The organism is Planktothrix serta PCC 8927, assembly GCF_900010725.2.
In the GTDB taxonomy this organism is placed as follows: domain Bacteria; phylum Cyanobacteriota; class Cyanobacteriia; order Cyanobacteriales; family Microcoleaceae; genus Planktothrix; species Planktothrix serta.
The window spans coordinates 1-57671 of sequence record NZ_LR734874.1; the positions used below are offsets into that span (position 1 = coordinate 1).

The 57671-nt window shown below is 40.3% G+C and carries 57 protein-coding genes, 1 tRNA gene and 1 pseudogene (1 of these 59 running past the window's edge); 26 read left to right on the forward strand and 33 right to left on the reverse strand.

Annotation, left to right across the window (positions count from 1 at the left end; genetic code table 11):
• The first annotated feature begins 160 nt into the window (after positions 1-160).
• The 3 genes from PL8927_RS14545 (at position 161) to PL8927_RS14555 (ending at position 4652) form a co-directional block, all read left to right on the forward strand.
• On the forward strand, positions 161-2293 hold the full coding sequence (locus PL8927_RS14545) for a molybdopterin oxidoreductase family protein (RefSeq protein ID WP_083622810.1): 2133 nt from the start codon (positions 161-163) through the stop codon (positions 2291-2293).
• Positions 2294-2442: 149 nt separating this feature from the next.
• A complete protein-coding gene (locus PL8927_RS14550; RefSeq protein WP_083622928.1) occupies positions 2443-4095 on the forward strand; it encodes a SulP family inorganic anion transporter in 1653 nt (550 codons plus the stop codon).
• Positions 4092-4652: a carbonic anhydrase gene (locus PL8927_RS14555; protein WP_197047423.1), complete on the forward strand. Its 561-nt coding sequence runs from the start codon at positions 4092-4094 to the stop codon at positions 4650-4652. Before PL8927_RS14550 ends, PL8927_RS14555 begins: the two co-directional genes overlap by 4 nt.
• A 173-nt stretch (positions 4653-4825) precedes the next feature.
• Here the strand turns inward: PL8927_RS14555 and PL8927_RS14560 are convergent, their stop codons facing one another.
• The 7 genes from PL8927_RS14560 to PL8927_RS14590 all read right to left on the reverse strand — a co-directional run bounded on the left by PL8927_RS14560 (position 4826) and on the right by PL8927_RS14590 (position 9911).
• Entirely contained in the window at positions 4826-5050 is a 225-nt protein-coding gene (locus PL8927_RS14560; protein WP_083622812.1) for a hypothetical protein, read from the reverse strand.
• A gap of 172 nt (positions 5051-5222) precedes the next feature.
• On the reverse strand, positions 5223-5567 hold the full coding sequence (locus PL8927_RS14565) for a carbon dioxide-concentrating mechanism protein CcmK (RefSeq protein WP_083622813.1): 345 nt from the start codon (positions 5565-5567) through the stop codon (positions 5223-5225).
• Between the two features lie 72 nt (positions 5568-5639).
• Positions 5640-5948, reverse strand: a complete 309-nt coding sequence (locus PL8927_RS14570) for a BMC domain-containing protein (RefSeq protein ID WP_072720429.1) — start codon at positions 5946-5948, stop codon at positions 5640-5642.
• Positions 5949-6187: 239 nt separating this feature from the next.
• Positions 6188-7240, reverse strand: coding sequence for an S-methyl-5-thioribose-1-phosphate isomerase (gene mtnA, locus PL8927_RS14575; RefSeq protein WP_083622815.1), 1053 nt, complete (start codon positions 7238-7240; stop codon positions 6188-6190).
• Between the two features lie 88 nt (positions 7241-7328).
• Positions 7329-7943 carry a Uma2 family endonuclease gene (locus PL8927_RS14580; protein ID WP_231506020.1) on the reverse strand — a complete coding sequence of 205 codons (615 nt, stop codon included), beginning with the start codon at positions 7941-7943 and terminating at the stop codon, positions 7329-7331.
• Between the two features lie 99 nt (positions 7944-8042).
• On the reverse strand, positions 8043-9269 hold the full coding sequence (locus tag PL8927_RS14585) for an NAD(P)/FAD-dependent oxidoreductase (RefSeq protein ID WP_083622817.1): 1227 nt from the start codon (positions 9267-9269) through the stop codon (positions 8043-8045).
• A 105-nt stretch (positions 9270-9374) separates the two neighbouring features.
• Positions 9375-9911, reverse strand: a complete 537-nt coding sequence (locus PL8927_RS14590) for a hypothetical protein (RefSeq protein WP_083622819.1) — start codon at positions 9909-9911, stop codon at positions 9375-9377.
• Between the two features lie 530 nt (positions 9912-10441).
• Here PL8927_RS14590 and PL8927_RS14595 point away from each other — a divergent pair.
• The 6 genes from PL8927_RS14595 to PL8927_RS14620 all read left to right on the forward strand — a co-directional run bounded on the left by PL8927_RS14595 (position 10442) and on the right by PL8927_RS14620 (position 13023).
• Positions 10442-11200: a type I restriction enzyme HsdR N-terminal domain-containing protein gene (locus tag PL8927_RS14595; RefSeq protein WP_083622820.1), complete on the forward strand. Its 759-nt coding sequence runs from the start codon at positions 10442-10444 to the stop codon at positions 11198-11200.
• Complete coding sequence (locus PL8927_RS14600) at positions 11148-11465, forward strand: hypothetical protein (RefSeq protein ID WP_156093200.1); 318 nt, start codon at positions 11148-11150, stop codon at positions 11463-11465. The genes PL8927_RS14595 and PL8927_RS14600 overlap by 53 nt, the downstream gene beginning before the upstream one ends.
• 17 nt (positions 11466-11482) lie before the next feature.
• Positions 11483-11722, forward strand: coding sequence for a type II toxin-antitoxin system RelN family antitoxin (locus tag PL8927_RS14605; RefSeq protein ID WP_083622822.1), 240 nt, complete (start codon positions 11483-11485; stop codon positions 11720-11722).
• Positions 11715-12089 (forward strand): type II toxin-antitoxin system RelE family toxin, encoded by a 375-nt coding sequence (locus tag PL8927_RS14610; protein WP_083622824.1) that lies wholly within the window; start codon positions 11715-11717, stop codon positions 12087-12089. The genes PL8927_RS14605 and PL8927_RS14610 overlap by 8 nt, the downstream gene beginning before the upstream one ends.
• Positions 12090-12192: 103 nt before the next feature.
• Positions 12193-12774 (forward strand): Uma2 family endonuclease, encoded by a 582-nt coding sequence (locus PL8927_RS14615; protein WP_083622827.1) that lies wholly within the window; start codon positions 12193-12195, stop codon positions 12772-12774.
• A 48-nt stretch (positions 12775-12822) separates the two neighbouring features.
• Complete coding sequence (locus tag PL8927_RS14620; protein ID WP_083622829.1) at positions 12823-13023, forward strand: type II toxin-antitoxin system HicB family antitoxin; 201 nt, start codon at positions 12823-12825, stop codon at positions 13021-13023.
• Positions 13024-13114: 91 nt separating this feature from the next.
• Here PL8927_RS14620 and dxr read toward each other — a convergent pair whose 3' ends face one another.
• Complete coding sequence (dxr, locus tag PL8927_RS14625; protein ID WP_083622831.1) at positions 13115-14299, reverse strand: 1-deoxy-D-xylulose-5-phosphate reductoisomerase; 1185 nt, start codon at positions 14297-14299, stop codon at positions 13115-13117.
• Positions 14300-14465: 166 nt separating this feature from the next.
• Here dxr and PL8927_RS14630 point away from each other — a divergent pair, with 166 nt between their 5' ends.
• Positions 14466-15980 (forward strand): DUF2079 domain-containing protein, encoded by a 1515-nt coding sequence (locus PL8927_RS14630; protein WP_231506021.1) that lies wholly within the window; start codon positions 14466-14468, stop codon positions 15978-15980.
• Between the two features lie 7 nt (positions 15981-15987).
• Here the strand turns inward: PL8927_RS14630 and PL8927_RS14635 are convergent, their stop codons facing one another.
• Positions 15988-18711 carry a hybrid sensor histidine kinase/response regulator gene (locus PL8927_RS14635; RefSeq protein ID WP_231506022.1) on the reverse strand — a complete coding sequence of 908 codons (2724 nt, stop codon included), beginning with the start codon at positions 18709-18711 and terminating at the stop codon, positions 15988-15990.
• Positions 18712-18797: 86 nt separating this feature from the next.
• Positions 18798-20828 (reverse strand): GAF domain-containing sensor histidine kinase, encoded by a 2031-nt coding sequence (locus PL8927_RS14640; protein ID WP_083622837.1) that lies wholly within the window; start codon positions 20826-20828, stop codon positions 18798-18800.
• A gap of 279 nt (positions 20829-21107) precedes the next feature.
• Between PL8927_RS14640 and PL8927_RS14645 the strand changes: the two genes are divergently transcribed.
• The 3 genes from PL8927_RS14645 (at position 21108) to PL8927_RS14660 (ending at position 23970) form a co-directional block, all read left to right on the forward strand.
• Positions 21108-21902 carry a pantothenate kinase gene (locus tag PL8927_RS14645; protein ID WP_083622839.1) on the forward strand — a complete coding sequence of 265 codons (795 nt, stop codon included), beginning with the start codon at positions 21108-21110 and terminating at the stop codon, positions 21900-21902.
• 380 nt (positions 21903-22282) lie between these two features.
• Positions 22283-22744, forward strand: a complete 462-nt coding sequence (locus PL8927_RS14655; RefSeq protein WP_083622841.1) for a Uma2 family endonuclease — start codon at positions 22283-22285, stop codon at positions 22742-22744.
• Positions 22720-23970, forward strand: a complete 1251-nt coding sequence (locus PL8927_RS14660) for an RNA-guided endonuclease InsQ/TnpB family protein (RefSeq protein WP_083622843.1) — start codon at positions 22720-22722, stop codon at positions 23968-23970. The genes PL8927_RS14655 and PL8927_RS14660 overlap by 25 nt, the downstream gene beginning before the upstream one ends.
• Here PL8927_RS14660 and PL8927_RS14665 read toward each other — a convergent pair.
• From PL8927_RS14665 to murA, 8 genes and pseudogenes are all read right to left on the reverse strand, one after another.
• Complete coding sequence (locus tag PL8927_RS14665; protein WP_083622845.1) at positions 23963-24814, reverse strand: alpha/beta fold hydrolase; 852 nt, start codon at positions 24812-24814, stop codon at positions 23963-23965. The genes PL8927_RS14660 and PL8927_RS14665 overlap by 8 nt on opposite strands.
• Positions 24815-24866: 52 nt before the next feature.
• Positions 24867-25334, reverse strand: a complete 468-nt coding sequence (locus PL8927_RS14670) for an NUDIX hydrolase (RefSeq protein WP_083622847.1) — start codon at positions 25332-25334, stop codon at positions 24867-24869.
• 118 nt (positions 25335-25452) lie between these two features.
• Positions 25453-25800, reverse strand: a pseudogene (locus PL8927_RS14675) (peroxiredoxin); the annotation flags it as partial.
• Positions 25801-25836: 36 nt separating this feature from the next.
• On the reverse strand, positions 25837-26049 hold the full coding sequence (locus PL8927_RS28515) for a zinc ribbon domain-containing protein (protein ID WP_331281827.1): 213 nt from the start codon (positions 26047-26049) through the stop codon (positions 25837-25839).
• Entirely contained in the window at positions 26046-27017 is a 972-nt protein-coding gene (locus tag PL8927_RS14680; protein ID WP_231506023.1) for an RNA-guided endonuclease InsQ/TnpB family protein, read from the reverse strand. Before PL8927_RS14680 ends, PL8927_RS28515 begins: the two co-directional genes overlap by 4 nt.
• Positions 27018-27139: 122 nt before the next feature.
• A tRNA-Leu gene (locus PL8927_RS14685) sits at positions 27140-27221 on the reverse strand.
• Complete coding sequence (locus PL8927_RS14690) at positions 27200-28075, reverse strand: M48 family metallopeptidase (RefSeq protein ID WP_083622849.1); 876 nt, start codon at positions 28073-28075, stop codon at positions 27200-27202. The genes PL8927_RS14685 and PL8927_RS14690 overlap by 22 nt, the downstream gene beginning before the upstream one ends.
• Positions 28076-28382: 307 nt before the next feature.
• The gene (gene murA / locus PL8927_RS14695; RefSeq protein WP_083622851.1) at positions 28383-29735 is read right to left on the reverse strand and encodes a UDP-N-acetylglucosamine 1-carboxyvinyltransferase; all 1353 of its coding nucleotides are present in this window, start codon (positions 29733-29735) and stop codon (positions 28383-28385) included.
• A 457-nt stretch (positions 29736-30192) separates the two neighbouring features.
• Here murA and ald point away from each other — a divergent pair, with 457 nt between their 5' ends.
• Positions 30193-31278, forward strand: coding sequence for an alanine dehydrogenase (gene ald, locus PL8927_RS14700; protein ID WP_083622853.1), 1086 nt, complete (start codon positions 30193-30195; stop codon positions 31276-31278).
• Between the two features lie 53 nt (positions 31279-31331).
• On the opposite strand, the gene PL8927_RS14705 is transcribed toward ald, so the two are convergent.
• A complete protein-coding gene (locus PL8927_RS14705; protein ID WP_083622855.1) occupies positions 31332-32249 on the reverse strand; it encodes an ATP adenylyltransferase family protein in 918 nt (305 codons plus the stop codon).
• A gap of 24 nt (positions 32250-32273) precedes the next feature.
• Between PL8927_RS14705 and PL8927_RS14710 the strand changes: the two genes are divergently transcribed.
• Complete coding sequence (locus PL8927_RS14710; RefSeq protein WP_083622858.1) at positions 32274-32474, forward strand: hypothetical protein; 201 nt, start codon at positions 32274-32276, stop codon at positions 32472-32474.
• Here PL8927_RS14710 and PL8927_RS14715 read toward each other — a convergent pair.
• Positions 32471-33094: a DJ-1/PfpI family protein gene (locus tag PL8927_RS14715; protein ID WP_083622860.1), complete on the reverse strand. Its 624-nt coding sequence runs from the start codon at positions 33092-33094 to the stop codon at positions 32471-32473. The genes PL8927_RS14710 and PL8927_RS14715 overlap by 4 nt on opposite strands.
• Before the next feature lie 41 nt (positions 33095-33135).
• Between PL8927_RS14715 and PL8927_RS14720 the strand changes: the two genes are divergently transcribed.
• Complete coding sequence (locus PL8927_RS14720) at positions 33136-33510, forward strand: hypothetical protein (RefSeq protein ID WP_083622862.1); 375 nt, start codon at positions 33136-33138, stop codon at positions 33508-33510.
• A gap of 136 nt (positions 33511-33646) precedes the next feature.
• On the opposite strand, the gene psaX is transcribed toward PL8927_RS14720, so the two are convergent.
• Positions 33647-33745, reverse strand: a complete 99-nt coding sequence (psaX, locus tag PL8927_RS14725) for a photosystem I protein PsaX (protein WP_083622864.1) — start codon at positions 33743-33745, stop codon at positions 33647-33649.
• Positions 33746-33888: 143 nt separating this feature from the next.
• On the reverse strand, positions 33889-34821 hold the full coding sequence (lipA, locus tag PL8927_RS14730) for a lipoyl synthase (protein ID WP_083622866.1): 933 nt from the start codon (positions 34819-34821) through the stop codon (positions 33889-33891).
• A gap of 137 nt (positions 34822-34958) precedes the next feature.
• Here lipA and PL8927_RS14735 point away from each other — a divergent pair, with 137 nt between their 5' ends.
• The 3 genes from PL8927_RS14735 to PL8927_RS14745 all read left to right on the forward strand — a co-directional run bounded on the left by PL8927_RS14735 (position 34959) and on the right by PL8927_RS14745 (position 37639).
• Positions 34959-35540, forward strand: coding sequence for a response regulator (locus PL8927_RS14735; protein WP_083622868.1), 582 nt, complete (start codon positions 34959-34961; stop codon positions 35538-35540).
• A 91-nt stretch (positions 35541-35631) separates the two neighbouring features.
• Positions 35632-36657 (forward strand): bifunctional heptose 7-phosphate kinase/heptose 1-phosphate adenyltransferase, encoded by a 1026-nt coding sequence (locus PL8927_RS14740; RefSeq protein WP_083622870.1) that lies wholly within the window; start codon positions 35632-35634, stop codon positions 36655-36657.
• Between the two features lie 283 nt (positions 36658-36940).
• Entirely contained in the window at positions 36941-37639 is a 699-nt protein-coding gene (locus PL8927_RS14745) for a CADD family putative folate metabolism protein (protein ID WP_083622872.1), read from the forward strand.
• Positions 37640-37728: 89 nt separating this feature from the next.
• On the opposite strand, the gene PL8927_RS14750 is transcribed toward PL8927_RS14745, so the two are convergent.
• The 3 genes from PL8927_RS14750 to PL8927_RS14760 all read right to left on the reverse strand — a co-directional run bounded on the left by PL8927_RS14750 (position 37729) and on the right by PL8927_RS14760 (position 40206).
• On the reverse strand, positions 37729-38139 hold the full coding sequence (locus PL8927_RS14750) for a hypothetical protein (protein WP_083622874.1): 411 nt from the start codon (positions 38137-38139) through the stop codon (positions 37729-37731).
• Positions 38140-38326: 187 nt separating this feature from the next.
• Positions 38327-39292 (reverse strand): hypothetical protein, encoded by a 966-nt coding sequence (locus PL8927_RS14755; protein WP_083622876.1) that lies wholly within the window; start codon positions 39290-39292, stop codon positions 38327-38329.
• An 83-nt stretch (positions 39293-39375) separates the two neighbouring features.
• Positions 39376-40206 (reverse strand): metal ABC transporter permease, encoded by an 831-nt coding sequence (locus tag PL8927_RS14760; protein ID WP_083622878.1) that lies wholly within the window; start codon positions 40204-40206, stop codon positions 39376-39378.
• A gap of 297 nt (positions 40207-40503) precedes the next feature.
• On the opposite strand from PL8927_RS14760, the gene PL8927_RS28045 reads away from it, so the two are divergent.
• From PL8927_RS28045 to PL8927_RS14785, 5 genes are all read left to right on the forward strand, one after another.
• Positions 40504-40866: a hypothetical protein gene (locus PL8927_RS28045; protein ID WP_156093201.1), complete on the forward strand. Its 363-nt coding sequence runs from the start codon at positions 40504-40506 to the stop codon at positions 40864-40866.
• Positions 40867-41108: 242 nt separating this feature from the next.
• Positions 41109-42290 (forward strand): DUF58 domain-containing protein, encoded by a 1182-nt coding sequence (locus tag PL8927_RS14770; RefSeq protein WP_083622880.1) that lies wholly within the window; start codon positions 41109-41111, stop codon positions 42288-42290.
• Between the two features lie 72 nt (positions 42291-42362).
• Positions 42363-42725: a ferredoxin-thioredoxin reductase catalytic domain-containing protein gene (locus PL8927_RS14775; protein WP_083622882.1), complete on the forward strand. Its 363-nt coding sequence runs from the start codon at positions 42363-42365 to the stop codon at positions 42723-42725.
• Between the two features lie 114 nt (positions 42726-42839).
• Positions 42840-43244 (forward strand): DUF309 domain-containing protein, encoded by a 405-nt coding sequence (locus PL8927_RS14780; protein WP_083622884.1) that lies wholly within the window; start codon positions 42840-42842, stop codon positions 43242-43244.
• 460 nt (positions 43245-43704) lie between these two features.
• The gene (locus PL8927_RS14785; RefSeq protein WP_083622887.1) at positions 43705-44778 is read left to right on the forward strand and encodes a D-alanine--D-alanine ligase family protein; all 1074 of its coding nucleotides are present in this window, start codon (positions 43705-43707) and stop codon (positions 44776-44778) included.
• 222 nt (positions 44779-45000) lie between these two features.
• Here PL8927_RS14785 and hpsU read toward each other — a convergent pair whose 3' ends face one another.
• The 4 genes from hpsU to PL8927_RS14805 form a co-directional block, all read right to left on the reverse strand.
• Positions 45001-45567, reverse strand: a complete 567-nt coding sequence (hpsU, locus tag PL8927_RS14790) for a hormogonium polysaccharide biosynthesis acetyltransferase HpsU (protein WP_083622889.1) — start codon at positions 45565-45567, stop codon at positions 45001-45003.
• A 294-nt stretch (positions 45568-45861) separates the two neighbouring features.
• Positions 45862-46806 carry a glycosyltransferase family 2 protein gene (locus PL8927_RS14795; RefSeq protein WP_083622891.1) on the reverse strand — a complete coding sequence of 315 codons (945 nt, stop codon included), beginning with the start codon at positions 46804-46806 and terminating at the stop codon, positions 45862-45864.
• A 69-nt stretch (positions 46807-46875) separates the two neighbouring features.
• Positions 46876-47820, reverse strand: a complete 945-nt coding sequence (locus PL8927_RS14800) for a glycosyltransferase (RefSeq protein WP_083622893.1) — start codon at positions 47818-47820, stop codon at positions 46876-46878.
• A 92-nt stretch (positions 47821-47912) separates the two neighbouring features.
• A complete protein-coding gene (locus PL8927_RS14805) occupies positions 47913-51641 on the reverse strand; it encodes a PAS domain-containing protein (protein ID WP_083622895.1) in 3729 nt (1242 codons plus the stop codon).
• A gap of 395 nt (positions 51642-52036) precedes the next feature.
• On the opposite strand from PL8927_RS14805, the gene PL8927_RS14810 reads away from it, so the two are divergent.
• Positions 52037-52924 (forward strand): YihY/virulence factor BrkB family protein, encoded by an 888-nt coding sequence (locus PL8927_RS14810; RefSeq protein ID WP_083622897.1) that lies wholly within the window; start codon positions 52037-52039, stop codon positions 52922-52924.
• 54 nt (positions 52925-52978) lie between these two features.
• On the opposite strand, the gene PL8927_RS14815 is transcribed toward PL8927_RS14810, so the two are convergent.
• Together PL8927_RS14815 and PL8927_RS14820 are read right to left on the reverse strand one after the other, a co-directional pair.
• Positions 52979-53587 carry a DUF3611 family protein gene (locus tag PL8927_RS14815; protein ID WP_231506024.1) on the reverse strand — a complete coding sequence of 203 codons (609 nt, stop codon included), beginning with the start codon at positions 53585-53587 and terminating at the stop codon, positions 52979-52981.
• 63 nt (positions 53588-53650) lie between these two features.
• Positions 53651-54751, reverse strand: coding sequence for an AI-2E family transporter (locus PL8927_RS14820; RefSeq protein WP_083622901.1), 1101 nt, complete (start codon positions 54749-54751; stop codon positions 53651-53653).
• A gap of 133 nt (positions 54752-54884) precedes the next feature.
• On the opposite strand from PL8927_RS14820, the gene PL8927_RS14825 reads away from it, so the two are divergent.
• On the forward strand, positions 54885-55817 hold the full coding sequence (locus PL8927_RS14825) for a WD40 repeat domain-containing protein (RefSeq protein ID WP_083622903.1): 933 nt from the start codon (positions 54885-54887) through the stop codon (positions 55815-55817).
• A 137-nt stretch (positions 55818-55954) separates the two neighbouring features.
• Here the strand turns inward: PL8927_RS14825 and PL8927_RS14830 are convergent, their stop codons facing one another.
• Together PL8927_RS14830 and PL8927_RS14835 are read right to left on the reverse strand one after the other, a co-directional pair.
• Complete coding sequence (locus tag PL8927_RS14830; RefSeq protein ID WP_083622905.1) at positions 55955-56374, reverse strand: hypothetical protein; 420 nt, start codon at positions 56372-56374, stop codon at positions 55955-55957.
• 219 nt (positions 56375-56593) lie between these two features.
• Positions 56594-57671, reverse strand: partial view of a CTP synthase gene (locus PL8927_RS14835; RefSeq protein ID WP_083622906.1) — the 3' portion only. It continues 626 nt past the right edge of the window; 1078 of the gene's 1704 nt are visible here — the last part of the coding sequence; its start codon lies off the right edge, out of view; its stop codon occupies positions 56594-56596.

A 57671-nucleotide genomic window follows, 5' to 3' on the forward strand; every position in this document is an offset into this window, starting at 1 on the left:
GGAACAGGGAACAGTAAGAAGTGAAAGGGTTTCAGGATTTAAAAATGTCCTAACCGTAATGCGTAGCGCTATATATAAAAAATCCTTTCGTTATTGGGTTTTATCCCAAGGATTTAGGGGCGGTCGCCCAACAAATATTTCTTGAAAATTTTATAAAACAATGAAATCAATTAAAACACTTTGTCCCTTTTGTGGTGTGGGTTGTGGTTTAGAAATTATTTCTACAGCAACGGCCGATCAAGAGATTAAACGGGATGCACAGGGAAACCCGATCTGGAAAGTTAGAGGCGATCGCCAACATCCTTCAAGTCAAGGCATGGTCTGTGTTAAAGGAGCTACTGTCACAGAATCCATTCGCCGGGATCGGCTTTTATATCCGATGATCCGAGAAAGTTTAGATCAACCTTTCCGAAAAGTGAGTTGGGATCAAGCCTTAAATTTGATAGTAGATCGGATCAATACGGTTCGCAGTGAATATGGTTCTGATGCTTTGTGTATGTACGGTTCCGGTCAGTTTGTTACCGAAGATTATTATGTGGCTCAAAAACTGATCAAAGGGTGTTTAGGAACTAATAATTTTGATGCTAATTCTCGTTTATGTATGTCCTCGGCCGTGTCGGGTTATGTTCAAAGTTTGGGTGCTGATGGCCCCCCCTGTTGTTATGAAGATTTAGAATTAACTGATTGTGCTTTTATTGTAGGCAGTAATACCGCCGAATGTCATCCGATTATATTTAATCGTTTAGCCAAATATCATAAAAAAAATCCCGACGTTAAATTAATTGTTGCTGATCCTCGATATACTCAAACTGCCCAAGTCGCCGACCTGCATTTACCCATTCGCCCCGGCACTGATATTGATTTATTTAATGGTATTGGTTATTTATTATTAAGATGGGGAGATATTGATGCGGTTTTTATTGATGAATGTACGCGCAATTTTCAACAATATGCTCAACTTTTACAATCCTATACTCCAGAAATTGTAGCCGAACGGTGTGGAATTACCCTCGAAGATTTAGAAACGGCGGCCCGCTATTGGCAACAATCTAAACGCATTTTATCCCTATGGTCAATGGGATTAAATCAGTCTTCGGAAGGGACTGCAAAAGTGCGATCGCTGATTAATCTACATTTAATGACAGGTCAAATTGGTAAACCCGGTTGTGGCCCCTTTTCCCTGACCGGACAACCGAACGCCATGGGAGGACGGGAAGCCGGAGGACTCGCCCATCTTTTACCGGGTTATCGCTCGGTGACTAACCCCCAACATCGGGCCGAAGTTGAACAGTTTTGGGGTATTCCCGAAGGTCGAATTTCTCCCCACATCGGACGCACCGTTTGGGATATGATTATCGGTTTAGAACAAGATCAAGTGCAGTTTCTCTGGATCGCCGCTACAAACCCTGCTGTGAGTATGCCAGATTTGGAACGCACCAAAGCCGCCCTGTTGAAATCTCCCTTTACCGTTTATCAAGAAGCCTACTATCCTACAGAAACCTCGGCTTACGCCCATGTCCTCCTCCCCGCTACTCAATGGAGTGAAAAAACCGGGGTGATGACCAACTCAGAACGCCGTGTTACCTATTGTCCAGGGTTTGATCAACCTTTGGGAGAAGCTCGACATGACTGGGAGATTTTTGCCGAAGTCGGGCGAAGGTTAGGGTTTAAGGAACAATTTGCTTTCCAAACCTCGGCGGATGTCTATGCTGAATTTGTCCAACTTACCCAAGGTCGTCCCTGTGATCTGTCCGGGTTAAGCCATGAGCGTTTGCAACACCAGGGGCCAACACAATGGCCCTGTCCCGCAGGAAGTACCGAGCCAGGTCGCCAACGCTTATATACTGATAATCATTTTGCTACCCCCGACGGTCGGGCGATTTTTTGCGGATATCATTCTCAAGGGTTAGCCGAACCCTGTGATCCTGATTATCCCTATGTGCTAACAACGGGTCGCCTATATGGTCACTGGCACACCCTTACCCGCACCGGGAGAACCGATAAAATTCAACAAATGCACCCCGACCCGTTTATTGAAATTCATCCCAAGGATGCAGCGAATTTGGGGGTTGAAAATGGCGATCAAGTTGAAGTGCGTTCTCGGCGGGGAAGTTGTCTATTTCCGGCTAAAGTAACCACCTTTATCGCCCCTGGAACCGTATTTGTACCGATGCACTGGGGGGCATTATGGGCTGAGGATGCAGAAGCGAATAATTTAACCCATCCCCACGCCTGTCCTGACTCCCGCCAACCGGAATTAAAAGCTTGTGCTGTTCAACTTATCAGAAAATAGGGTTTAAAGACTTAATATTATCCCTCCAGACTTCAGCCCTTGAAAGATTAAGATATTCGGCATATTCTTTAAGTTGTTGGTATTTTAGTTTATTGGTTGGCTGTATTTTAAAACTAGATCACAACATTAATTTAGATCCAATCACAGCCATGACAGAAACAGTGATTAAACAAGAACAACAACCCGTTGGGTTAGGTAGGATTTTCACCCATTGGCGAGGTGATTTAACCGGGGGAATTACCGCCGCAATTGTAGCTTTACCCTTGGCTTTAGCCTTTGCGGTCGCCAGTGGAGTTGAACCGAAAGCAGGGCTTTATACCGCCATTATCGCCGGAATTGTAGCAGCCGTGTGTGGGGGGTCACAGGTGCAAATTACAGGGCCTACAGGGGCAATGGCGGTGATTCTGATTGGAATTGTCAGTAAATATGGGATTGAGAAAGTTTGGATTGCCGGAGTAATGGCCGGAGTCATTCAAATCGCTTTGGGAGTGACTAAATTAGGTCAAGTCGTTAAATTTATTCCCCATCCAGTCACCACTGGCTTTACGAATGGGATTGCGGTGATTATTTTTTGTAGCCAACTGAATAATTTTTTCGGCTTAGATTTACCTCGAAGTGAACACTTCCTACCCGGACTATTGGATACTTTCAGCCATTTAGAAAATATTAATTGGGAAACGGTCGCCATCGCCAGTGTTGTGATTGTCACCAAACTATTTTGGGCAAAAATCACCCGTCTGATTCCAGGTTCTTTGGTGGGATTAGTCTTAGCAACCGGATTAACGGCCTATTTTCACCTGAATATTCACACAATTGGCGAAATTCCCCAATCTCTCCCCCTTCCTCATGGTATTCCCCATTGGCAAGATTGGGGCTTACTCAGAGAATTGATTAATCCCGCCTTAGCATTAGCAGCGTTAGGGAGTATTGAATCGTTACTGTCGGCGGTCGTCGCTGATGGTATGACCGTTAGCGATAAACACAATAGCAACCGAGAACTGATTGGTCAAGGATTGGCTAATATTGTTGTTCCCTTCTTTGGGGGAATTCCAGCGACTGGAGCCATCGCCCGCACTGCGGTTAACGTGCGCTCTGGGGGTAAGACCCGGCTTTCGGGTGTAATTCATGGTGTTGCTCTGGCTCTGATTGTGGTGGTATTCGCGCCTCTAGCGGCTCAAATTCCCCTAGCCGCCTTAGCTGGAATTTTGATGGTGACGAGTATTAGGATGATTGAGTGGGAAACCATTGGCTTACTGTTGAGATCAGATTACGCTGATTTTGGGGTGATGCTCCTGACTTTGTTAATCACGATTGTCTTTGATTTAATTCTGGCTGTGGAAGTGGGTTTGATTGCTGCGAGTATTTTATTTATTAAGCGGATGAGCGAGCTTGAAATGGCTAAAGTTCCTGAAGCAGAAGCTTTTCCTCCGGGAATTCCACTAGAATTAACTCAAGAAATTGCGGTTTATCGAGTTGATGGCCCTCTATTTTTTGGGGCTGCGGAACGATTTGCGACGTTCTTACGAGAAGAACCTCAAGTCAAGTATTTAATTTTACGATTGCGGTTTGTTCCTAATATTGATACAACCGCATTAGTGGCTCTCGAAGACATCTATCAAGACTTAAAACGTCGAGGTTGTCGTTTGATTTTAAGTGGTCTACAACCTCAAGTTCAGCAGCGTTTAGAACGGAGTGGTCTTTTGGATAAAATTGGTCAAAATAATTGTTTTGAAACGACTGATGCAGCCATTCGCTCTTTACAAGAACCTGTTCAAGAAAAAGTGTTGGAATTTCAAACATGAAAAATGATTTTAAGGGGATTCAAAAATGTTCCTGTCAGGGGAATTGCTCTCATCTGTTGAGTCGTCGTGGGTTTATGCGATCGCTCTTAACAACTGTTGTTTCTATTCCTCTGTTGGAATTTGCTCAACCTGCTTTATCTGCAAATCATCACGCCAAAGCTTTAGTTTTAAGTTGTATTGATTTTCGGTTTATGACCGCAGAACAGCAATTTTTGGCTAATATTTTGCCCCAACAATATGATTGGACGGCTCTGGCGGGTGCTTCCTTAGCCCTGTCTGGCTTTCCCCATGAAGCCGAATCAACGGCTTTTTTAGATCAATTAGATTTATCCTATAAACTCCATTCTATTGAAAAAGTGATCATTTTAGATCATGAAGATTGTGGAGCTTATGCGAGTTTAATTGACCCTAACCTCCATCAAAATCCAGAACGGGAATATCAAGTGCATAGCGATTATTTAAACCAAGCTTATAGAATGATTGATCATCGTTATCCTAATCTGGATGTAGAGCTTTATTTTGTTACCCTAGAGTCGGAATTTCAACTCGTGACTTAGAGATTAGGGAGTTGCGATCACCGTATCTGTACTGCGATTATATTGATGATCATCCCACTCCGTTAACGCACCCTACAAGATCGGCGATCGCACTAATAAACTTCATCATGAGTACCGAGATCAAGTAAAATAATTACTTCTTCTGTGTTATTTTGGCGTTAAAACTAATTCTCTCATTCATTTTCTGTTAAAGTTGCTTGTAATTCTGAAATGATATTTTCTACAGATTGAGGTTTTAATTCTCCACGATGAAAAGAGGTGATCGCTTCTTTTGCATCTTGAGCAATTTCTTCTCTGCGAGTTTCGATCATTTGATTTTTAATGATTTCTAATAACATTTCTCTTTGTTCAAGGGGAAGTTGATTAACTGTTAAAATTGCTTCTTCTAATGTGATCATGATCTTAATAGGATTATGTTCAATATAATTATATCGCCAAACGAGAGCGATCGCACTAGAGTCGGAATTTCAACTCGTGACTCCGAAAACTGTTTTGCCAACATTGAGTTAAATTAATTTAAGTTAGGGGATAGGAGCAAGACTAATATTGCTCCTATTATTAATCACTAAATTAACGACCTCTCGGTAACGTTAACCCTTCCGCAGCCGCCCGATATTCTTCAACACCCTCATTAAAATCAATCGGTAAAACAGCTACCACATTTTCATGGGGACGGGGAATAATCACCCAAGTTTCTAACGCCGCACCATAAGCTTTTTCGACTGCGGCAATTCCGGCATCCATCGCAGTTTTAACTTCGGAAACATCTCCCCGAATCATAATGGTAAATCGGGCACTTCCCGCCCGAATATAGCCCACCAAAGTTACCCGACCCGCTTTAACCATCGCATCTGCTGCGGCTAAAACACCTGGAAATCCTTTCGTTTCTAAAGCTCCAACGGCTTGCTGTGACATTTAATTTCTCCTGAATTAATTAGACTCTAAAGGTGTTGCGATTGAATAGTTTTCGCCAAATTAGAAATTATCTTAAGTGCGGAAACGTTCACTCAGTTCTGTGTAGCCAATTGACATAACATCTACAATGTTCTCAGGGGGGTTAGGAACGACGTAGTAAGTAATTAGTGAACAGCCAAACGTCTTTTCTGCCGCTTCAACACCAGCTTGGACAGCAGGAACCACCTCCGATGTTGGGCCACGAACTGCGACGATAAACTCCCCCCGTTCTGCTAAATCATAGTAAACAAGGGTAACTCGCGCAGCTTTGACCATCGCATCTGCTGCGGCTAAAACCCCTGGAAAACCCAGGGTTTGTATGACACCAACTGCCTCTGGCATTGAAGTCTCCTAGTAAGAACGGAACGCATCAAAACCATTGTACGACCGAATGGTACTGTTACTGTCAAGATAGGTTTGCTGTTATTAGCTATCCGGGGCTTTTGAGCGTAAAATGGACATTATGGAGTAATGATCAATTGAATATGACTCAAGCTCAAGATAGACGGCAATATTAAAAACCATTCATAACTCTTTAATACCCCCTTTATTCCTTAGTGTCTTCGTGTCTTTGTGGTTCCTTAACTAATAGAAAACTGTCTTAATTCCCCAGGAATAACCGCCCCTTTTTCGGTAATAATAGCGGTAATTAATTCGGCGGGAGTGACATCAAAAGCGGGGTTAAAAAAATCTACGCCTTCGGGACAAATTCGCGTTGAACCCACTTGATAAACTTCCCTTGCATCTCGTTCTTCAATGGGAATTTCATCTCCGGTTGCTAATTTAAAATCAACCGTTGATAGGGGTGCAGCCACAAAGAAAGGAACGTTATGGAATTTGGCAACAATTGCTAAACTATAGGTTCCAATTTTATTCGCAGCATCTCCATTCGCAGTAATTCGATCTGCTCCCACAACTACCGCATGAATTAACCCTTGTTTCATACAATAGGCAGCCATATTATCGGAAATTAATGTCACCGGAATATGATCTTGTACACATTCCCAAGTTGTTAATTTTGCCCCTTGTAAACGGGGGCGGGTTTCATCCGCATACACTCGATTTAAGCGTCCAGAATTCCAAGCCGAACGAATCACTCCTAAAGCGGTTCCATAGCCTCCTGTTGCTAAAGCACCTGCATTACAATGGGTGAGAATTGTTAGTTTTTCGGGTGTTTTCGGTAATACCGTTAACCCAGCTTCTCCAATAGCAAAACAGGTTTGAATATCCTCTTCTTTAATCGCATTTGCTTTTTGCAATAAAGCGGTTTTAATCTCGTCAATTGTGCCGGGGGTTTCTGTTGCAGTTTTTAACATTTGATCAATTGCCCAAAATAAATTAACCGCCGTTGGACGAGTGGCTCTTAATACTTGGGCAATTTCTTCTAATTGATTAAAAAATACTTGACGGTCTGAAGTTTTAATCTCCTTTGCGCCTAAACATAACCCATAAGCAGCCGCAATGCCAATGGCAGGGGCACCCCGAACAATCATCGTTTTAATGGCTGTTGCCATTTGTTGATAGGTTGTAACTTCTATTCGGGTATATTCATCGGGAAGACGGGTTTGGTCGATGAGGGAAGCGCGATCGCTTTCCCAAATAATCGGATAAACTTGAGTTAGATTTGAGGTCATTTTGACAGTTAAAGTTAAACGTAGAATATTGTTAGCAGTTATTTAATTATAAACCTAGATTGAACTTTAAGCACTAAAGAATTAAAAGCTAATTTGTTGTTTGCAATAGCTGTGATGCGGTCAAAGGTGACTGTTGGTTATATTCTGATAATAAAGTAGAACCTATTACCTCATCCCCTGTAAATAGAGCTTGTTCATAAAGTCCTGTCACCAGATTAAACACGGTAATTTGTTGTTGTATTGGGTCAATAATCCAATATTCAGGAATACCTCGTGCTTGATATTGCGATCGCTTATAACGATAATCTCGCTGTTCATTTTCCTCGCCTGGACTCACCACTTCCACCACCATCTGAGGCGGTGACATATCTATTGTAATCAAAGAACGACTAGCTCCCTCCATTTCCTGTGCTAAGACTTCTGTTAATATTATTAAATCAGGAACACGCACAGTCGTTCGACTTCCCATAACCGCAAGTTCTGTCTTCATTGTTAATCGAGAAAATGGGATGCCTAATTGGATAAAATAGGCAAACAAAAAACAAGCAATACGTCGATTAATTTCGCTTTCAGTAGGCATTAATAGCAGTCTCCCATCCTCTAGCTCATAACAAGCATCGGTATTATCATCATAACTGAGAAACTCCTCCAAGGACATGATTTTATCAGAAGTTTCGATGCCTATATTTAGTGCATGGGTCATAGTTGCTTGTCCTCCAATCAATCTATATGATGATACTGATAAATTATAGTTAAAATCAAGAAAGTGCTTAGACCTAAATACTGACATTATAACATTTAACTAGGTTAAATTAAGTTTAAGTTTTAATCTCGTCCAAATCGCTGCAATTTTATAACGCAAATATTTAAACGCGGCTTTATATAATCGTTTAAAATCATAATCAAATAAAATCGCCATCATATCTTCTAAAGATAAATCTTTGAGATAGGATACCCCCTTATCAATAGACTGATCACTATATTTTAAATATTTACTTAATCCCATTTGTTCCGACCAATTCCAAGTTCGGGTATATGTTTGTCGAATTTCCTGACGATATCCGGCAAAATCTGTTATTTTTCCCGTAAGATAATCTTGAATATATTGACAAGCAATATTAGCATTTTGCATTCCATGACGAATACCCTCTCCTCCTAACATATTCACCATTGAAACTGCATCTCCAATAGCAATAATATTATCCTGATAATAAAGATCTTCTAACCCACTACAATATTTTAACATTCCCCCATGATGGTTAATCATTTTATAGGAAATTCCCCCTAAATAATCTGTTAACAATAACTCCACATAGAAACGTAAAGTTTGAGTTTTATCAACCCATTCATGGGAACAATTTAATTGAGCAGAGCCCACTTTTAAGCGATTATTTCCCATCGGAAAAATCCAAGAATAACCCCTCGGCATCCAGCGATGACCTAAAAAGAAAATTAAATCCTGAGAATACTGTTGATAATCAGTTTCTGAAAGTTCAATTAAATATTCTATTCCCGTCCCGGTTAAATAATTCGGTTGCAGTTGTTTTTTATTATACATAACTGCCCTAGCTGGGCCTGTCGCATCCACTAATATTTGCGTTTCAACTTGAATGATTTCTCCCGTAGACCGTTGCTTTAATTCAACAATCGTATTTTGATGATTTTTAACATACTGAAGATAACGATATCCCATCCAAACTTCGCCCCCCTGATTTTTAACTTCTGTGGCTAAAAATTCGCGTAATTTAGCAAAATCAAAAACAGCCCCCAAAGGAGTTGGAGACTGCCATTTTTGCTGAACATTCGTAGTAACAATGACTAAATTTTGCCAATAACTGCCGATCACGGTTTCTGGTAAATCGAATTTTTCCAAGGTTTCTAAAGGCGTAGCGGCACTGGAAAAATCATTTTTATAAAAAGTTTCATGTTGTTCAACTAATAACACCTGCTGACCCGCTTGGGTGAGTTTTCTTGCACATTGACCTCCGGCTGGCCCCGCACCAATAACCACAACATCGAAACGTTTCATCGGAATAAAATCTCAATTTTAAACAGCTATTCTAGTTTAACAAATTAGTGTTAATTTTAACCGAGGGTTTGGGGTAGATGCACAGAGGTTGATGTGCTGTGAGCTTCAATTTTTGGGACTGACTTGCGCTTTCTTTTGAGGGGTTTCTAATAGATTTACACCGGATGAAGATGGCAAGATCATAGCATTGAAAGCCGGAACTTGACAGGTGGTAATATTAGCTTTGGGTAAGCAAGCAATAGGTTGAGTCGCCAGGGAAGAAATGACAACAAATTCGCCCTCTAAAACAAAATCATCGGCATTTAAAACGACCCCTAAAATTTCCTGAGTAGATTTGATTTTAATCACGGCATCATCCGACCGTCCATCCTGATCAAAATCCATCAATTCTGTATAGTCTAAATCATCTTCACTGATACCATCTGTTAAGCCAATTTTATCTCCATCATTAAACCAATCAAAATGAGAAATCACGGAAACATCAGATATATTATGGGTTGCATCTTGAGTTTTTAGAATAAATATATCGGTATTACCGTTACTACTCGGTGTTTGTGCGTTTCCCGTCATTGGCATAAATAAACTAATCACAATGGGAAAAATTGTGGCAATTAAAAAGGTGCGAACTCGGTTGGAAATCATACATTTTCCTAATGCTTTGATTTCACTCTACGCAAGGGTTTAATTGATTTCTGGCGGGTGAGTGCTACTATTCAAAGTTCTACAGGGTTGATGAGGTTTTCTGAGGGTCTAGGAAAAGAGATAACCCTGATTTTGCTTGAGTTTATTCGGGTTTCAGGTGCGTTATCTGTTTATAGCGGAGTAGACAGTTGGGAAATTGGAAAGTTTGGCTTTACATTTCTATAGGTTTGTCAACAAACTATTTAAGAATAGTATAGTAGGATGGGCTACGCCCATCAATCCACTATCTACAAGGTTAAAACTTAACTGAATAGTCTAACGGTTCTAATTGTGAGAGCAATTTTCAAGATAGATCTAATAGATCAGGGGTTGAGTTGTGAAAAAGATCATGGTATAATTGCTTCTGATAGAATGAATTATGATTTAAAGACAAGACCTTCGGGGTATTCATAAAATCCCTTAGCGATTTTCCCTAACGGCGTTATAATTCTTAACTGATTAAACTTTGAAAATTGACTCTATAGTATCTCATGAACCTAGCCTATATTTTGAAGGACTCGAATTACAAGCTATCACAGTTTAACTCTACAGAAATTGAACAACTAGAACAGTCAATTATCCTCAAGTCCACTAAAAGTGGTGAAACTCCCTACACGGTTTGTTTGGTTCGCAAAAAGGAAATTAAACTTACACCAGAAGAAGCAATTCGGCAATTATATTTACGAGTGTTAACGGGACGCTTTCACTATCCAATTGATCGTATTCAAGTAGAATATGGGGTGAATTTTGGGCGGGAAGTAAAACGGGCTGATATTGTGATCATGGATAAAGATCGCCGGGATGCTATTTATATTCTGGTCGAACTAAAAAAACCTAAATTGAAGGATGGTAAAGAACAGTTACGCTCCTATTGTAATGCTACGGGTGCACCGATCGGTATTTGGACAAATGGCGATCAAATTACCCGCTATCAACGCAAAGATCCTAATTTCTTTGAATTAATTCCTGAAATTCCGACGGCAAATCAAACCTTAGCGGATGTTTTGCAAAAGAGTTTCACTTTAGATGATCTGAAAAAATTGAGTCAAGAGGAAAAACAGCGATCGCTTAAAGAAGTAATTGCAGAAATGGAAGATGAGGTATTAGCTAATGCTGGAGTAGATGTATTTGAAGAAGTATTTAAACTAATTTTTACAAAACTTTATGATGAATGGATGTCTGGGCGTAAGGGACAGAGTGGAAAACGACAATTACAGTTTTTTAATTCTGGGCAAAAGGCTTCAAACTGAAAAACTAAGTGCAGGAAGTGTCCAAGCAGAACTATACCCAAAAGATATTGATAACTTTGTTATTCCTTTTATTTCAGGAGATAAGCAGCAGCAAATTATAGATAAATACGTTATGTCTCTTGAACAAAAACAAAAATCCAAACAACTCCTAGAAATTGCTAAAATAGGAGTAGAACAAGCAATTGAAACCGATGAAGAGACAGCGACTATTTGGATCAATCAACAACTTGAAAAGTTAGGAATCAATCTAAAAACTACCACTTAAACCATCTTGGAGTAGCAATGAAAGCAGTTAAAGTCATGGCAATGATTAATGATCAAGGACAACTAACCTTGGATCATCCTCTCATAACCGATAAAAATAGCCGTGTAGAAGTCATTGTTCTAATTCCAGAACAGACAGATCTAAATGATAAATATCAAGCAGAAGTCTTAGCAGATTTTCGGCAAGCTTGGCAGGAAGCAATGACTGGACAAACTATTCCAGTTGCTCAACTTTGGGAAGGAATTGAAGATGTCTAAGCAGCCTTTAATTCAAGTTGAAGTTTCGTCAACATTCAAACGAAATATACGCACTCTTGCTAAGAAATATCGCAGTATTCGGAATGATATACAACCCATCATCGAACAACTTGAGCGCGGAGAGTTACTAGGAGATCAAATACCGGAAATTGGTTATACAGTCTTCAAGCTAAGAGTCCGAAATAGCGACATTCAAAAAGGTAAAAGTGGTGGCTACCGTCTAATTTACTATATCAAAACAGCAACGGCAATTATTTTACTGACGATTTACGCCAAATCTGAACAAGTCGATATTGCCACAGATGATATTCGGAGCATCATTAGAGAATTTGAACAACAGGCGACAGACAGTAAAGAGGATGTCTAAACAACTCCTATAAATTGCTAAAATAGGAGTAAAATGAACGATCAAAAAAGACAGCGACTATTGGGATCAATCAGCAACTTAAACGATTAGGAGTCAACCTGCCATGATTGCTCAAACTGAGACAAAAAACTACACCCCTGAAGAATATTTAGAACTTGAAATTGCCTCCGAAACCCGCAACGAATACCGCAATGGAGAAATTATTCCGATGACTGGTGGAACACCCGACCATAACGAAATTGCAGGAAACCTTCACACTTTGCTTAAACTGGCCTTAAGAGGTCAATCTTATCGCATTTTTATCACAGATCAACGCCTTTGGATTCCAGAGGTTAGCCTCTATACCTATCCTGATGTAATGGTACTTCAAAAGCCGATAGAACTGCAAATCGGACGCAAAGACACGGTATTAAATCCTGGCTTTATTGCGGAAGTTCTATCTAAATCGACCCAAAACTATGATCGTAGTGAAAAATTTGCTTCCTATCGCACCATTCCCACTTTCCAAGAATATCTGTTAATCGATCAATATCGAATTCATGTCGAACACTATGTTAAAACTGATGTCAATCAATGGATTTTTTCAGAATATGATGATCCCAATGTTACCCTATCCTTTAGTAACTTTGAAACGCAAATTTTAATCGCCGATCTCTATGAAAATATCGACTTCAATAACCAATAATAAAACTTGAAATGTTAGAAATTAATCTAAAACAGTAATAATAAAATCATGAAAAATAGAGAATTTTACGTTGTTATTAAACGAGATGAAGATGGAATTTATATTGGTGAAGTTCCACAACTAAAGGCTTGCTATAGCCAAGGAGAAACCATTGATGAACTCATCCAAAATATCCGTGAAGTGATTGAAATGTGTCTTGAAGAATTAGAAGAAGAGTCAATTACCGAGTTTATTGGCGTACTGCCCTAAATTGTTAAAATCAGAGTATAAACAATGTAACCTAATCTATTTGTAGGGTGGTTAAGTGTTAAGTCAAGCACCCCACAAATTTTCCTAAAACTTAAACCGCAACTTTTTGACCGAGTTTTTCAGAAGCGGCAATTACTTCTTGTCTTGCCCAACGATCTGCTTCTATAATATCTTCTAAAGTCGGTTCTTGACGGTTATCAATGCGATGGCGATCGCAAGTTGATTCAATCACACGGGGAATATCTAAAAACTCAATTTTTTCTTCTAAAAATAAAGCAACCGCTTGTTCATTTGCTGCATTTAAAACCGCAGGCATCGATCCCCCAGCCCTGCCCGCAGCATAAGCTAAAGACATACAAGGATATTTTTGATCATCCGGCGCTTTAAACGTTAAACTTCCGGCTTTCACCAGATCTAAACGTTCCCAATTTGTATAAATTCGTTCCGGCCAAGACATGGCATATAATATCGGTAAACGCATATCCGGCCAACCCAATTGCGCTAAAACAGACGTATCTTGTAACTCAATTAATGAATGAATAATACTTTGAGGATGAATCACAATTTCAATATCATTATAATCCAATCCAAACAAGAAATGAGCTTCAATGACTTCTAACCCTTTATTCATCATGGTTGCTGAATCAACGGTGATTTTTTTCCCCATTGACCAGTTAGGATGGGTAATCGCATCCGCTACTTTCACTTCTTTTAATTTCTCAACAGGCCAATCTCGAAAAGCACCCCCAGAAGCGGTTAAAATAATTTTTCTTAATCCCCCTTTTGGTACTCCTTGTAAACATTGAAAAATCGCTGAATGTTCCGAGTCCGCAGGTAATAATTTAACCCCATGTTTTTCGATTAAAGGATTGACAACGGGCCCCCCAGCAATTAAAGTTTCTTTATTAGCGAGGGCGATATCTTTTCCGGCTTCAATGGCGGCAATAGTCGGTAATAAACCCGCACAACCGACAATTCCGGTGACAACGGCTTCTGAGTCTCCATAGCGGGCGACTTCGATAATTCCCTCGTCTCCGGCTAACAAGATCGGTTGGGGGTTGACATCGGCGATGAGAGCTTTTAAGTCGGGTAATTGGTCGGGATCACAAATCGCAACAATTTGAGGGCGAAAGGCTCGAATTTGTTGGGCTAACAGGGTGATATTGCGTCCGGCGGCGAGTCCGACAATCCGAAACTGTTCGGGAGATTCTGCTACAATGTCTAAGGTTTGAGTCCCGATGGAACCTGTCGAACCCAAAAGTGTAATTGCTTTCATCTTTATTTTAAGAATTATTTGATATAACCATAGTACGATGGTTGATCCCCATTACTGAATTCCTCTTAAAATTGCGCTAGGATTGTTGAGAACAACACAGAATAATATTCCCTATTCTACTGTTCAGAAGATTCACACTCAGGTAGACTAAATTTCGGTGTGAATCATGAACAAAATGCAAACCTACCCAGACCATCCCGAACCTTCGCCAGCAAAAGAGACTAATGGCTTATTTTCTCTTTCAATCTGGAAAATCATGGGAATAGGAACAATTATTCTATTTTTGTATAGCAGTCTGCGTCATTTTTTATTTCAATCGACGGCTTATGATCTAGGAATTTATGATCAAATTATATACTTAATTAGTCAAGGAAGTCAACCCCTTTCTTCCTTTTTAGGGTTTCATTTTTTAGGAGATCATGGGGCGATCGCCATTTATCCTTTAGCCTTATTATACAAGATTTATCCTAGTGTTTATTGGTTGTTTTTAGTTCAAGCAATTTGTTTGGGTTCCGCCTCTGGATTCACTTGGAAATTAGCGCGTTTAGCCGGATTAAATCAACGGTTAGCATTAGCGGTTGCGATCGCCTATTTACTCTATCCTGAAATTTTTAATATTAATTTATTTGATTTTCACCCCGATGTTTTAGCAGTCCCGGCAATTTTTGGAGCTATTTTAGCCGCAAAACAGAAAAAAATCCTCTGGTTTATTGTAGCAATTCTTTGGATATTAGCCTGTAAAGCCGTTTTAGGATTAACGGTAATTGCGATTGGATTTTGGTTAATCTTTTTTGAACAAAGGCGTTTTTTAGGAATGATAGCGATCGCATTAGGAATCACTGGGTTTTTACTGGTGACTCAAATTATGATTCCGTTTTATAGTGGTCAAGAAGCCGCCGGAGTCTCTCGATATGACTATTTAGGGAATTCAGTTTTAGAGGTTATTTTTAATACTTTTCTCAAACCTCAATTGATTTTAGGAAAATTATTTTCAATCACTACTTGGGTTTATCTCTTAGAGTTTAGTGTAGCTGTCCTTTGGTGGTTAAATCCTCAAAAATTTATCGCTTTAATTCCGGCTATTCCAACTTTATTACTCAATATATTATCCGTTGACCCCATGCAACGCAGTTTAATCTATCAATATTCCCTTCCAGCGTTACCGTTTTTATTCTTAGTAATGATTAGAACTTTAGCAGCAGAAAAGCCGGGACTCGCCAATAGTTTATGGGATTTAGGGAATAAATTTCAGAAGCATACCTTCTCTAACTTCTCCCATCTGTTCACCATTCCCAATGCAAAACTCCCGCAATGGATTGTACTTTGGTCAAGTTTAATCTTCTTATTATGGGGAGATCATACCCAAGTTTTAGGCTATTTTACTCGCATTGATAATTGGTCAGCAACCCGAAATGCAGTAGCAGAAATTCAAACTCAAGGAGGAGTTTTAACCGATAACCGACTTGCACCCCATTTCACCCATCGAGAAACCATTAAATTACTTAATCAAGTGTCACCAGATTTTGATTTAAAAGAATTTGATTATGTAATTTTAAATTTACGTCATCCTTGGCCGGATACGAAAGATTTAGGGGAAAAATATGTAACTCAATTGAAAGCAAAATCCAATTTTAAATTATCCTATCAAAAAGATGATGTGTTAGTATTTAAACGGATTTAATTTGATTTTAAGGGGATTGAATTACAAGTTTAGTAATATCAATAATGATATCTAATCGACATTCATCAACTAATATTTTGAGATTTTCTGCCAGTTCCACTTGAGAATCAGGGATTTGTTGAATTAACTGATTTATCCTGTTACCATCTCCACTCAACGCCATCTGATGCAATTGTTCAACCCATGCTAGGGGCATTTCTTTAAAGGTTTCTGGCGTTAAGGATTGACCTAGGTTTACAGATGAGGAACTCTGAGAATTTTCGTTTTCATAAATATACTGAATTCCCAAATATTGAGCGATTTTACCAAACAATTCAGCCTCTTTAAAAGGCTTTCTCATAATATCATCACATCCGGCTTCAAAAATAATATGTTCTTTATCCTGTAACGTACTAGCGGTTAAGGCAATAATTACCGTATTTTTTCCCTGGGGTCTGGCTTTAATTTGCCGAGTTGCTGTATATCCATCCATCACAGGCATTCGCATATCCATCCAAATTAAATCCGGTTGATATTGTTCCCAAACTTGAATCGCTTCTAACCCATTTTCGGCTTCAAAAACTTCAAATCCTATGGAATTTAATAACTGTCTAACTAATAATCGATTTTCTAATATTTCATCGACGACTAATATTTTATAGGCGGGTTGATTCGGTAATAAACCGATAACTTTTCCCCAAGTTTGCTGTTGTAAAGTTTCAGAATATTCTCCTGGAGTTGTCAATATTGTAAATTGAAACAAACTTCCTTGTCCTAATCTACTATTAACGGTAATATTTCCTCCTAAGATCTGCACAATCTTTTGACTAATAGCTAACCCTAAACCACTACCCTGTTGAGATTTTTTCCCAGATTCAGTTTGTACGAATACGTTAAATAAATCCTTGATTTCCTCTGGTTTTATTCCCATCCCTGTATCTTCTACTTCAAAACTGAGATACAGTTTAGAGTTAGGAGTTTCAACGGTTTGATCTTCGAGAAAAGGTGAGGTTTTTACCCGTAAAATAACCCGACCTGTTTCTGTAAATTTAATAGCATTTTCTAATAAATTAATTAACACCTGACGTAATCTTTTTTCATCGCTAATAATATAGGGGGGAACCTGATTACTATACTGAATAATGAATTGAAGTCCCTTAGAAGTGGCTCTAATTTTTAACATCGCTTCTAAGCCATCCAAAAATTGATAAAAATCAAAGTTTTGTTGATTTAATATAAGTTTTCCTGCTTCTATTTTAGATAAATCTAAAATATCATTAATCAGTTCTAATAAATGTTCACCACTACGATTAATAATTTTTAACTCTTGAGAAGCTTCGGAAAAAATAGGGTTGCGTGAAAGCAATTGACTAAACCCTAAAATAGCGTTTAATGGCGTTCTTAACTCATGACTCATATTCGCTAAAAAGGCACTTTTAGCATGATTAGCCACATCAGCAGCTTGTTTTGCTTCTTCTAATTCATGGGTTCGTTCAGCAACTTTTTGTTCTAAACTTTTAGAATATTCTTCTAATTTTTTATAAGATTCCTTTAACTGAATCCGCATTTGATTAAAGGCTTGCGCTAAAGTTCTTAATTCATAAATGGGTTTGCACTCCACTGGTGTTCCCCAATTTCCTTGAGATAATTCATCCGCCGCTTGACTGAGTTCAAAAATAGGTTTAGTCACCCAACGACTGGTCATGATTCCCAAAATAGTAGCCAAGCCTAAAGCACCTAAACATAATAAAATAGTCGTGCGATTATTTTCCTGAATCTGTTCCATAAAATCCGATTCAGGAATTACCACCACCACGAACCAATTTAGATCATAATTATCTTTATAGGGAAGCACTTGCACAAAATATTTTTGTCCATCCCAGTTGAATTCTAATTGCTGTAACTTCTGAATTTTGTTAAATTCATCAAAAGTTTGTAGTAATTTTCTAACCGTTAATTGAGTTAACTTATTAGAACTTTCAAGGGATTTTAACGGTTTTCTAAATTGATTTTCTCCCAATTCAATATAGGGTTTCTCTCCTGTTGAAGTCGCCACTAATTGTCCTGACGCATCTACAATAAAAGCCTGAGTAGCAGGACTAATCTTAATATTCTGTAAAAAATCACTGATTAATTCTAATAGTAAATCAACGGCTATAAATCCTTGAAGATTTCTATTTTCATCATAAATATTTGTGATTAAAGTAATTCCAACATCCCCTCTGGAAAAAGTATAAATATCACTCCATTCTGTTTGATAAGCTCTCATAGCTTTTTGATACCAAGGTCGAACTTTAGCATCATAAAGATCAGTTCCAATGCGTTCAGTTCGATTCCCATTTTTATCTAATTTATAAATTGCTCGTTTGGGAAAGTCTTCAGTAATCAAGGTAAGAAACCCTTGAGAAGGACTGTGATGAACTAATATAATTCCTCCTTGAGGATTGGCAAAATAAATCCCTTGAACTGACTTCACTAATTGAATTTGTTTAAAAAATCGTCGCTCTAAATCTTCAGGGTTGTTTAAATCTAAAAGCCCCATTTCAATCGCTTCTACATTAATTTGATTTAAAAAATAAGGTCTAACTAAATAGTTATCTAAACGTTCTTTAATCCGATTAGCAATTTCTTGTTGTAATTGCGCGACTAAATCATTAATTGCTTGCTGACCATTCCGATAGGATAAGTACCCCGTTAATCCTACAGCAACAAGGATTTGAACCAGAAACGGAATAATCAAAACTGTTCGCAACCGGACTTTCCCTGATAGATGCCTAATAACAGAATTAAAACAGTTCATAGTTAGCCCTCATCGGGGATTCCCTTGATAGTATTATATCATTGATAGGGAATCTCAATCAAGAATTCTGTCCCGTTTCCAGGTTGACTTTTAAACTCAAGTTTCCCGCCATGACTTTTAACAATCACTTGATAACAAATAGCCAGTCCCATCCCTGTCCCTTGACCAACGGGTTTTGTTGTAAAGAAGGGATCAAAAATTCGAGATTGGATTTCGGTAGGAATTCCTAATCCATTATCCTGAATCACAATTTGGATAAAATCTGGATGATGATAGGCTGTTTTAATCGTAATTTCTCCAGCTTTTGCTTGATCTTTAACCGCATCAATTGCATTATTTAAGATATGGAAAAAAACTTGATTCATTTGACCTGCAAAACAATTAATTTTGGGCAATTCTTGATAATCTTTATTGACTTTAATTTGATTCATGCGATGTTCTAATAAGCTGAGGCTGTTTTCTAAACCTTCTGTTAAATCAACAAATTTCCATTCCGATTCATTCAAATGAGCAAAGTCTTTTAAATTATTAACAATTGAGCGAATTCGCACACTTCCCTGTTCCATAGAATCGATTAAGTTAGGAAAGTCTTCTTGAATAAAATCTAATTCTATTTCTTCACTAATTTGGCTAACAAACTCTGCAATTTCAGGACTAAATTCTCGACATTGATTTAAAGCATTCACCAAATTATCAACATAGCCTCTGGCATGGGAAATATTAGCATAGATAAAGTTATTGGGGTTATTAATTTCATGGGCAATACCTGCCACCATTTGACCTAAACTGGATAGCTTTTCACTTTGAATCAGTTGCATCTGGGCATTTTTGAGTTCTTCTAATGTAGTTTGTAATTGTTGGGTTTGCAGTTGATATTGCCAAGCAGTTTCTTGAACTTGGGTATAAAGTTGTGCTTGTTTAATAGCAATTGCTAATTGATTCGCAAGTTGTTGTAATCCTTCAATTTCCCAGGATTTCCAATAGCGAGGATGACTACATTCATGAGCAATTAATAATCCCCAAAGTTGATTGTCCCTATCCGGTTGATTTTGCTCCGTTTCTGCTCCCATCAGAATCGGGACAATTAAATTAGCTTGAACTTCTAAAGTCTCTAAAAAATTCCGATGACAGGGATCTAAATCTGATGTCTGAATATCATTAATCGCCCGAGTTCGACCATTTTTATAAAGTTGTCCATGTTGTTCAGGAAAACAATTATCCGAGATTTTATCCCCAAAAATTGACGGCCAAGGCACTCGATAATCCTCAACTTTTATTTCTCCTTGCCAACCGTCTATAAACTGATAAATCACCACTCGATCTGTATTCAAAACCTGTCGAACTCCTTGAACAGCCGTTTTTAAAATTGTATTTAATTCTAAACTACTACGAATTTGATTAATCACTAATCGTAATAAAGCTTCTTGTTCGGCTTTACAACGCAGTTCTTGATAGAGTTGGGCATGATGAATAGCGATCGCTAAGGGGGATGCAACACCCTCTAAAAGTTGAATTTCCCAGTCTTGCCATTCCCGTTCTCGATCGCATTGATGTAGTCCAATAATCCCTTTAACTTCCCCTTGATAGCGAACCGCAATCGCTAACATCGATTGAATATCTAATTGATTAATTAAAGTTTTTGTGATTTGCCCAAACCCTGGAAATTCTTTAAATTTTGTCACCGCTAACGGTTGAATTTGAGATAATAACATCTGTAAATGAGGGTTATCATCTACACTGAATTTAATTCCCTTTTGGCTAAAATACTCTCCAGCTTTATATTCACTCTGGGTGATAAATTCCTGCTCAGAATGGGATTCTTTGACTAAAACACTGACTCGACTACACTGAAGAATTTGACCCAATTGTTGACAAGCAGAACTTAAAACTTGATCCAAATCTAAGGTACTAATGATTTCTTTATTAATCTGATTAAGCAGATCACAAAAGTGGATCTGATGTTGTTCTACAGATGCTTCTGATAAGCCAGGTTTTCCAGATTCAGAATCGCTAAAAATAGAGTTATGCGGCCAGGAACACAAAGCAGTATCTAAATCAACTATAGACATAAAAATTTACCCCATAAAAATTAAAAATTGATCACCTTTATCGGTCGTGCTACCCTTTAAAAATTTGATGTTTCGTAGTTTGAGATCAAGAAAAAATGTTAGGTTAAGAGGGGCTAGATCCTCCCTAGTCACTCATCCTGACCCGGAATTTCAGACTTGTCCTCTCAGGAGACAGATAGGGTTTGAAGATGCACCGTCAATCCCCAAGCTTCTGTAAAGATATTTTAAGATATTGTTACAGAAATTGTTACAGAAAAATCAAACTATTTCTGAAGATAGATGTCTCAATCCCCTCATGGTCAGATAATTCTCAATTATCCCTGGTTCGGATTAATGCTGGGAAATTCCCGACGACACTGGGCAAAGTTACTGGGTACAACGGTATTAGAGTCTTGGGACGAGGAAAATACGGATCAACCCCCAACCTTAAAAGCTCATCTGCCCTTACTGGTCGCCTCCGTTATCCCTGAACAAAGCCAACATTGGGCAACAACCCCCCAAGTTCGGGTTTTGACCTTGGCAGATATTCCCCTCAAGGGGATGTATTCAACCCTCGGCATTGATCGAGCTTTAGCGGTTTTAGGAGGCGGTATCCACTTCGGATGGCCAATTTTAGTGATTGATGCCGGAACAGCCCTCACCTTAACCGGAGTAGATGCCGAGCAACGGTTAGTGGGAGGAGCGATATTACCCGGATTTGGGTTACAACGGTCTTCTTTAGCCCAGAAAACCGCAGCGTTGCCTGATATTGAGTTCCCCCAACACCTACCGCCACGCTGGGCAATGCAAACCTCCGAAGCGATTCAGAGTGGAATTATTTATACGCTGTTGGCAGGAATCCGGGATTTTATCGAGGCTTGGCGCGAACAATATCCAAATACTGCCCTGGTACTTACCGGAGGCGATCGCCACCTATTACTGTCTTACTTTACTAAGCAGTTTCCTGATACGGATATTCATCCTGTGGCTGATGCTCATCTAATATTTCGGGGGATGGCGGCTCTGAAAACTGAACACAAGAAATACACGGGATACTTGGTAGCCTCGTCTCTTCAGAGCGAGGCGGAAAAGTAACTCGGCGGATTTATCCGCATNTTATCGCACCATTCCCACTTTCCAAGAATATCTGTTAATCGATCAATATCGAATTCATGTCGAATATTACGTTAAAACTGCTGTCAATCAATGGATTTTTTCAGAATACGATGATCCAAAAGTTACCCTATCCTTTAGTAACTTTGAAACGCAAATTTTAATTGCTGATCTCTATGAGAATATCGACTTTAATAATCAATGTTAGAGAATTTTAACAACAGAGGACAGACAGTAAAGAGGATGTCTAAACAACTCCTCAAAATTGCTAGAATAGGAGTAGAACAAGCAATTGAAACAAATGAAGAGACAGCGACTATTTAGATTAACTAGCAACTTAAATTATTAGGAGTCAACCTGCTATGATTGCTCAAACTGAGACAAAAAACTACACCCCGGAAGAATATTTAGAACTTGAAATTGCCTCCGAAACCCGCAATGAATATCGTAATGGAGAAATTATCCCGATGACTGGTGGAACACCCGACCATAACAAAATTAGCGGAAACCTTTACATTATTTTAACTCTTGCTCTAAGACGTAAACCCTATGAGGTTTTCCATGTAGATCAACGCCTTTGGATTCCAGCAGTTAGCCTCTATACCTATCCTGATGTAATGGTACTTCAAAAGCCCCTAGAACTGCAAACCGGACGCAAAGATACGGTATTAAATCCTGGCTTTATTGCGGAAGTTCTATCTAAATCGACCCAAAACTATGATCGTAGTGAAAAATTTGCTTCTTATNATTCAATTAATGGTGATGTGGATCTTCAATATATTTCTGAAACGACAAAAAGATGTATGGCTGTCAACAGGTTCTAATTCATGCCAGTCCTGATATTGAGGCAATTATCGAGTATCTTTGTTCAGAATCTAACAAGGTCTACAATTGCGCTCTTTATTATGCTAGGCAAATGTTTTTCAAAAAGCACGTTTTTGTTAATAGGGGAGCCGTTTGTTCTGAAATGTCTAAAAGTGCCAACCTGCATTTTAAGGCAATGTATGTTTCTTCTGCCCAACAGACCTGTAATTCAGTAGTAGAAGCCATGAGTTCTTATAAAGAACTTCTGAAGTTATGGAGAACTGGAAAGCTAGAAGAAAAGCCCCGTCCTCCTAAATACAGGAAGCCAGGGCTATTTACAGTTTCCTATCCGGTTCGATGGTTGAAGTTAACCCCAGAGGGAATTAGAATTCCGTTAGGAAATCAGGTTAAAGCATGGTTTGGGATTGATTCATTTTTATTGTCTATGCCATCTAACCTGAACTGGGATTCAATCAAAGAAGTTCGCATTCTTCCTCGAAATAAATGTTTTTATGCCGAGTTTGTTTATCAAGTTCAAGCAGAAAGTGTTGAATTAGATAAAAACAAGGTACTAGGAATAGATCATGGAATCGATAACTGGTTAACTTGTGTAAGTAACATAGGAACCAGTTTTATTGTTGATGGTAAGCATTTGAAATCCTTAAATCAGTGGTATAACAAGCAAGTTGCTGATCATAAAAATGGTAAACCCCAAGGTTTTTGGAGTAATGCTTTATCTGCTCTAACTGAAAAACGGAATCGTCAGGTTAGAGATGCTATTAATAAAGCTGCCAGGTTGGTCATCAACCATTGCATCGAAAACAGTATCGGTCGTATTGTTTTTGGTTGGAATAAAGGACAAAAAGATGGTGCTGCCCTTGGGAAGAAAGGGAATCAGAACTTTATTCAGATTCCCACCGCTCGATTGAAGTCTCGAATTCAAGAACTTTGTTCTCGTTATGGAATTGAGTTTATAGAAACCGAGGAATCTTATACCTCAAAGGCTAGTTTTCTTGATCATGATTTTCTCCCTGAATTCGGTGAAAAACCCGACAATTGGAAGCCGTCAGGAAAACGAGTTAAACGGGGTTTGTATCGCACTGCATTTAATCAATATATCAATGCTGATTGTAATGCAGCGACTAACATTATCCGCAAAGTATCGGCAACATTGGGATTAAATCTCAATGGAGTCAGTAGTGGCGCATTGACTACGCCATTAAGAGTTCGTATTTGGACTACTTAAGAATCCTCGTCGCTTTAGCGCGAGGAGTGTCAAGAGTGGTAATAAACTCTCGGATATATTGAGCTACAACTTCCGGCATCTGTAAGGGTAAATTCGGTTGTCCTCCTTGAATAATTTGACATTCAGCCATTGGTGCAATCTCGGAATAGGTTTTACTTTGCTTCTGGGCAATAACCGTATCTTCATCTCCTTGTAATACCAAAGTCGGCAACCTCAAACCACTCAGAGGTTTGTTCAGCATTTCCTCTTGAATTTCTGCCCATCGACGACGGTACAACAGTTGACAGGCCAGAGGCCATTGCAACATCATCCGCCGATAATTTAACCAATTCTTAATTTTTTTGCCTTGTCCGAATAGAAACGCTAACGGATAAATCAGTTTAAAAAACAAAACCGATAGAGACGGATTAGAAACCAATTGTCGCAACCCTCCCCATTCTTTTTTATAATTTTGAAAGGTCACTCCTTCTGGGGCAATCACCACTAACCCTTTAACAACTTCCGGGTATTTCAAAGCATAACTGCTGGCGATCCAAGCTCCCAAGCCATGACCCACTAAACACAATTCTTTGAGTTTCAGCGTCTGAATATATTCGGCTAAACACTCGACTTCTAAACTAATTGAAGGGTGAGTTTTTGTAAAAAATCGAGACTCTCCACTTCCCAAAATATCCGGTGCAAAACAACAATGGTCAAGACTTAAATGCTGCATCAACGGAATCCATTGACCACTATCAATCCAAGACCCATGCAGAAAAAGAACCGCAGGGCCATCACCAACTTCACGCCAGAAAACCTGCCCTTGGGAAATTGAAATGCGAAAATGATGGAATGGTTGATACATCCTAATTTTTAATAGGGTGGACAAAACTTAACCCAGTATGGGATGGGTTTCTTCAAGCTAATGTTGTAAGACCCTTCAAATAGTCTTGAAGATGACGTTCACAGTCATGGCTGAAATCGGAGGGGAGGGATGTAGCATCAAAGGCTTTAACCTCCGTAATTTCATGGATGTCCCGAACTTGAAAGTTACCTTGAACATCTGCTTCCACGACAACACAAATAGAATGAACTCGCGGATCTCGATCCGGAGCAGAATAGACACCTACTAAACGTCGAATTTTTACTAATTCTAACCCAGTTTCCTCCGCCAATTCCCGTTGAATTGTGCTTGGGATATCTTCACCCCAGTCTACCATACCTCCCGGTAAAGCCCATTTACCATTATCTCGACGTCGTACCAAAACAATTTTGCCATCGGGTAGAATCGGAATAATACTGGTTCCAGGGATGGGATGACGAAAAATAATCCCTAATACCGTTTGTCCGAAATTCCAAAGATGTTTGATAAATGATACAACCAAAGTAGCCTTCCTCTCCTGTGATTACACGACTCTAAACGCTTCAAGGTCAGATCTTCACCGTTTTAAATACTTGATTTCCTACACCCTATCCCCAGGAAAAACGCAGGATCAGGAAAACCTATCCTTTGCTAAGATTTTGTAGAATTTCAAGCCCATGGGTTTCCGGTTTAACTTTGCGATAAATTGCTTGTATCCGACCCTCAGCATCAATCACAAAGGTATGACGAAAAACTCCCATAAATTCTTTCCCCATAAATTTTTTCAGTCCGTAGCTCCCATATTGGCTTGCTACTTTTCCCCCCTCATCAACCAACAGAGGAAAAGGTAACTGATATTTGTTAATAAATTTACGATGAGCGGTTGAATTATCCGTACTTACCCCTAAGACCATCATATTATTTTCTTGGTACTCTCCGTAAATATCCCGAAATCCACAGGCTTCTTTTGTACATCCGGGGGTATTATCACGCGGGTAAAAGTGTGAAGTACCACTGCCAACGTTTCACTTTTGGCGTGGGCTTCCTCCTTCGTTGACAAAAGCCTCTCCCAAAACCGGGTTCGGGATTGGTCTTACTTCGTCTCCAGAGGCTAAAACGCCACTTCCTGACGCTAAAAAATAGTCCCGCAAATTTTTCGCTGCATTGATATCGCGATCATGCAGCGTCCCACATTTTGGACATTCCCAAGTTCTAATTTGTAAAGGCATGGATTTCATTTTATGCCCACAACAATTACAAGTTTTAGAACTAGGAAACCAGATGTCCCTACAAACACAACAACCTTGCCTTGTTCTTTCGCTTTATACTCGGTTAATGTTTGTAACATTCCCCAAGCTGCATCTGTTACCGATTTAGCTAAACAATGATTTTTGCTCATGCCCTTAATATTTAGACTCTCAAACACAATGACTTGGTTTTCGTCTACTAACTTGCGGGAAAGTTTATGATGAGAATCTAAACGGCAATTCGCAATTTTATTATGAACTTTAGCAACTTTAATTCGAGCTTTTGTCCGATTTTGGCTACCTTTTTGTTTTCGAGATAGGCGTTTTTGATATTTAGCTAATTTCCCCTCATACTTTCGATAGAATTTAAGCGGTTTAATTTTTTCTCCATCGGAAGTTACAATCAGTGAGTCTAACCCTAAATCAATCCCAATTACCTTTCCTTCGGTTGAGGCTTCTGGGTATTCCCCAGTTATCTCAATTCTCAAGGAAGCAAAATACTGGCCACCAGGGGTCATAGAAATAGTAATTGCTTTCACCTCTCCTTTGATGGGTCGATGAAATTTAGCTTTAATTTCACTCAACTTAGGAAGTTTAATCGTTGATTGATTTAACTTAAATCCTTGGGGGTAAGTGATTGATTGTTTACGATGTTTTGACTTGAATCTTGGGGATCTCCCAATTCCTTTGAAGAAGTTTTTAAACGCTGCTTCCAGGTTTTTTAGAGATTGTTGTAGAACTTGACTACCTACTTCCGTCAGCCAAGGTTTCTCCTGTTTAAGTTTAGGTAATTGATTGGCACACTTAGCGTAATTCAATCCTTTCCCTGTTTCTTGGTAAGTGCTGTTCCACTCCGCTAAAAAGTGATTATAAACAAAACGAGCGGAGCCAAACTCTTTAGCGAGTTGGGTGCGCTGTTGTTCTGTAGGATATAATCGAACTTTTAAAGCGGTGAACATGAAACTAACCGTGATAGACTTTATACTAAAATCACTTAAACGGATTTTAGAATAACACTTTCAGAAAATAAGAAAGCCCTAAAGGGCTTACTACGAAAGTTAAGCTCTTTAAGGCTTTGAAATGGGCGGAGAGAGACTCGAACTCTCACAACCGAAGTCGCCGCATTTTGAGTGCGGTGCGTCTACCAATTCCGCCACCCGCCCTTGGGGTTAACTTCTGTATTATAAACCATAAAGTTTCGTTTTAGCAAGTCCTGATAATTAGAACTACTTGACCAGCGATCAATTTCTCGCGCCCGCAGCACCGGAAGGGGATGGCTTAATTGGGCGGTCTGGGCTTGTTTTAGCAGTTCCCCCAATTCTGTCCGACTAATTTGATCATACGTCCGAGCTTGGTCAACAAAGGCGTCTAAATTCAGTTGCGAAGCTAAACTGGGAGAACCTCCCGACAGTTTCATCAATACTGACATCACCACTCTCGGATCTTGAGTAGCCAGTAATGCTGCGCGATCGCAAGTAAACTCAGCACAACGTAACCATTCCATTAATTGCGTCTGTAACCCCTGAGCCAAAATTGTTCCCCAAGGCGACAATTGATTCGCGGCTAATACCACTAAATTCGCTAAGGTTAAATACACCCCATGTTCACATTTTAAATGTCCTAATTCATGGGCAATTACCGCCTGAATTTCTTCCGGGGTTAATAACTCAATTAACGACGTATGCACCACAATAAACGGTTGTTTTCCCCGCATGGCAAAAGTATAGGCATTGGGAACCGGATGTTGACGAATATAAAGTTGAGGTGCTTCTAAATCTAACGTTTGGCAAGCGGATAATAATAATTGATGTAACTGGGGTAATTGTTGATCACTGACTAAAATACTAGAGGCAATATTTTCTAAATAAAAAAATTGTTCCCCCACACCGCCTAAAAGTTGCCGTACCAATAAATCTAAACCCGGCAATTGTTTCAGGGCATTCGTTGCTTGTAAATCTAAAGGATGACGGAAATGATCGGCTCGGAGTCCAATTAAAGGGGTCGTTGAAAAAGTCATAGCGATTAAAATAGAGAAATTCTATTCTAACAAATTCCCGGGTTGCTCTCCCCATGCCTAAAGGTGAGGGGCTTCCGCGATGAAGAATTCTGGTGAGTTTTGACACTCCTCGCGAATCAAGCGACGAGGATTCTTAAGTAGTCCAAAGCGGATAAATCCGCCGAGTTACTTTTCCGCCTCGCTCTGAAGAGACGAGGCTACCAAGTATCCCGTGTATTTCTTGTGTTCAAAAATAAACGCACCCTAAACAACTCACAACAGACACTCCATTTTTGAGATTAAGTGGCTCTCAGATGAGAGCCGTCGCTTATTCCTTTTCCGTTGGCGCAGGATCAGTACGCTGGAGTTTGGCGCCCAATTGTCGGAGTTTAGCTTCTAATTGTTCATAACCCCGATCCAGATGTTTTAATCCCTGAATGGTGGTTTCTCCTTCGGCTGCTAACGCCGCTAAAACTAAAGCCGCAGACGCCCGTAAGTCCGTCGCCGTCACTGGGGCGCCCGATAGTAGAGGAACCCCTCGGACTAAAACCGTATTCCCTTTGACCCGAATATCTGCACCCATGCGAGTCAATTCAGGGACATGACCAAAACGATTTTCAAATACCGTTTCACTGATCAAGCTATTGCCATCACACAGCGTTAACAACGCCATAAAGGGGGCTTGCATATCCGTTGGGAAACCCGGATAGGGAAGGGTTTCAATATCCGTTGCAGTTAGCCTTTCGCTGGGGATAATGCGTAAATGGTCTAACCCTTCCATGACAGTTTTGACTCCCATAGCTTTGAGTTTAGCCAGTACAGGAGTTAAATGTTGTGGAATAATCGGCGATAGACTAATTTCAGAGCGGGTGATGGCTCCAGCAATCAAAAAGGTTCCGGCTTCTATTCGATCAGGAATAATCGAATAATCCGCAGAGTGAAGACGAGGAACCCCAGAAATCACAATGGTTTTGCTTCCAGCCCCGTGAATTCTTGCCCCCATAGCACGGCAGAAGTTGGCTAAATCGATGACTTCCGGTTCTTGAGCAGCATTTTCAATGATGGTTTCCCCATCCGCTAGGGTCGCTGCCATCATCAAGGTTTCCGTCGCTCCGACGCTGGGATAATCCAGATAGATGCGAGCGCCTTTGAGGCGGCGGTTAGGCCCGGTGACATGAGCATGAACAATGCCATGATCGATATGAACATCTGCACCGAGGGCTTGCAGTCCCCGAACATGAAGATCCACAGGTCGGGCTCCAATGGCACAACCTCCAGGTAAGGGAACTCTGGCTACCCCTAAACGAGCCAGTAACGGCCCAATGGCAAAGAAACTCGCCCGCAGTTGGCTCACCAGTTCATAGGGAGCTTGTGATTCTGATAATTGACCCGCTTGAATATCGAGAATGTCACCTTGTCGCTCGATTTTGACGCCAAGAGCCGTGAGAATTTCACTCATGCGGTTGACATCAACCAAAGAGGGAACATTCCGCAGCCGACAATCTTCTGAACAGAGTAATGCACCAGCCATTAAAACTAAAGCGGAATTTTTAGCTCCACTAATCGAAACATGACCTCGTAGGGGTTGACGTCCCCAAATTTGCAGAATGGACTGGTTAGCGTTGGACGCAGTTGAAGCAGTGGATGAACGTATAGCGAGTGTAATGGGCCTATCCTCCAAAAATTGGTTGTACGTTTACATTCGTTGATTTTTTGTTCTGATTCTACCGAAAAGATTCCAGATGTCTAGGGGTAAACAGTAATTAATCAATGCTCTATTACCCGGAATCACTCTGAGGGAGGGGTTTTATCCGAATATTAATCTTGGGATACCCAACTTAGAAATCATCAAGGATATTTTAAAGATTGGGCTTTAAGTCCCCCCCTGAATTTTATACTCAGATTAGAAACTCCCAGCAAAATTTTATAGATCACCTGAGTGATCAGTTCCTTAGCGATAGCCAAGCTACGATATTAGAAAACTCTTGATGCCCAGATCTGGGTTCGTGATGATAATGGGTCAAAAGCAATTTCTAATGTAGGGTGGGAAACATTGACTTTATGATTCCCACCCTACATTAGAATGCAAAGGTTAAAAGATAGATAGATCACGCACGAATCAGGAGAAATAATTGATTATGCAAATCGGTATTCCTAAAGAAATCAAAGATCAAGAATGGAGAGTGGGGTTGAGTCCCGGTAGTGTGCGAGTTTGCTGTGAACGAGGTCATCAAGTTTTTGTAGAAACGGGAGCCGGGGAAGGGGCTGGGTTTACCGATGAGGATTATACACGAGCCGGAGCCACAATAGTTGCATCTTCGACAGATGCTTGGTGTCGGGAACTGGTGGTTAAAGTTAAAGAACCTTTACCCCCTGAATATGAGTTAATTCAAAAAGGGCAATTGCTTTTTACTTACTTACATTTAGCGGCGGATCGGGAATTGACTGAACAGTTAATCAGTCGAGGTGTTCATGCGATCGCCTATGAAACCGTTGAACTTCCCGATGGTAGACTGCCTTTACTGATGCCGATGAGTATTATTGCCGGACGTTTATCAATACAGTTTGGCTCTCGTTATTTGGAACGACAACAAGGAGGACGGGGTGTTTTATTAGGAGGAATTCCAGGGGTAAAAGCTGGAACTGTTGTGATTTTAGGAGGGGGTGTTGTCGGGACTGAAGCCGCTAGAGTTGCCCTGGGAATGGGTGCTAAAGTTCAGATTTTAGATGTGAATGTAGAGCGGTTAGCCTATTTAGAAACAATATTTGGATCGCGTGTGGAATTACTCTACAGTCATCTCTCTCAAATTGAAGAAAGTGTTCCCCAAGCGGATTTATTAATTGGTGCGGTTTTAATCTTAGGAAAACGAGCCCCTAAATTGGTTTCTCGTGAGTTAGTCGCTCAAATGCGCCCTGGTTCTGTGATTGTGGATGTGGCAGTAGATCAAGGAGGATGTATTGAAACCCTACGCCCCACTTCTCACACCCATCCTACTTATATTAAAGAAAAAGTGGTACATTATGGCGTTCCCAATATGCCCGGTGCAGTGCCTTGGACGGCAACTCAAGCCCTAAATAATAGTACCTTACCTTATGTGATTCAGTTAGCTGATCGCGGACTCAAAGCTTTGGAATTGAACCCGGTTTTAGCGAAAGGTTTAAATGTCGAAAATCATCATTTAGTTCATCCGGCTGTGCGAGAAGTTTTTCCTGATTTGGTTTAAGGGAATAGGGAACAGGGAACAGGGAACAGGGAACAGGAAATAAAAAATTGGGCTTAACGGGAAATTCCAACTTGTGTTAATACCGTTAACGGATGATGGGATTTAAGCCATTGTAATTGTTCTGAATTTCTGACTAATAATCCTCCAGCAAACCCTAAAGAATTAATTGAAATTCCCTCAAACTCTTCTTGAGATCGAGGAATAATCATCATCCAATTTCGGGTAGCTAATAAATTATAAGCGCCAGATTGAAAGGACTGATCATTAACGGATAAACCGACGGAGGCTAATAAGGCAAAATACAATTCTAAGGTGAATATTGCGGCTTCTGAGGGGGTATGAATCCAATGGGGATTAAAAGGGGCGATCGCATGAACAAATGGAAATTCGGGAATCATACCGATGGAATTATGAAATTGTACAGCAGCGATCGCAGGTTCAATCGGAAGATTCATCCCATTAGGAACTAAGGGAAAGGGAACTAATTGCAAATGTTTATGGCGTTGACTCGCCCCCGCTAATTTCCCCCCATTATAAAAAACTAACCCATCAATTTCTGCCAAACTCAGCCACATTGCAGCAAAATCTGCTGCTGTTAGCCAGGTTTCCTGTTGTTCAAATTTGCGGGTAATTATTAACAAATGATGGTCAACAACATTAAATTTATTCAGTAAACATAAATGAGTTTGCGATAAATTACCCACAAATAAATCTTGTTCATAAGGCAGAAAGGGATTAAATTCTTGACCCGATTTCTCTATTTTTTTCTGTTGTTTCTTGGCTTTTTCCTTCCGCGCTAAGTTAGCAAGAATTCTGACCAAAAAGCGAATATCGCCCTGTTCAATAAAATCATAATTCGTTGCAATAGATTGCAGAGCACCACAGTTGAGAGCATATTCAGTTTGAGTGATGATCCGTTGCCATAATGTACCGGATGTCAATATTGGGGTAACAACTGTCTCTGTCGTCATTGGAGTCTAGTTTTGAGTTGAGTTATGTCTTCTTCCTATCCTAAATTAATTCAGCACTTTATTATCAATTTGTATGATCTAATCCTCCTTTCCGATCAGGAGAGGAGGTTAGGAGGAGAAGTCAAACCCATTTACCGCCAGAATAAAACCGCCCTAAATTACCCACAAACAGAAGTGGGAAATTTAGTCTTCAATTTGAACTTATGCACACTCAAACAGGATTAACTTGATATTTTAGGAATTGGGGTGACTTTGGCTTTCGGTTTCCAGTCATATTCCATGTATTGAGCCGTTTTTAAGGCTTTGTCATCCCCCAAAAGTTTAGCAATTACATAAAGAGACACATCAATTCCCGCAGTAATTCCCGCCGCCGTGATGATTTTGCCATTATCAACAAAGCGTTGATTGTCTACAATAGTTGTTTGGGGAGCAAGGGCTTTTAATTGATCTAAGGCTTGATGATGGGTGGTAGCAACTAAGCCATCTAATAAACCGACTTTAGCTAACAGTAAAGCACCTGTACAAACCGATATAATTAAATCAGCGTGATGTCCTTTAGATTGAATCCAGGCTAGAATTTGCAGTTGATTCATCGCTGCCTTAGTACCAATTCCACCGGGTATAATAATTAGATCAGGCACAGGACTATCTAATAAAGTAAAGTCAGGATTAATACTTAAGCCATTATGGGATTGAATGGAGTTTAAGGTTTCGCCTACGAGATAAACATTAAAGGGTTTATCTTCATTGATTTCTGATGCGATAGAAAAGACCTCAAAGGGGCCGATAAAATTGAATAATTCAACGTCATTAAACATCAAAATAGCAACATTTCTTTGAGTCATTAGTCGGTAATCCTAAATTTAAAGGGATAGGGCATTAAAATATGTTAAGAAAGCGTCTTTGGCTCCAGAATATTATTCTGGTTGTTATGATCTCTCTAGGAATTGGGTTAGGTTGGAATAGTTTGACTTTAGCACAAGGCTCGACCACTCAGCTTGAATATCGCATGAGTCGATTAGAAGCCCAAGTCTCCCAACTCACAGGACAGATTAATAGTTTGCGGTATCAAAGCGACCGGACAACAGTGATTCAGGTTGAACCGGATACAACAATTCCTCCACCTCAACCCGAAAATCGGTTGCTTTCCGGTGATCCGATGTTTGATCGATTAGCAACGTTAGTGATTGAAACGAAACAAGATGTACAAGAGCTTCAGAAACAAATTGCAGCGTTAAAAGCTCAAGTGGAAGCTCAATAATTAAAGGTTTAAACTCTTGAGGAGATATTCTTAAATAATAGGTGCTGCTCAATGATCTGAGGAGTTGAAATTTATTGTCCTCATCTAGAAGATTGATCAAGAGCAGCACGGTGTTTAAAAATTGATGATGTTCAAACTATTTAATGATCCCGAAATAGTAAGCGGCAACTAAAAAGTTAATCGCTAACAGAAAAGCTGCCCAAGAGGCACGGAAGGTATAGGTTTTTTGAGTCATAGGTTTGGTTCCTAAAATACGTTCATTTTATTAAACCACAGAAGCAGGAAGTTAGAGTAGGGGCGAGGTCTCCTCGCCCGACACCCGACACCTGAAACCCGACACCTGAAACCCGACACCTGAAACCCGACACCTGTTAACCGTCAACTATCTCCTGCATGATAGGAACTGCGAACTAATGGCCCAGAACGGACGTGAGCAAAACCCATGTTAGTTGCGATCGCACCTAAACGCTCAAATTCTTCAGGTGTCCAATATTTCTGTACCGGGAGATGCTCTAACGAAGGACGCATATATTGACCGAGGGTAATGCGATCGCATCCTACCCGGCGTAAATCTTCCAGAGCTTGAATAATTTCCGCTTCCGTTTCTCCGTGCCCTAACATCAAACCGGATTTCGTCGGCATACCGGGATCAAGCTGTTTCACAATTCTTAACACATCTAGCGATCGCTCATATTTTGCGCCCCGTCTAACAGGCGATTGTAACCGTTGGACAGTTTCGACATTATGGTTATAACAGGCGGGTTGAGCTTGAACTACGGTGGCAATCCGTTGATATTGTAGGTCTTGAGGGTTGCCCCCTCCTTGCCCTCCCCAAAAATCAGCCGTTAGCACTTCGATTTGAGTTTCTGGGTTGAGATCTCGAATCGCTTCCATTGTGGCAACAAACCAGCCTGCACCTGCATCAGCCAAATCATCTCGCGCCACAGAAGTTAAGACCACATAACGCAACCCTAAAATTTGTACAGATTCCGCCACTTTTTGGGGTTCTTCGGGATCAAGGGGCAGGGGTGCATGACCCTTATCGACTTGACAAAAAGCACAGGAACGGGTACACGTCGGCCCCATTAACAAAAAGGTTGCGGTTTTCTGGGCATAACATTCTCCTCGATTGGGACAACGGCCTTCTTCACAAATGGTATGAATTTGACGCTGTTTGATCAGCCGTTGTACAACCGATAATTCACTGGCTTTGCCAATGGGACGGCGTAACCAGTCAGGTATCGGTTCAATGATATTTTGATGCCGATCACGATAAGATTGTTTAGGGGTGAAATTGGGAGAGGTGGACATATTCAAGTTATGTTGCAATTTGGTTTGTTGATGCTTAATCAGGTTAATCTGGTTATATATGCAAAAATGTAGGTCTTTTGATCCGGTCAAAGTGATCTAATACAATAATAGTTATCGCATCATTATGGGAGTCCGTTGTGGCAGGTCGGAAAATACTGGTTATTGATGATAGTAAGGTTATTCGGGTTCGCGTGCGAGAAATGTTACCCCCTGGTAACTTTGAGGTATTAGAAGCAAAAGATGGCAAAGAAGGTATCGAATTTGTTCAAAAGGAACATCCTAGTCTGATTATGTTGGATTTCCTCCTGCCTAAGTTAAGTGGCTGGGATGTGTTTAAGATCATTCAAGCTGATGCCACATTGCGGCGGATTCCTCTGGTACTGATGTCGGGACGCAAGGAAGAAGTTACCGAAAAAATCCCCGAACCGTTCCAATATTTTGAGTTTATTGAGAAGCCGTTTGAGAAGAAACAACTACTTGATGCCATTAAATCCGCCTTCGGGAAAGCGAATTTACCCCGTGAACCGTTACCGAAGTCTGGGTCTGCGACTGCTTCCGTTCCGGCCTCTGTTTCTACACCTGTTTCTGCTTCAAGTGGAGACGCAGCAGACATGGCAGCAATGAAGGCGGAAATGGCGAAGATGCAGGCGGAAATAGAGGCTCTGAAAAAACAAGTGTTACAAATTAAAACCTTTATTCAGAGGAAACTTCCAAAATAGGGATGTTGGCCGTTGACTGTTGACGGTTAACGGTTAACAAACAACGGGCAACGGGTAATGGATAACGGACAATGGACAACGAACAACGGACATGATCTTGGATGCTTCCTTTTTAACAGAGTTAAATGCCTCAATGGATTCCTTAGAAAAACGAATGGATCGGTTTTCTCAGGTGCGGGTTTTAGTCGTGGGGGATTTAACCTTAGATGAATTTTTGACAGGTCAAGTGGAACGGTTATCGCGGGAAGCTCCGGTGTTAATTTTGCGTCATGAAAATACGCGCCAAATTCCCGGAGGAGGAGCCAATGCCGTTTACAATTTGGCAAAATTAGGAGCATCGGTAAAGGTTGCTGGATTTGTCGGGAAAGATGATCAAGGAATCGCTTTGTGTGGAATTTTTGAACAGGCGGGAATTGATATTGAAGGGATTTTAATTGATCCCGACCGTCCAACGGTGACGAAAACGAGAATTTCAGGTCATGCGCGTCAATCAGTAACGCAACAAATTGTCAGGGTGGATCGCAAATCTGATGAATTACCCAATGTCGAATTACAGTTAAAATTAGCCGAATATATTCGGGAAAATATTGATACGGTTGATGCAGTTGTCTGTTCCGATTATGGGGATGGGGTATTAACCCAAACGGTAATTGAAGCCGCATTAAAATCTCCTTTAACGATTGTTGATACTCAAAAAGATTTACATCGATTTGCGGGAGCAACTTTGTTTACTCCTAATCTTCCTGAAGCGGAAAAAGCGGTAGGATATGCAATTAAAAATCAACAAACTTTACAACAAGCGGGACGAGATTTATTAACCTTAACTCAAGCGGATTCAATCTTAATTACGCGGGGAGAGGAAGGTATGAGTTTATTTGAAGGAGATCAACTCTTGCAGATTCCCGCATTTAATCGTACCGATGTTTTTGATGTCACGGGTGCAGGGGATACGGTTGTTGCTGCATTAACGTTAGGGTTATGTACAGGTTCATCCTTGTGGGAAGCGTCGGTTTTAGGGAATTTAGCCGCGAGTTTAGTTGTGCGTCAATTTGGAACCGCAACCACAACCATTGAGGAAATGAAAGCAGCTTTGCGATCGCTGTTAAATTTAGAATAAGAGGCAATAGGCAATAGGCAATTAGAAATGTGTTAATAATTATGTTTGGATATTTATATCTTAAATATGAGGAAAAATAGGGATTTTTACCCTAGCAAAAATCCCTATTATCGATTGGATTAATGATTACATTTATACGAATCCTTAAAAAAGCACCATTGCCTATTGCCTATTGCCTATTGCCTGTTCCCTGTTCCCTGTTCCCTGTTCCCTATTACCTTAAACTTGACAAATATTCATTTTAAGATAAAATCCTGATGAACCTATATTCTTGTGAACGCGAATGTTAACCCAGGATAAGCCTTTAACGGAAACAGCATTTCTGGCTAAACTCAACGAAATTATTGAAACCCATCACTTACTCAAGCATCCCTTCTATCAAATGTGGAATCAAGGGAAACTGACATTAATCATGTTACAAGAGTATGCCCAAGAATATTATTTGCAAGTTCATAACTTCCCTACCTATGTCAGTGCGACCCATGCAGCTTGTGATGATATCAACATTCGCAAAATGTTGTTAGAAAACTTAATTGAAGAAGAACGAGGTTCTGCTCATCACCCGGAATTGTGGTTACGATTTGCAGAAGGATTAGGCGTAGAACGCAGCGAAGTTCTCAACCGTAACCCTTTACATAAAACACAAGAATCTGTTCGGATTCTTAAAGAATTATCTCGGAGTGAAGAACCCGAAAAAGGGTTGGCTGCACTCTACGCTTATGAATCCCAATTTCCTCAAGTTTCGACCACTAAAATTGCTGGACTAGAGGAATTTTATGGTATTAATGAAGAATCGGCTTTATCCTTCTTTAAAGTTCATGAAAAAGCGGATGAAATTCATAGCCAAATGACTCGCAAAGCCTTGTTACAACTGTGTCAAACGACAGAAAAACAAGAAGCAGCATTAGACGCGGCGCAAAAAGCGGTTGATGCGTTTAACTTGCTGTTAGATGGTGTTTATGAAGAGTATTGTCAGAATTAGAATTTTAGGCTAAATTTCGTTTAATTTTTCCTGAAATTTCTGTAGAGGTATTAACAATAATGCCTCTACAGAAATCAAATCAGAATAAATTAAATCAGTTCAACAACTCCATTCGTGCCAATACTAATACTCTTATGACCCGCGCCCCCAGAGTAAATATTGACCGTCAGTTCATTTTTTTCGGCATCAAAATTGCCTTTAAATCCTAGAGGAGTTCCATCTAGGGTATAAACTAAAATGTTGACGGCTCCTGTTTTTATCTGGGAGAAGGGCAAAGCGGTTGATTGTCCACTGGCTAAAATTTTAGACGCATTTTGACTTAAACCATACTGAATCGGTTTTCCCGCTTCATTGATCAGTCGAATTGTAAACTTTTGATCGGTTTTAACCCGAAATCCTGTATAAACTTGGGCAAAACTGGGACTAGGAGAAAGTATTGTTGGAGTAGCGAAACCTAATGTCGCAACTAAAGCAACCGTTGTTAGAATTTTGAGTTTCATAGGTTTTATGGAATTAAAGTAGAATCAGTGTGTCACTTATTCTAATCTATATTTTTGATGTTCACGCTTTAATTTTTTACCTCAGAAACCGATAATTTTTCAGGCTTATCTCGAATCAAAATTTTAGATTTTCTCAACATTTAATTCTTGACTTTTTTACTGTTAATTTTATAAGATTTTAGGTTGATTAAAAGGGTTGACCTGTGGAACAGGCATCTGGCCTGTTAACCGAGGTTTCCCCTTGTCCCCCAGTAGCGCAGGCTTGTTCTGCCATTCCTAGAGCCACTGCATCAAATACAGGTGCGGCCCATTGTCGTCCTGCTTGAATAGACCCGGCTCGTTGAATAATTTCTGCGGCTTGAGCAACTTCAATAATAGCAATTTTAGGATTATATTCGGCGGCGCGTTCAATCATCGGATGCCATGCTAAAGAATGACCCTCACGGTTATTTTGACCCCCTCGAACTCTGGGCCCAATATTCACTAAATGTTGCTGTTGATAAAAGGGTGTTAAACGGTTTTGAATGCGATATTCCCACCACAAATCACGGTGATGAAGTCCGGTAACTAACATTTGAGCACCCGGACGAGGATTTGCGGCATTAGGAATATTAGCATCGGCGCTTAAAACCACCGTTTGTACAGAAGAATTTCCCTTATGAACTCCCGCAATAAAATGTTCTAAAGCTTGAAATCCATCGATACTTTCTCCATACATAGAAATCGTTGGAGTTAATACATAAAATCCTAATTTTTCTAAGCGGCGTTTCATTTCTTCAACCGTAATAGAATTCCAGACTCGACCAACAGAAACGCCATTCACACTCGCCCCAGATTGTAATCCATTACTGGTATATTGCATGGGTAAAATTGCAATGGGTTTATTTGTATTAATCCGAATGGGAGCAACATCAGCATGAGTCCAATTTTTCCCGGTATAATTGTAGCGAACTCGATAAATTCCTTGTCCAGTTTCATATTCATAAGACCGACCATCTTCTAAAATCGCAACGGTTTCGCTCAGGTTGGCATTTTGGCATTGAGCAACAGAAGCATTAGAGTTAGTTAGACAGGGGTTAAAAGTTTGGGCGGTTACAGGATAGGAAAAGCCTAAAATTAGGGAGGTGAGACAGAGTGCAATTTTCGTTTTCATGGAGTATGAACAGGTTAATTTAAAGGGTTGTTAAACCTTCAACAGAGAACTGTAGCATGAATCAGGAAAACTGAACCGCAATTTTAGAAATTAACTGAATGTTTGAGGATCATTTTTAAGCTTAAACTGACTAAATAAGCCAAACCTGCGACTAAAATAATCGTGGCGCCGGAGGTTAAATTAAAAAAGTAAGAAATTCCTAAGCCTAGGGTTGTGAAAATCATTCCTAAACTACTGGATAACACCATCATTTGTTTTAAATCTTTAACAAATTGTCCTGAAATTGCTGCGGGGATAGTTAATAGGGCAATTACGAGAATTAAACCAACCACTTTCATCACCATCACGACGGTTAAAGCAATGGCGACAATTAACATTAAATAAAGTTGATCAACGGGTAAATTTCGCGTTTCTGCAAAAACAGGGTCAAAGGAAATAGCGACTAACTCTTTATAAAATAAAAAAACCATTAGCCCAATTAGAATATTTAAGATTAACATTAAAATTAAATCAGATTGGGGAACAGTGAGAATACTGCCAAATAAATAACTCATTAAATCAACTTTATAACCGGGGGTTAAGTCTATAAAAATAATCCCAATTGCCATTCCTATCGCCCACATTACCCCAATAATTGTATCGGCTCGTTGTTGGGTTTTTCGATACACTAACCCCATTCCTAATGCTGAAAATACAGAAAATGCGATCGCTCCCACCACAGGATTAAATTGAAAAAAATAACCCATACCAATCCCTCCATAAGCTGCATGAGCAATACCCCCACTAATAAAAACAATTCGATTCACAACAACAAAGGTTCCAATTATGCCACAAGCAATACTCACTAAGAGTCCTGCAATTAAGGCATTTCGCATAAATTCAAATTGCAATAATTTAATTAATTCTGTTATCATTTTTGAATCACTGAATTGATTATTTATAATAATATAGCAGGGAATAGGGAATAGGGAATAGGGAACAGAAAATAGGATCGCTGGCTGTGTCAGTTAGTGCGTAAGTTTTGTTGATATTAAAAATATGACTAAAAAAGGGGATAAATTTTATTATTAAAAATTTAAAAACCAAACTCAAGCTAATTAAAATCATTGTAGAACTTGTTTAGGTTATTCCTAGGGAAAGATGAAAGTTAGAGATAGATTTAATTAAAGTAGAAATAGGTAAAAAAACTTTAGAAGGTTAGGAGATTTAAAATGAATCGTGATTCTGAACCGAGAGCAAATTTAAAAGAATTTGAGCAACCGATGAGTCCCCAGGAAGTTGATCCGCAACAAAAACGTTGGCAAAAGGAAGAGTTAGAAAAAAATGGCAAAACACTCACGGCTAACCCTGGAGATCGGATTGATAACTCTAAAACCTTAGCAGAAAAAGCCAAACAAGTTGCGGTGGATGCACCGGATATTACCGGGGATCATATTGTTGTTCCGACTTATTTTATGGTTGAATATCCAAATGGGGAAAGAAAAGCTCTGCATCATGTTAGAGACGCCGAAGAAATTTCTGATGTGATTCGTCAAGCTAGGGTAGATGAAAATGGCAACCGCATTTGGTGGTAAATGGTGTTTATTTTAGGAAGAAAAGGGGGAATTAATTCCCTGTCCTAGTTTAGAAAATTTACCGGATTCCGTCAAATCCTATTTGCCTCAACTCCTATATAGTAGGGAACAAGGAACGCAGTGGAAAAGAGTTCACTGTTTAGGTGTCAATATCAGTCTTTGTCCTAACTGTTAGTCGCCACTGCTATACAATGTTTAGGAAGCTGCTGTGATCTCCTGCGTCCTTAATTCTTTTTGAACTGATGAAAAGAAATCGTTTTCAATGGCAAAATTGGTTAGAATCTCATTGGATAGCTCCTGCTTATGGAGGCGGATTATTAATCGCACTCTCCATATTTTTCTTTGGAGCCGCAACGAATACAATGGCTGGATGGTTATATGTGATTAGTGGTATTAGTTTCGCTTTACTAGCAATTGCTGCGGTTTTACCCCAACGTTCTTTACTTTCTTTGCAAGTTCAACGAGCAACGATTAATCCTGTTAGTGTCGGAGACGATTTAACCCTAGAATTAACAATTATAAATTCCAGTAATCAAGCTAAAATTTTAATTCAAGTTCAGGACTTATTACCCCTAGGATTAGGAAAATCAGCAACGGTTATTGAACTTTTATCTCCCCATCAATCTGATCAATGGGTAACTTATATTCCTACCCAAAAACGAGGCATTTATCATTGGATAGGAGTGAAATTAAGAACCGCCACACCATTAGGATTATTTTGGTGTAGTCGAGAACGAAAAGCACCCGCCACCGCCATTGTTTATCCTTTAGTTTTACCCTTAACGACCTGTCCTTTAATTGATGAAATCGGACAAGATTATAATCCCAATGTCTATGAACAGCGTCAGTTTCAAATGGCAACAGAAGGCGTAACTCGCACCTTAAGACCCTATCGTTATGGTGATCCGACTCGTTTAATTCATTGGCGTTCTAGTGCGCGTTATGGCGAATTACGAGTGCGAGAATTAGAAACATCTAATGGCGGTCAGGAGATTATTATTGGTTTAGATAGTGCGTTTTTCTGGAAACCTGATGATTTTGAACAAGCTGTAATCGCCGCCGCTTCTTTATATTTTTATGCCTCTCACTGTCAATTAAATGTGCAGTTATGGACAGCAAAAACAGGATTAGTCTATGGAAATCGAGTAGTTCTCCATACCCTAGCTGATGTTAATTATGGGGAAGATGCGTTAGTCAAAAATATTCCCGATTTTCCGATAATTTGGTTAACTCAAAATCCCGAATCGTTAAAAATTTTACCGTTAGGAAGTCGTTGGTTACTTTGGCCTTATTCTTCCCCCATATCCCCCAGAGATCAAACCAACTCTCAAAGCCAAAAATTATCTCATTTAGGATTAGAAATTCGTCCCGATCTCTCTCTCCAATCTCAACTTCAATCTTCCTTAAGAGCATCAAATCTTTAGGTAATATTTCCCAATTGACACCTGTTGCGCTACAATTCAAAATAACATTGTTATAAAATTACACGCTGATCCATGACCCCAAAAACTAACGATAAATTATCCAGCCAAAAGAGCTTAATGGCAATGAAGCAGTTTTCTGAACAGTATGCCAGACGCACAGGAACTTATTTTTGTGCTGAACCCTCTGTTACTGCTGTTGTTATTGAAGGGTTAGCTAAAAATAAAGACGAGTTAGGCGCACCCCTTTGTCCTTGTCGTCATTATGAAGATAAAGAAGCTGAGGTCAAAAACACTTTCTGGAATTGTCCCTGTGTTCCGATGCGAGAACGGAAAGAATGTCATTGTATGTTATTCCTAACCGCCGATAATGATTTTGCTGGAGATCAGCAAGAAATTACAATGGAAGAAATTGAACAAGTTCGCTCTACAATGTGATAATTATTGGCTCTTGGTGTCGGGTTTGGTGTTGGGTTTGGTGTTAAAATTTAGGGAGATAGATTGTTCATTAATGGTTCCTAATTTCTGATTGCAGGATGAGAGTTTAAATTCATGAAAGAAGAAATTCCGGCAGAATTTTGGCAAGGAGTTGAAGAATTTAATCAACAGGAATTTTATGATTGTCATGATACCTTAGAAGCGTTGTGGATGGAAGCACCAGAACCTGAAAAAAAGTTTTATCAAGGTATTTTACAAATAGCAGTCGGACTCTATCATTTAAGCCAAAAAAATTGGAAAGGAGCCGTTATTTTAATGGGGGAAGGACTGGGACGCTTAGATTATTATTATCCTGATTATAGTGGGATTAATGTGGAGCAGTTGATGGATGAAACGACTCAACTTTTAAAAGCTTTACAAAATGCGGGTGCTGAAAAAGTGGAGGAATTTCTGCCCTTAATGCAGCCTCAAGGAAGCGTTCAGGGTTTAAAATTACCGAAAATTCAAAAAGTTATATGAGATGGGCAATCTTGCAATAGGCAATAGGCAATAGGTAATAAGTAATTTCTTTTCCCTGCCTCCCCTGCTTCCCCTGTTCCCCATGTGGGAGTTGGGGGGATCATTTAGGGATTTCATATTAATAGTAAAAAGGCGATCGCTTTTAAGAGGGGCGGGTTTAGTCAGATTATTGGTTAGAATTGAAGATAATTACAGAACCCGCCCCTACATTTTGTTGTTGAAAAAATCTGATGGCGTAGCCGCCGCCTTGCGGCATCGCATTTGAGCAATAATCAACAATTAAACCGTAGGGGCGGGTTCCGAGACGAGCTTTAATGATCAGTAATTATCTCCCTAAACCTGCCCTCTATTCTCAGGCGATCGCTTTTTAGATCCGAGAATGAAACAGCCCTGCCCTGTTCCCTGTTCCCTGTTCCCTGCTATAGTATTTCGAGACATTTGAAACTGCGTTTTGAGTAATATGACTAAATTACGGGTAGGATTACTATTTGGTGGGTGTTCTGGCGAACATGAAGTTTCCATTAGTTCCGCAAGAGCGATCGCAAAAGCCTTAACAACCGATGAGAATGCAAATCGATACGAACTGCTACCCGTATATATTCAAAAAGATGGGGTTTGGAAAGATCGCAAAATTGCTCAACAGGTTTTAGAGTCGGGAAAACCTCTATTCAGCAACGATGAAGTCCAACCGTCCGATCGCCTTCCCCAAACGATTAATTTATCAGAAATTGACCTTTGGTTTCCGATTTTACATGGCCCCAATGGAGAAGATGGTACGATCCAAGGATTATTAACTTTAATGCAAGTTCCTTTTGTGGGTTCTGGGGTTTTGGGGTCTGCGATGGGGATGGATAAAATTGCGATGAAAATGGCATTTTCTCAAGCAGGTTTACCCCAAGTTAAATATAAACTGGTGATGCGATCGCAAATTTATTCAAACCCTTGTATTTTCCCGAAATTATGTGATCAATTAGAAGTAGAATTAGGTTATCCTTGTTTTGTTAAACCTGCCAATTTAGGGTCATCCGTCGGGATTTCTAAAGTTAGAAACCGTCAGGAATTAGAAACGGCTTTAGATAACGCCGCTAGTTATGATCGACGGATTATTGTGGAAGCGGGAGTGATGGCTAGAGAATTAGAATGTGCGGTATTAGGAACCGATCAACCGAAAGCTTCTGTTGTTGGAGAAATTACGTTTAAGAGTGATTTCTACGATTATGAAACTAAATATACTGAAGGGAAAGCGGATTTATTTATTCCTGCAAAAGTGAGTAATGAAATTGCTAATCAAATTCAAGAGATGGCAGTTCAAGCTTTTTTAGCTGTTGATGCGGCGGGGTTAGGACGAGTTGACTTTTTTTATGTTGAACAAACCGGAGAAATTTTAATTAATGAAATTAATACCCTTCCGGGTTTTACATCTACCAGTATGTATCCCCAACTTTGGGCTGCGTCGGGCGTTTCCTTCGATGAATTAGTCCATCAATTAATCCAATTTGCCTTAGAACGGCATTCAGAAACCAAACGCGATTAAATCCTTAATTTGATCCTGTTCCCAGTTAAACGGATTCTCCGTTCAGTTATTTCCGGCTAGATTACAGAGGTTAGTTGCAGGAATGGGAATTGGTGTCTATAATAATAGGATTCCCTTTTCCCACCCTTTATTCCCTGGCTCCAATACCTTGTATTGGAACCCCCTGTCGGAGGCTATGCCTCCGACCCCCCCTTAAACCCAATCAAGCAAAACTCAATAGGTTCAATTCATTGGCCTAGGATAACAGGGACGACAAGGAGAACCAATACAAACCTGTCCAGAAGGCATACTTTTAAACACACTACTGCGCGCCCCAATTACTGAATTAGTGCCAATTTTCACCCCTGGGCCGATAAAACAATCCATCGCCACCCAAGCACCATCTTCAATTACAATCGGAGCCGTTTTTAACTTAAATGTAGGATCTTTAATATCGTGACCTCCGGTGCATAAATAACTTTTTTGGGAAATAACACAATGTTCGCCGATAATAATTTCATCTAAACTATAAAATACAACATCATCTCCAATCCAACTGTAATCACCAATGGTTACTTTCCAAGGATAGGTAAATCGGGCTGTGGGACGCAGCACAACTCCTTCACCAACTTTAGCTCCAAATAATCGTAATAATTGACAGCGAATTCCATTAAAAGGATGTAATGTTAAGGGAAAAGCGATCGCTTGAACCAACCACCACAACAACACAAACCAACCGGGTTTTCCGCGATCAAAATGGGATTGATCATATTGTCGTAAATCTACAAAGGTTGTTTTTTCTTGCAACATAAAAAATCAATGATGAACACCAGGGCTGTTGACTGTTGACTGGTAGGGGCGGGGGAACCCATTAGTGTCAACTTAAGTCATAATGCCCTGAAATAAATTTCGGGCTAAGAGCTAAAGTCATCTAAAGATGACTCAAGACTTGTCTTTTTTAACCCGTTTTAACGGGTTTAAGCTTTTAGCCTGAAATTTATTTCAAGGCTTTTGGCGTTAAGTTGACACCGATGGGGGGAACCCCGCCCCTACGACTGTTGACTGGTACGGGCGGGGGAACCCCGCCCCTACGGCTGTTTCCTGTTAAGCTGTTCCCTGTTCCCTGTTCCCTGTTAACGGTTGAACAGGTTTAGGCGTGACATTTAATTGTCCGCCAAATTTTCGCAGTTCAAACAATTTAACCCCGATTTGGTATTCGTATTGGCTGAGAAGGCGGCCATAAATATATCCCGCTTTCCCATCTAAGAATCCTAATTGGATAATATAGAATAAAATAAACCGTAACAGAGGTTTAAAGGGTAAACGAACCCAAATTTTCTTTAAAAATCGTTTGCGTTTAACCGCATCTCCAAAGAAATTAGCACCAATCGTTTTACTATCATCAGCCCCCATTAAAATATTGTAATAAACTCGTGCTTCCCAGTTAGAATAACGGTTATGACGTTCAATCCAGTGGAATAAATCTCGAAAATCTTCATGAAGCATATCATTTTTGAGATATCCCACTTGACCCGAAGACATGACAACGTGTTCATGAACTTCATTATCTCCGGTATTGGGAACATCTTCGGTTTGTAAGTTTTCATACCGTCCCAATTTGTGTTTAAATAAACGTAAATTCCAGTCAGGATATTTGCCTCCGTGACGAATCCAAGTCCCTAAAAAGAACACCCGACGATTAATATAATATCCCGTATATTCCGGGTTTTTAATCATTTCAGCAATTTCATCCCAAGATTCGGGAGTAATCCGTTCATCACAATCTACAATTAACACCCATTCATTTCTAAAGGGTAAAGTTTCTAATGACCAATTCTTCTTTTTCGGCCATCCCCCTTTGAAATAAAATTGGACAACTTTGGCATCATAATTCTCGGCGATTTCCACACTGCGATCGCTACTTTGGGAATCGACAACAAAAATCTCATCGGCTCTGGCGACACTGGATAAACAGGCGGGTAAATTGGCTTGCTCATTCTTAGCAGGAATTAGCACAGAAATGGGAAGTTTGGATGCGTTAGAGTTCATAGTTAAACTTAAAAATAGATCAAGGAATTGAACAGCCAAAAGTATTGAGGAATTGACCCCGATTGCAATTTATTTTTGAGAATTCTCTGGTTTAGATTCAGAATGAACCAAACCCGAAATTGCAGCACCCAAATAGCCAATTTGACCGTAAGCATACACGAAATTATCAAATCGTAAGGCAGGATTACCAAAATATTTAATAGTTTTGTACAACCCTCGGATAATGCGTTCCCCTCCTCGTCCCAGTTGCACAATGCCATCGCGCCCTGCTAACTGTTCCCGATAACATTCGCTAATGCCTTGCCACCATCCCCGCTCCATAAACCAAGCTCGGTTGATCCGTTCCGGTGCAACATGGTGGGCGACTAAGGCTTCAGGAATATAAGCGACTTGCCAACCTTGTTTGAGTGCGAGTTCAGTCATCTGTAATTCTTCATTAGATAATAACCTTTTTCCCACCCGACCTAAATTGATATCAAAACCGCCAATGTTCTCTAAGAAACTGCGACGGATGGAATAATTTAACCCTCTGGGGGTCAAACTCGGATTTTTAATTTCAACCCACTGGTCTCCCAAATCATACGCACCTAGATTTTTGGCTAAATTATCAGACAACCAAGGTGGGGGAGTGATCCCTTCTGGCCAAATCAATGTGACTTTCCCTCCAGCGATCGCCAGTTTCGGATGATTTTCATAAGCTGAATATAACACTCTTAACCATTGAGGCGTGGCAATGGCATCGTCATCTAAATAAGCGATAATCGGGCTTTGGGAGTTTTTCGCACCTGTATTTCGAGCAATAGATAACCCCGTTACGGGTTCATAAATATATCGGAGTTTAGGATGGGGAAGACGTGCTTCAACGACTTGACGGGTTCCATCCGTTGAAGCATTATCAACAACAATAATTTCAAAATCCGTAAAATCTTGTTGTAGTAAACTATCAATTGCTAAACCTAAATATTGTTCTCGATTGTGAGTACAAATAATCGCAGAAATTAGGAATTGTGACATAGGAATTGAGAATTACGAATTACGAATTACGAATTGTGAAAGAAGCTAGTCGGTTAACTATTAACAGTCAACAGTCAACCGTCAACCGTCAACTATGTTAACAATTGTGCGATCGCTTTTACTAAATCTTCGGGCTCAATAGGTTTAGAAAGATGCTGTTGAAATCCCGCAGCCAAAGCACGCTGTTGATTAAATTCTCCGGTGTATGCGGTTAATGCGATCGCCGGAATTTGTCCACCCGCTTCTAAGGGACGTTGGCGAATTTTGTGCATTAACATATAACCATCCATACTGGGCATTCCAATATCACAAATTAACATCAGAGGTTGAAAGTCCTCCCAAACTCGTAAGGCTTCTATTGCCGAAGATACGATTAATAGTTTTGCCCCTAATGGTTCTAAAATAACTTGGATCAAGTCTCGCATATCCTCATCATCATCAACCACCAAAATTCGTAACGCTTTTAAATCCACCCTGGTTTCTTCGGTACACTTTGAAGTCGCACAGTGTCCACAACAGCTTTCCATCACAGGTAAACGCACCGTAAACGTTGTTCCTAACCCTTCCCCTGGACTTTCTACTTTAACCGTGCCCCCATGTAGTTCACACAAATGACGGACAATGGCTAACCCTAAGCCCAAACCCCCAGATTGTCGCCTTGTTGTGCTATCTTGCTGACGAAAATATTCAAAAACATGGGGTAAAAAGTTGGGATTAATCCCTTGTCCATTATCCTGAACTTGAATTTGAACATGATGACCCACTGATTCCAAATGTACTTGTATCCATCCGCCCTCCGGTGTGAACTTCACCGCATTGGAGAGCAGATTCCACACCACCTGCTGTAACCGTTCGTCATCTCCCCAAACATAACCAATATGGGGAGAAAATACGGTTTCAATTGTAATATTTTTCGCTTCTGCTGCTAATTGGACAGTTTCTAAGGCGGCTTCTACTGTTGCTTTCAGGGGAACCGTTGCCACATTCAATGCCATTTTACCCCGCAAAATTCGAGAAACATCTAACAAATCTTCAATTAGTTGGGCTTGTAATTTAGCATTGCGTTCAATTGTTTCTAAAGCCCGGTCTCTGGTACTCGCATCAAAGATTCGAGATCGGAGTAATTTTGTCCAACCTAAAATCGGATTCAATGGCGATCGCAATTCATGGGACAAAACCGTCAAAAATTCATCCTTAATTCGATTAGCATCCTGGGCTTGTTGGTACAGTTGAATATTATCCAAAGCCAAGGCTGCTCGATAAGCTAACTCCTCAGCAAAGCTTAAATCGGCTTCGGTATAGTGACGAGGAGATTGAGCCGTTAAACAGAAAGTCACCGCCCCCAATGTGCGACCACGAGCAATTAAAGGCATCGATATCCAAGAAGTGGGTGCAACGGTATGCAGAAATTCCACCTGTTCAGGAAGGGTTGTGATGGTTTCAATCCAATCTGGAGTAATATTCGGTAACAATAAAGGCTGACCACTGGCTAAGACCTCCGCAATCGGATGATTGCTATTAAGACTCAGAACCCAGTTTTGGCACTGACTCAGTTGTTGTTGTTTGCTCGGATCACCATGATAAACAGCTAACCTGCGTAAACTGCCATCAGTTCCCGCCACATCAAAGAAACAACAATCCGCAACTACAGGAACCAGCAATTGTGCCAAATTCATTAACGTTGTCCGAGAATTTAAAGAACTAACCAACACCGAACTCGCCATTGCTAATATCTGTTCTGACTGTTCCGCCCGTTTACGGGCTGTCAAATCCATCACGGTCATCCCCACCCCCAATACGCTGCCATTGGGTAAACACACGGGATAATAATTCACTAAACTATATTGGCAGGTGTTAACCTTAGCCGTTTCCAAATTCAGAGGTTGATTGAGTAAGGGTTGTTGCGTCTCAATCACCTGGCGTAAAACCGGAGTAATTTGATCGGCCCATTCCGATAAAACCTCTGTTAGTTGTCGTCCAATTAACTCACTCAAGGGTAAACCCTGGAGTTTGGCTAAAGCTTCATTTGCGTGCAGATACCGTAAATCATGATCTAAAAAGGCAATCCCAATCGGAGAACTCGACAACAACGCCTGTAATAGAGTTTCGCTGCGATGTAAAGCTAACTCCATTTGTTTACGTTCGGTAATATTCACCGCCGCACAGGTCACACCCACCACTTGCTCCTGTTCATTCAATAAGGGCTCCACCGTTAAATCAAAATAGAAGCCTTGACCCTGCTGACTGACCCAAACTTCCTCACGGGTTCCAATTCCTGTCTTTAAAACTCCCCCTTTAATCCGAGTCAATTTTTTAGCATCTTCAACGTTAAACAAATCCGTTTCTAACACACCAATAATGTCTTCATCGGGGGGATATTTTTGTTTCGGACAATTGTAGATCCAGGTATAACGCAAATCCTGATCTTGACTAAAGACGGTAATCGGAGAATTTTTTAACGCCACCCGTAACCGTTCTTCAGTCAGGCGCCATTTGGCTTCGCAGAGCCGTTGCTGTGTTAAATCGAGAACAAAAAAAATCCCATTCTCTAACTCTGGGGAAAAGGCAGCCCCACTGATTAAAATGGGAATCCGTCGTCCAGAGGCGTGTAGATATTCTTTCTCTAGGGGTTGACAAAAACCACTGGTGCGAATTTCGGCTAAGGCTTGTTGATCTAAACCTTGATATTCAGGGGGGGTTAAGGTTTGCCAGTTGAGATCACCTGCTTCTAATTGTCCCCGACTATAGCCCAACAGATTTAATAAGGCATCATTGGCTTCTGTAATCTGACCGGATTCTTCCCAAACTCCAATGCCAACGGCATTACATTCAAAAATCCGTCGCAAACGGGCTTCACTGTGTCGTAGACCGTCTTCGGTGTGTTTGCGTGGGGTGATATCTTGGAAATAAATTATCAATCCTTCTGGACAGGGATAGGCTTTGATTTCTAGCCAAATCTGTTGGGTTTGATCGAAGGCTTCCCAGGTAATAGCCTGTTGTAAAGGGATAGGGATTTCAGGTATTGCCATCAGGGGTAAGGTTTCCCACAAGATTTTCCCTTTTAAGGTTGAGGCGGATGTTTGTAGAATTCGAGCCGCCGCCGGATTAATATAAATCAGGTGTCCTTGTGGATCTAAGACGATAAACCCATCGGTAATACTGTCGAGAATATTGATCACATCTGAGGCTATAGCCCCGAATTCCGTAGATTTTCCTTGACTTTTTTGACGTTGCCAAGTTCTGTGGGTAAAAGGTTCTTTTGCTGTTTCCGTTTGCGGTTGAGGGGATTTTGAGATGACGGACTCCGCACCATCCATCATCGTTGCTAAAACGCCAGCCACTCGCCCGGTTTCATCCCAAATCGGACTATAAAAGATGATGAAATCATCCTTCTCCCCATATCTGCGAGTATCTTTCAAAACCCGAAGCGATTGATGCCATTGCGGTTGACCCGTTTGAAACACCCGTTGAATTTCTGGACTTCTTTGTTCGGGGAGGATAGACCGACAAACCCGTATCGATTGTCCCAAGGCTTGCGGATGTTGGCTGGGTTTCAACAAGCAACGGTAAGCATCGTTATAAATCTGAATCCAGTCTTGTCCCCAAATTAATAACATGGGACAATCGGATTTTAAGAGGGTTCTGACCGCCGTGCGGAGGCTTCCGGGCCAGGTTTCCATGGCTCCGACAGAGGTTTGTGACCAATGGTATGCAGAAATTAAAGCCCCCATTTCCCCACTATTTACCAATATCTCCTCTAGGTCAGAGGGTGCGGGTTCACCAATAGGGTTAGTTTCTGGTTGGCTCAAAGATGGTGTCATTCTAATGTTATTTGCAGAACGGTATTTCCAAATGGGATAGAAACAGGTCGAGAAGGGGAGGGGGGAGAGGCAGGGGAAATCATTGATTTCTGTCAACCGTCAACCGTCAACTGTCAACAGTCCCAATAAACATCCCCCTATAGAAATAAAAATAAAATTAATACCCGTTATTATTCGTCTCTCTTAGGATAGAAATTTCTCAAAATTGAAGCCCGATTTTTAACTAGCCTAACCGGAAAACCTGATTATTATGTTCTGTCAAAAGATAGATGCAATCAATGTCAAAATCGAGAAGATAAAATTAGGGGTTAGCCTGGAAACTTGGATCTGGGGATCAACTCCCCAATGACAATTGAGTGTGAAGGGATGATGGATCAAGCCAGAAAGGAGGTTATGTGGTTAGTAGCAGAACGGTGTGGCGATTACTCAAAGAAACCTATCAAGAATGGAGTCAAGATAATGCTTCTCAATTGGCTGCTGCTTTAGCCTATTATACGGTGTTTTCTTTAGCCCCTTTATTAGTGATTGTTGTAGCAATTGCAGGATTTTTCTTAGGGGAAGAAGCAGCACGGGGGGAATTAGTCGGACAAATTCAAGGGTTAGTAGGGAAAGAAGGAGCAACAGTGATTCAAACGGCTTTAGAAAATGCCCATCGTCCAGGTCAAGGAAATGGAATTTTAGCGTCACTACTGAGTATAGGCTTTTTGATTTTTGGGGCATCGGGGGTATTTATTCAATTACAAGATTCGTTAAATACCATTTGGAATATTTCGGCTAAACCGACGAATGCAGTGGGCAGTTTTGTCAGAAAACGGGCGTTATCTTTTGCTGCTGTGATTAGTATTGGATTTTTATTATTAGTTTCGTTAACGGTTAGTGCGGTATTAACAGGATTAAGTCGATATGCGAGTGAACTTTTACCGGGAGTAGATGGTTTTTGGCACTTGCTAAATTTTGTTGTTTCTTTGGGGGTAACAACGTTATTATTTGCTTTAATTTTTAAATATTTACCGGATGTTATTATTACTTGGAATGATGTTTTAATCGGAGCAATCATTACGGCTTTACTCTTTACTGTGGGTAAATCCTTAATCGGAATGTATTTAGGAAGTAGTAGTTTTAGTTCAACTTATGGTGCGGCGGGTTCATTAGTTATTTTTCTAACTTGGATTTATTATTCAGTCCAAATTCTATTTTTTGGAGCCGAATTTACTCAAGTTTATACCCGTCATTATGGTTCTAATATTATACCCGATCGCCATGCCGAATTGAAAACTAAATAGACAAATTAACAGGCAATTGGGAACGGGTAAATAGAGATATTTTCAGTATTCTTCCTAAGATTTGGACTGATGGGAACTAACTCGACTTAACAACCATAAACTTACCGCCATTCCCACTAATTCTGCTCCCATTGCATTCACCATCGCTTGAATTGTAACCATATTAAACGGGGTGACAATAGAGCCGGGATCAAAAACAGTTGTTCCTGCAATCGGACTAAACATTTTAGACGCACCTGGGGGTAAGGTAAGCAGTCTATAGAGTAAGGTGCCGACAATCGAGAAACCTATTAAAATAATACAACTCATTCCAACTAAATTAATTACAATTCCCAGCCATAAGGCGTGAATAACTTCTGCTTTAGCGGGTCGTTGATTGGGATCTTCTAATTTACTGCCAATTCGAGTATATTGGAAACACCAATACATTGTAAAAATTAAAGCAAATAAACAGGCATATCCTAAAACAATATCTAAGGCAGAATTTTGAGCGTTAGAAGGAACAGAAGGTCTTAAAAATAGGACAAAAATCAACAGAAATATCGGAATAATTCCTAATAGAGATTGTATCCAAAATCCAACCCAACCCAACCGCCGGAAATCTTGAGCAATTTCCCGAATATTAGGAGATCCCGATTCATAATTATCTTGAGAATCAATCATCTTTTTTTCCTTAATTTCAAATAAAATATTAGTTTCGAGCATTAGGTTTCCGAGTTCAAAGTATCAATTATTTCCTCCTCCCTCCCCTACTCCTCCTGCTCCTTCTGTTCCCTGTTCCCTGTTCCCTGTTCCCTCTGATCCCCATTGATCTAATAAATCAGTGAGTAAAAGTTCTTCAATCCAAGTTTTGCTCACCACTGTTAAGGGTAAGGCTAAAACTAAACCTAACACCCCAAAAAAGGAGGCAAAAAAGATTTGAGCCGTTAAGGTAATCGCGGGTAACAAATCAACTTGTTTTTGCATGACCAGAGGACTAAACCAATAGCTCTCTAAGTTTTGAATAATAACGTATAGGATAATGACTGCCAAGGCTTTCCAAGGGGTATCTAATAACGCAACAGAAACGGGAAAAATCACACTGGCTGTCGGCCCAATATTCGGAACAAAGTTAAACATTCCCGCTAATAGCGCATGGGCAAATACAAACGGAATCCCCAAAATTAGCAGACCGATAGCACTCAATATTGCCACAAAAGTAGAGGTAATAACAATCCCTCCCATCCATTGCAATAAAGTTGTTTCACATTTGGATAAAATGTAATCGGCTCGATGACGATAAAACGAGGGAAATAAACGTACCAATCCCCGACGATAGGAGGAGGGATCAGCTAATAACATCAAGGCAAATATTAATAGTAATAGAAACTGTAAAAAGTTGCCAATCGAGTTAGAAAAGAAGGCAAAGAAATTTCCCAATAGCTTTTGAGCGAAAGGCCCAGCTTGTGCTGCTAGTTGGGTGACATTCGGAAGCTCAACATTCAGGTCAGGAAGCCAACTGGGGGGATTTTTAGCCAGACCGTTCAGCCAAATCAGTAATTTATCGTACCCCACAGGAACCAATTTGATCAGTTCTTGAAACTGGTCTAAAAACGGAGGCAAAACCACACTAATTAACACTGCACCCATCACCACAATTAAGGCGAGTGATAACAAAACGGCACGTCCGCGCTTCAGTCCAAATCGTTGTATCCGTCGTACTAAACTGTTAACCGCAATGGACAACACAACGGAGGTAAACAGAAGCAGTAGGATTTGCCGAAACTGCCACAGAATAATGAGGGCAATGACTAAACAAAGGAACCCGATCCAATCTGCCAGTTTCAAGATGTCAACTCCTGTTTTACGCTTGTTAATACCTTTTTTTTAACCCAATATCCCGCAATTGAAAGTAATGACGGCTTCCACACAGCAACAGAGGTTTAAGATGAAAAGTTAGAAATACAGATTTATACTCAATATGCTACAGCCTCAACTTTTGAATTGGGAATGTCGTGATACCCTCCATATTCATTCTGATGCCGTCAGAGTGATTGCCATGAGTTACGATGGTAAACTTCTGGCCAGTCGCAGTGATGATGCCACGTTGCAACTTTACAACTTGGAAACACCCTCTGCGCCGATGATTCTGGCTGATAACCTCTGCCGACAATATCCCGGTTATGGGTTAGTATTCAGTCCAAATTCTCCCATACTGGCGGTTGAATGCGATAAAAATATTCACCTTTGGAATGTGAGCACGCTTCAATATCAAGTATTGGACTTGGGGTTATCGGTTCCTATTTGTTCTTTAGCGTTTAGTCCCAATGGTAAACTTCTGGCTGCGGGGAGTTTTGATGGCTTCATTGGGTTTTGGGATTTAACGAAGGGTCAACCTCTCCCCCCGTTAAAAGCGCATTCTTTTCCAATTTGGTCATTGGCCTTTAGTCCTGATAGTTTATTTTTGGCCAGTGGTAGTGGGGATGGAACCGTGGGATTATGGAGTGTAAATGGCCAGCAGTCATTAGCGCTTTTGGTGGGTCATTCCTTTCCGGTTTGGTCGGTAGCTTTTAGTCCCGATGGTTTGACTCTCGCTACTGGAAGTGAAGACAAGACGATTAAACTCTGGTGGCTGGAAATTGGCCAGGAGTTAGCGACCCTGATGGGTCATTCGGCTTCTGTGCAGTCTCTAGCTTTCTCGACCGAAGGCAAAATTTTAGTGAGTGCGAGTAATGATGGCACGTTGAGGCTGTGGAAAATTAGCCCAGATTTGCAAGTGGGAGCGCTGTTAGAGCCGATTCAGATCCTCGCAGGTCATCAAGGTTCCGTTGGAACGGTTATCTATAGTCCTTCTGAACGTTTGATCGTCAGTGGGAGTACGGATGCAACTATTAAACTTTGGCGCAAAGGTTAACAGTTGACTGTTGACTGTTGACTGTTGACTGTTGACTGTTAGCAAACCTCCCTCTCCCCCTTCTTCCCCTGTTCCCTGTTCCCTGTTCCCTGTTCCCTGTTCCCTGTTCCCTGTTCCCTGTTCCCTGTTCCCTAATTCTAAGGCAAAGAATACCCTGTTTTTTGCTGAATAAAATCTAATATTTTAGAATAGGCTTCGGAATTGGTTTGAGGATTAATAATAATGGCTTCTTTACCATCAGGAAGCCAAAACATGATGCGTTTACTAGAATCAACAACAAAAGTATTAAGGCGATTCAAATCAACAATATATTCATGTCGATCATAAATAATCTTAATCCAATAGTGAGTTAAGGAATGGACAGTAATTTTTTGAATATAATCTAAAATATCTTCATAAGTTTGGGGGTTATTTTGATAATTAATAATAATAGGTTTACCATTAGCAGGCAACCACAAAGTAATCCGTTTGTTCAATCCCGATGCAAACGCACTAATACTATCGAGATCAATCAGATAAGTTTCTCGGTCATAATTCATTTTGATCCAGTACGCCACAAAACCTCCTCAGACCTGTGAATCCTTACTAAGACTCAACTCGCTTCCTGAATAAATTCTATAAACAGACCAGAGGACAATCATCACTCACCCATTCCCTCTGATCATAGAATGATGATTGATCGGGTGGGATGAAAATTTCCCCTGAAATTAGAAATTGATGCCCCTGGTCTTCTTTTCTAACTGAATTGACAATTTTAGGAAACTTTAGCCGGAGAATTAAACACCAGAAGTGGAACGTAATTCAGTCGGGTCTAATCGTCCGTTGATGGGTTCAGTCATTGCAGTTTGGGTTTTTTTTAATAACTGGGTTGCGGCTTCAACAAACCCTTGAAACAGAGGGTGAGGACTATTGGGTCGGGATTGAAATTCGGGGTGAAATTGAGTCGCCACAAAGAAAGGATGGTTGGGTAATTCAATAATTTCGACTAAACGACCATCGGGGGATGTTCCACTAATGGTATAGCCCGATTCTAAGAATAATGTACGATAGGCATTATTGAATTCATAACGATGGCGATGGCGTTCATAAACCACTTCCTGCTGATAGAGTTTAAACGCTAAAGTATCCGGTTGTAAACGACAGGGATATAAGCCTAAACGCATGGTTCCCCCTAAGTCTACAACATCCTGCTGTTCCGGTAATAAATTAATCACAGGATTTGGAGTTTCTGGGTCAAATTCAGCACTATGCGCTCGTTCAAGTCTAGCAATATGACGGGCCCATTCAATCACTGAACATTGCATTCCTAAACATAATCCCAGGAAGGGGATTTTTTGTTCTCGTGCATATTCAATTGCTGAAATTTTACCGTCCGTTCCACGTTGTCCAAATCCACCCGGAACGACAATTCCTTGCACATTTTTAAGATAATTTTCAGGATTATTTCCTTCAATATCTTCCGAGTTAATCCATTCTAAATGGAGTTCTGCACCCACTTGAACAGCCGCATGATGGAGGGCTTCTACAACGGATAGATAGGCATCAGTTAACTGCACATATTTCCCCACAATGGCAATCGTAATTTTAGGGTGGGGGAGGGGACATTTTGTATTGTGATCCCGATGATAGAGCCGATCAACTAAAGTTTGCCATGCTGTTAAATTCGGTTGTCGTTGTTCCAATTGTAACAGTTTTAAGCTTTGTTCGGCAAGTCCTTCTTGCTCTAAGAGTAAGGGAACTTCATAGATACTATTAGCATCCTGGGAGGTAATCACACAATCTGCTTCTACATCACAAAATCCGGCAATTTTTTCTTTAATTCCTAAAGGAATTTGGCGATCGCAACGACAAACT

What these genes read in the sequence shown, in the direction of transcription:
- PL8927_RS14545 (WP_083622810.1), top strand. Translation starts at nt 161, where the DNA reads ATGAAATCAATTAAAACACTTTGTCCCTTTTGTGGTGTGGGTTGTGGT.
- PL8927_RS14550 (WP_083622928.1), top strand. Translation starts at nt 2,443, where the DNA reads ATGACAGAAACAGTGATTAAACAAGAACAACAACCCGTTGGGTTAGGT.
- PL8927_RS14555 (WP_197047423.1), top strand. Translation starts at nt 4,092, where the DNA reads ATGAAAAATGATTTTAAGGGGATTCAAAAATGTTCCTGTCAGGGGAAT.
- PL8927_RS14560 (WP_083622812.1), bottom strand. Translation starts at nt 5,050, where the DNA reads ATGATCACATTAGAAGAAGCAATTTTAACAGTTAATCAACTTCCCCTT.
- PL8927_RS14565 (WP_083622813.1), bottom strand. Translation starts at nt 5,567, where the DNA reads ATGTCACAGCAAGCCGTTGGAGCTTTAGAAACGAAAGGATTTCCAGGT.
- PL8927_RS14570 (WP_072720429.1), bottom strand. Translation starts at nt 5,948, where the DNA reads ATGCCAGAGGCAGTTGGTGTCATACAAACCCTGGGTTTTCCAGGGGTT.
- mtnA (WP_083622815.1), bottom strand. Translation starts at nt 7,240, where the DNA reads ATGACCTCAAATCTAACTCAAGTTTATCCGATTATTTGGGAAAGCGAT.
- PL8927_RS14580 (WP_231506020.1), bottom strand. Translation starts at nt 7,943, where the DNA reads ATGACCCATGCACTAAATATAGGCATCGAAACTTCTGATAAAATCATG.
- PL8927_RS14585 (WP_083622817.1), bottom strand. Translation starts at nt 9,269, where the DNA reads ATGAAACGTTTCGATGTTGTGGTTATTGGTGCGGGGCCAGCCGGAGGT.
- PL8927_RS14590 (WP_083622819.1), bottom strand. Translation starts at nt 9,911, where the DNA reads ATGATTTCCAACCGAGTTCGCACCTTTTTAATTGCCACAATTTTTCCC.
- PL8927_RS14595 (WP_083622820.1), top strand. Translation starts at nt 10,442, where the DNA reads ATGAACCTAGCCTATATTTTGAAGGACTCGAATTACAAGCTATCACAG.
- PL8927_RS14605 (WP_083622822.1), top strand. Translation starts at nt 11,483, where the DNA reads ATGAAAGCAGTTAAAGTCATGGCAATGATTAATGATCAAGGACAACTA.
- PL8927_RS14610 (WP_083622824.1), top strand. Translation starts at nt 11,715, where the DNA reads ATGTCTAAGCAGCCTTTAATTCAAGTTGAAGTTTCGTCAACATTCAAA.
- PL8927_RS14615 (WP_083622827.1), top strand. Translation starts at nt 12,193, where the DNA reads ATGATTGCTCAAACTGAGACAAAAAACTACACCCCTGAAGAATATTTA.
- PL8927_RS14620 (WP_083622829.1), top strand. Translation starts at nt 12,823, where the DNA reads ATGAAAAATAGAGAATTTTACGTTGTTATTAAACGAGATGAAGATGGA.
- dxr (WP_083622831.1), bottom strand. Translation starts at nt 14,299, where the DNA reads ATGAAAGCAATTACACTTTTGGGTTCGACAGGTTCCATCGGGACTCAA.
- PL8927_RS14630 (WP_231506021.1), top strand. Translation starts at nt 14,466, where the DNA reads ATGAACAAAATGCAAACCTACCCAGACCATCCCGAACCTTCGCCAGCA.
- PL8927_RS14640 (WP_083622837.1), bottom strand. Translation starts at nt 20,828, where the DNA reads ATGTCTATAGTTGATTTAGATACTGCTTTGTGTTCCTGGCCGCATAAC.
- PL8927_RS14645 (WP_083622839.1), top strand. Translation starts at nt 21,108, where the DNA reads ATGTCTCAATCCCCTCATGGTCAGATAATTCTCAATTATCCCTGGTTC.
- PL8927_RS14660 (WP_083622843.1), top strand. Translation starts at nt 22,720, where the DNA reads ATGTATGGCTGTCAACAGGTTCTAATTCATGCCAGTCCTGATATTGAG.
- PL8927_RS14665 (WP_083622845.1), bottom strand. Translation starts at nt 24,814, where the DNA reads ATGTATCAACCATTCCATCATTTTCGCATTTCAATTTCCCAAGGGCAG.
- PL8927_RS28515 (WP_331281827.1), bottom strand. Translation starts at nt 26,049, where the DNA reads ATGAAATCCATGCCTTTACAAATTAGAACTTGGGAATGTCCAAAATGT.
- PL8927_RS14680 (WP_231506023.1), bottom strand. Translation starts at nt 27,017, where the DNA reads ATGTTCACCGCTTTAAAAGTTCGATTATATCCTACAGAACAACAGCGC.
- PL8927_RS14690 (WP_083622849.1), bottom strand. Translation starts at nt 28,075, where the DNA reads ATGACTTTTTCAACGACCCCTTTAATTGGACTCCGAGCCGATCATTTC.
- ald (WP_083622853.1), top strand. Translation starts at nt 30,193, where the DNA reads ATGCAAATCGGTATTCCTAAAGAAATCAAAGATCAAGAATGGAGAGTG.
- PL8927_RS14705 (WP_083622855.1), bottom strand. Translation starts at nt 32,249, where the DNA reads ATGACGACAGAGACAGTTGTTACCCCAATATTGACATCCGGTACATTA.
- PL8927_RS14710 (WP_083622858.1), top strand. Translation starts at nt 32,274, where the DNA reads ATGTCTTCTTCCTATCCTAAATTAATTCAGCACTTTATTATCAATTTG.
- PL8927_RS14715 (WP_083622860.1), bottom strand. Translation starts at nt 33,094, where the DNA reads ATGACTCAAAGAAATGTTGCTATTTTGATGTTTAATGACGTTGAATTA.
- PL8927_RS14720 (WP_083622862.1), top strand. Translation starts at nt 33,136, where the DNA reads ATGTTAAGAAAGCGTCTTTGGCTCCAGAATATTATTCTGGTTGTTATG.
- psaX (WP_083622864.1), bottom strand. Translation starts at nt 33,745, where the DNA reads ATGACTCAAAAAACCTATACCTTCCGTGCCTCTTGGGCAGCTTTTCTG.
- lipA (WP_083622866.1), bottom strand. Translation starts at nt 34,821, where the DNA reads ATGTCCACCTCTCCCAATTTCACCCCTAAACAATCTTATCGTGATCGG.
- PL8927_RS14740 (WP_083622870.1), top strand. Translation starts at nt 35,632, where the DNA reads ATGATCTTGGATGCTTCCTTTTTAACAGAGTTAAATGCCTCAATGGAT.
- PL8927_RS14745 (WP_083622872.1), top strand. Translation starts at nt 36,941, where the DNA reads ATGTTAACCCAGGATAAGCCTTTAACGGAAACAGCATTTCTGGCTAAA.
- PL8927_RS14750 (WP_083622874.1), bottom strand. Translation starts at nt 38,139, where the DNA reads ATGAAACTCAAAATTCTAACAACGGTTGCTTTAGTTGCGACATTAGGT.
- PL8927_RS14755 (WP_083622876.1), bottom strand. Translation starts at nt 39,292, where the DNA reads ATGAAAACGAAAATTGCACTCTGTCTCACCTCCCTAATTTTAGGCTTT.
- PL8927_RS14760 (WP_083622878.1), bottom strand. Translation starts at nt 40,206, where the DNA reads ATGATAACAGAATTAATTAAATTATTGCAATTTGAATTTATGCGAAAT.
- PL8927_RS28045 (WP_156093201.1), top strand. Translation starts at nt 40,504, where the DNA reads ATGAATCGTGATTCTGAACCGAGAGCAAATTTAAAAGAATTTGAGCAA.
- PL8927_RS14770 (WP_083622880.1), top strand. Translation starts at nt 41,109, where the DNA reads ATGAAAAGAAATCGTTTTCAATGGCAAAATTGGTTAGAATCTCATTGG.
- PL8927_RS14775 (WP_083622882.1), top strand. Translation starts at nt 42,363, where the DNA reads ATGACCCCAAAAACTAACGATAAATTATCCAGCCAAAAGAGCTTAATG.
- PL8927_RS14780 (WP_083622884.1), top strand. Translation starts at nt 42,840, where the DNA reads ATGAAAGAAGAAATTCCGGCAGAATTTTGGCAAGGAGTTGAAGAATTT.
- PL8927_RS14785 (WP_083622887.1), top strand. Translation starts at nt 43,705, where the DNA reads ATGACTAAATTACGGGTAGGATTACTATTTGGTGGGTGTTCTGGCGAA.
- hpsU (WP_083622889.1), bottom strand. Translation starts at nt 45,567, where the DNA reads ATGTTGCAAGAAAAAACAACCTTTGTAGATTTACGACAATATGATCAA.
- PL8927_RS14795 (WP_083622891.1), bottom strand. Translation starts at nt 46,806, where the DNA reads ATGAACTCTAACGCATCCAAACTTCCCATTTCTGTGCTAATTCCTGCT.
- PL8927_RS14800 (WP_083622893.1), bottom strand. Translation starts at nt 47,820, where the DNA reads ATGTCACAATTCCTAATTTCTGCGATTATTTGTACTCACAATCGAGAA.
- PL8927_RS14805 (WP_083622895.1), bottom strand. Translation starts at nt 51,641, where the DNA reads ATGACACCATCTTTGAGCCAACCAGAAACTAACCCTATTGGTGAACCC.
- PL8927_RS14815 (WP_231506024.1), bottom strand. Translation starts at nt 53,587, where the DNA reads ATGATTGATTCTCAAGATAATTATGAATCGGGATCTCCTAATATTCGG.
- PL8927_RS14825 (WP_083622903.1), top strand. Translation starts at nt 54,885, where the DNA reads ATGCTACAGCCTCAACTTTTGAATTGGGAATGTCGTGATACCCTCCAT.